This is a genomic window from Paenibacillus sp. PK3_47, from assembly GCF_023520895.1.
Lineage (GTDB): Bacteria > Bacillota > Bacilli > Paenibacillales > Paenibacillaceae > Paenibacillus_AQ.
On the sequence record NZ_CP026029.1, the window covers coordinates 402,933 to 459,738 of the forward strand.

The window sequence follows — 56,806 nt, forward strand, 5'->3', positions numbered from 1 at the left end:
TACCACTCGCACAGAAGAAGCCTCAGTCTGCTCTATCAGCTCATCCACAGTAAGCTGATTGGGCGGAGCCTCAATTTCACCGATACGGATGACTTGTCCGGCAATCTTTACGCCGAATGCAGCCAGCAGCTGCCGGGCAACCGCGCCAACCGCAACTCTCGCCGCTGTCTCACGGGCACTCGAACGTTCAAGAACGTTCCGCAGGTCTGTATGGTTATACTTCAATCCGCCGTTCAGATCCGCATGTCCAGGACGGGGACGGTTCACACGCCGCTTCTCTTCATCGCTTCCGGGAATCGGCTCGATATTCATAATGTTTCTCCAGTGGGTCCAGTCCTTGTTCTCTACCACAAGGGCCACAGGAGCTCCCGTAGTATAGCCGTGGCGCACTCCGCCGGCGATCTGTGCCGTATCTTTCTCAATCTGCATCCGCCGTCCGCGGCCGTAGCCCTTCTGACGCCGCTCGAGCTGGAAGTTAAGCTCCTCAAAATTAAGTGTCAAATTGCTGGGCAGTCCTTCAATAATGGCTGTAAGCTGGGGGCCGTGCGTTTCCCCCGCTGTCAAATAGCGTAAACTCATGCTGCGTTCCCCCTTCACACTTTCAAACTGTAAACCGCTAAAATGTTAAATGTCTTTGCTCATTATAGTATAGGGAGTCCTCTTTGACAAGAAAGGGATGCTTCCCTTAAGGCCAGCCTGCGAACCTAAAATAAAAGCGCTGCTCTACTCTAGTGAGTAAAGCAGCGCCTTTCAGCCTCCGGGCAGAATCCCGCCCCCCTAGCTTCCGCTCCTGCGGGCAGGAGGAGTAAACGGCTGTTTGTTCTCCTCCTGCAGCAGCAGGCTGTGCAGCTGCCGCTCTTCGATGCCGAGAATTTGACCGCATTCGCGGACGGTAAGGAAGCCGCGTCTGTAAGCGGCGATAACCTTGCTTTTGTCCATCTGGATAACGACCTTTCGCATGCTTGCTGTATATGTTAACCAGTATCACTTAAAAGGAGCGGATGTATACATTGGACAAAAGCACAAGCCGGCGGCTTATATATTATTTCTTGCGGTAGAAGAAGGTCTCCGTCGATTCAAAGCCGTACTGCCCCGGTGTAAAGATCTGCTCTGTGCTGCCTACGAACAAATATCCGCCCGGGCGCAGGCTGGCCGAAAATTTGTGGTAGAGCTTGTTCTTTGCTTCTTCGGTAAAATAGATCATTACGTTACGGCAGATGATAAGGTCAAAGCCTTCATCGAATTTATCCAGCAGGAGATTCTGCTTGCGGAAATCAATGTTCTTCTTGAGGCCTTCACTGACCTTGAACATCGGCCCCTCCTGAGCGAAATAACGCGCTGCCACATCCTTCGGCACATCCTTCAGGGAGCGCTCCAGATAGAGGCCCTGCTTCGCTTTGGACAATGCGCCGTCATCAATATCCGTAGCCAGGATTCCGGTCTGCGTGAGTATATTCTTGTCAGAAAGAATCATGGCCAGTGTATACGGCTCTTCCCCTGTAGAGCAGGCGGCGCTCCACAGCTTGAGCCTGCGGCCGGAACGCTGCAGATCAGGCAGAATGACATCCCGCAGCACTTCCCAGCGGTTCGGATTGCGCCAGAACTCCGAGACATTAATTGTCATCCGGTCGAGAAACTCATAGAACAATGCCTTGTCCTGCATCATTGCGCTGTAGAAATCACTGAATGAATGATAGCCGTTCTTCATCCGCAGCGTAGTAAGACGCCGCTTCATCTGGGCTTCCTTGTATTGAGACAGGTCTATTCCTGTACTTTGTTTGATCTTGTGAATAAATCCGGTATAATCCGGGTCTGCTGCCACGAGTCCTTCACGTTCAGCCATGGTCTTCCCCTGCCTCCCGCCTGCTGTTACATCCAGGCTTCGATGTCTTTATTATAGTGGGCCAGTTCATCCGGAGCAAAGAAATTGGCAATTTCGCGTTCTGCGCTTTCTGGAGAATCTGATCCGTGAATCAGGTTAAGTGGTGTATGACTGGCAAAATCACCGCGGATGGTTCCGGGTAATGCCTCGCCAACCTTGGTCTTGCCGATCAGGAGACGGGACAGCGCAATAACGTCATCGCCTTCCCATACCATAGCGAACACAGGGCCGGAAGTTATAAATCCTACCAGTTCACCAAAGAAATCCTTGCCTTCATGTTCTGCATAGTGCTTCTTGGCCTGCTCATCCGTAACGGTAATCAGCTTTGCTGCGATGAGTTTGAATCCCTTGTCTTCCAGGCGGGCAACAATACGCCCGATCAGTCCGCGCTGCACTCCGTCCGGCTTGATCATCAGATACGTTCTTTCCATACAGTCACTCTCCATTGTCTATAATAGGATTATAAGAGGCTTCAGAAATCAGAGCTTATATTTCCTGATATTATCAGAAACAATGCCATCTGTGAACGCAAATTATTTATATACTCCCGGAAGCTTAGTAAGCTCTGCCTGTCACAAAATAAGCAATGTCCCGCAGATTGCGTTTGGTCCGGTTGCTGGGAAGCTCGTCCAGCGCAGCCAGCGCTTTATTGATATAACGTGAAGCCAGCTCCTCAGAACGGGCGATTCCATCACCGGAGAGGATCAGATCAATAGCCCTGCCTACACCGGTGTGACCGGCACGGATCAGTGCCAGCTCTTCCAGCAGCGAAGCACGCAGCCGGCCGTCTTCCAGACTGTAGATTACCGGAAGCGTGATATTGCCTTGACGCATATCACTGCCCGGCGGTTTGCCGATTTGTTTCTCCGTCCCGGAAAGATCGAGCAGATCATCACGGATCTGAAATGCCATACCGACATTGTATCCGTAATTGTAGAGCAGGCGGGCCGATTCCGGGTCTGCGTCAGCTGCCAGCGCACCAAGCTGGCAGCTGACGGCAATCAGCAGTGCCGTCTTGCGGCGGATCCGCCGGAGATAATGGCGTACGCTCTGCTCACTGTTGAAGAAATCACGGATCTGCTCCATTTCTCCGATAGACATCTCTACCATTGCTTTGGAGAGAATTTGGTGAATCCGCGGATTGGAGAGCTCCGAGGTCATGACAAGCGCCTTCGCGTAGATATAATCGCCGGTATACATAGCGATCTTATCGCCCCACTTCGCCTTGACAGTAAGCTCGCCGCGCCGCAGCTGTGCATCGTCAATGACATCATCGTGGACGAGTGAAGCGCTGTGGATCAGCTCCAGCGGAATGGCTACCCGCTTCAGCTTCTCCAGATCATATTGCCCGAATTTGCCTCCCATCAGTACAAACACCGGACGCAGACGTTTTCCCCCTGCCTTCAGCAGATGCAGGGATGTCTCTGTCAGCAGGTCATCGTCTCCCTGAACACTGCGGTACAGCTCTTTTTCAATCTGGTCCATATCTTTATTCAGCAAGCCAAACATTTGCATTCGTTTCATTCTTTCACCCGTATCAGCATATTCCGGCTCCAAAGCTCCATCTTCACTTCCTGCGGCAGCAGGCCCATTTGATAGGCATAGCGGAAATAGAGATTCAGACCTTCCTGCTGCCTTTCCCCAAAGTCGTAACACAAATTACGGAAATACCCGTCCCAGTAGGCTGTCGTGCCGCCTATCCCCGTGCGCGCCTCACGGATAATCGGAGCCAGATCCTGCACTCCGCGTCTCTTGCTCTCCATAAAAGCTCCGGCGATCTCCGCAATGGCTTCCGGCATTTCCCGTGCAGCTTCACGGTTCACTGCCCAGACTGCGAAAGTCATGCTGTGCCCGGTCCATTCTTTCCAGAGCCGGCCCAGATCCGTAACGATATAACCACGATCCTGCCACGAGGCCCTGATTGCATTGTCCCCGATCAGAAGACAGGCATCTGTCTGCTCCATCATGCTGTCCAGATCCGGCTCTGCGCTGATATATTCCGGCTTGGCGCCTACTGCCTTTTCCATCAGAATCTTCAGCAGATTGACCGAAGTTGCGGATGTATTGGTCACAGCAATTCTGCCGCTGCCGATCCGGTCAACCGGTGTCCGTGAGAACAGCAGAATGGATTGTACCGGTCCGTCCGCACTGACAGACAGATCAGGAAGCAGGAGCAGCCGGTCGCTGGCCGCAGCATATGCGAAAGACGATAAAGCGCCTACATGGATGCTGCCCTCTGCCATCCCCTGATTAAGAATGGCAGGCACTTCACTTACCATCTCTGCAGGAAAACTCAATGTAGAGGGGTAGAAATTGTGAAATACCGGCCATGAGTTGGTATAGCTGATTTTACCTATCACCGTATGCATGGTTCATTCCCCCCATCTGCGAAATAAGCTGTGTTCAATATTAAAGCTGTCCAGCACCTTGCCCACCATGAAGTTAATCATGTCGTCCATGCTGCTCGGGCCGAAATAAAAGGCCGGCATGGCCGGAATCATCCTGACTCCAAGGCGGGACAGCTTCAGCATATTTTCCAGGTGGATGGCATGCAGCGGTGTCTCCCGGGGAACGAGTACCAGCGGACGCCCTTCCTTCATCATGACATCTGCAGCCCTTGTCATCAAGTTGTCGGAGCTTCCGTTCGCCACAGCAGCAAGCGTCCCCATAGAGCAGGGCATAATGATCATCCCTTCAGTCCGGAAGGATCCGCTCGCAATCGACGCACCGATATCCCCTACAGGGTGATAAATGAGAGAACCGGGATAGCCTTTGAACTGCTCGTTCAAAAAGCCCTCCCGGTCTGAGGCGGCAAAACCCAGCTCTTCTTTAAAGACGCGCCAGCCCGCATTGCTTACAACTAAATGAACCGTATATCCCATATCAAGCAGGGTTTCTGTCAGACGAACGCCATAGACAGCTCCGCTTGCTCCGGTAATTCCTACGACGAAATTTTTAGGTCTGAGCTTATTCATCAGCGGAATTGCACCACCAGGTCAATCAGAGTAAAGGAAAACACCACAATGCTGAGCACACCGTTCATCGTGAAAAAGGCAGTCTGCAGGCGGCTTAAATCATTTGCAGAAACAATGTGATGCTCATAAAAAAGAATGATATAAGCAATGATCATGCCCGCGGCATACCACCAGCTCAGATCAGCCATAAAGAGGAGCGACACGAACCCGATGCCGGTAAGCAGATGGAACACCTTGGCAATGGTCAGCGCACGCGCGACACCAAAACGGACAGGGATGGAGTACAGACCTTCCTTGGTGTCAAAATCAACATCCTGGCAGGAGTAAATCACGTCAAAGCCTGCTGTCCAGAACACAATTGTGAAATAGAAGATCATCGCTGTCAGGTCAACATTGCCCGTAACAGCAACCCAGCCCCCCAGCGGAGCCAGGGCAATGGTGAGGCCAAGAATCAGATGGCATGCCCAGGTAAAGCGCTTGGTAAAGGAGTATAAAACAAGAAGAAAAACTGCGATCGGCAGCAGCTTGGCCGACAAGGGATTAAGGTTGAACGCCGCCCAGAATAACAGGAAGAATGATACCGCAATAAATACTACAACTTCTCCGACCTTCAGCAGACCCGCCGGAATCGCTCTTCCTGCAGTCCGCGGATTTTTGGCATCACTGATCCGGTCAATCAGCCGGTTCAGTCCCATGGCCGCACTGCGGGCACCGAACATCGCGATTACGATCCAGCCGATCTGGGCCCAGGAAGGCAGGCTGCCGGACATGACAACCGAACCCAGCAGTGCGCCCATAAAAGCGAAGGGTAATGCAAAAACAGTATGTTCAAACTTGATCATTTGCAGAAAAATACCGACTTTTTTAAACATTTCAATTCTCCTTGAGCCCAATATGTAATGCTGCTATGCCTCCGGTCAAGGGGAAGGATTCCACTTTTTTCAGTCCGGTGTCACGAAAAATCGCTTCAAGCTGCACTCTGTCCGGGAACAGGGCCAGCGATTCAGGCAGCCACTTGTACTGCTCGTATCTTTTGGCAAAAAGTTTGCCCATAAGCGGCAGGATGCGCTGAAAATAAAAATAATAAACGCCCTTGAACGGCTGCTTCATCGGCTTGGACAGCTCCAGGCAGACAACCATGCCTCCAGGCTTTACCACCCTTTTCATTTCGTTAAGGACCTGGACAGGATCAGGAACATTGCGCAGCCCGAAGCCTATTGTTGCATAATCAAAGGAATTATCGCCAAAAGGCAGTTCCATGGCATTCCCCTGCACCAGCGTGATGCGGTCCTGAAGGTTGCGCGCCTCGACCTTGCTGCGTCCGACCTCAAGCATTCCTGCACTGAAATCAAGCCCCATTACATTGCCGGTCCCGCTCGCTTCAGCCAGGGCAATGCTCCAGTCACAGGTGCCGCAGCACAGGTCAACCGCCGAGTCGCCCTTTTTCATGTTCATCTTGCGCATGGTAAACTTTCTCCACGCTTTGTGGCGGCGGAAGCTTAGAATATCGTTCATCAGATCATATTTGCCGGCAATGCTCTCGAATACGGAATGAACGAATTGCTCCTTGGGCTTAACGCTCTTGTCGCCCATAACAGTTGTTTTGTCTATAGTCATGTACTACCCCTCCACGGCTGCTTGTCCGGAAATTTTCATTTGTAAAAGGAAACGGTCAAGCGCAGCGTTCAGCTCGCCTTTCAAATGCTCGTCCTTAATGCCCTGCAGCAGTCCCTCAATGGATTGAAGCGAAGCATGCAGCTTGTCGGTCAGCAGAGAGTCGCATTTATACTTCAGCTTGAGCTTCTTCCAGTCCTTCACATCAAGATTCCGGTCAAGGAGCAGCTTTCTTTCGTCCTCCGCCGCCGATTCAAGCAGCTTCCAGTAGCAATACCCTTCCCGGGCTCCTGCCGGATCATTGCTGCGCCGCAGCTCCAGGAACACAGTCTCGCAGTGGCTGAATTCCGCCAGCAGCTTCTGCCACAAATCGGCAAGCGGAGCTTCTATCATGGGAGTAAAAGAAAGAAACAGCCGCATATTGAGCTGTACCGTGTGCCGCAGGTATTGTTCAGCGGAGAGCAGCATCCCCGTCATTTTGCTGTAAAGTCCGGCCTTCATTACATTGAACTCGGCAATGGCCGTACTTAAGATGCCGATCATTTCAATCTGCCCGCTTCTGGCAAGCAGACGGTAAAACCAGCTGCTGAAGTAGTCGCCGGCCAGCACCTTAAGCTGTCTTGAACGCATAGCATCTCCCCCCGGCTGCTCAGAAGAGCGGTCAATGCTCTCATGCGTATCCAGGGCAAGCTGCACAAGTCCTGTTACCAGTGTGTAAAGTTCTCCATTGCGGTCCCCGTCAGGAGTGCCATGGTTAAGAAAAATATATAACAAATGACCACGCCCATCAGAAAACGGCGGTAATTCCGTATGCCGCTGTATCATGTCGTAGTCGGTATATGGTTTAGCTAGTTGCGGTATGCGGTACGGTTTCATTTCAGCCTCCGGAGCCATTGACGTTATGACAATATCTTTGTTCACAATCTTGTCTATTATATCACATGTTTTTTTGTCACGCACGATGGGGCGTCCTAGTTTCTTTTACCCATATCAGGGATAAATGAACTGCTTCTTCCACAGCTCGCTTTCACTGATGCGGAAGCCGGTCTTCAGCCTGTCAGACAGCGGCACATTCCCCGCCGTCTGAAGTGCGTAGAGCAGCTGCGGAGGCCATTCCCCGCGCCGGATATCCCCGGCAAGCAGCAGCCTGCGGCTGTCCAGCCATTTGTCCTCGGCCACGATGCGCAGCAGCAGCTGCTCTACATTGCCAGTCTCCTGAAAAGCAAAAGAAATGGCCGAGGCCATGTTCCGGTAAAGCTCCCGGGGTTCATGATCATTGCCGGTCACCTTCAGATCAAGCGACAGCAGCCCGTTGTCCCAGCCGACACTGTCAACAGTTAAGGTAAAGGGAATGCTGTTTATCATATCCACCAGATTGTCGTCCCCGAGCACACTGGCGGAGGTCCCGAAGGTTTCCACAGCGCCATGCTGCGGCAGGGAGGATGCCAGGCCAGCCAGCTGAGGCAGAATTACGGCGGACGCCGCAGTCACGAGCATTACAGTTCCGATCAGCCAGCCCCTGTTCATACGCTTCCCCCTTAACCATAATTTCCGCACGGAATTACCCTTATACGATATCTTTGGTTGCCCTATATTTAGTTATATTTTGAAAAAAGCAGGCTATGCCTGCTTTTCAGCTTTCACTTTCCAGTTGTCCGTGCTTGCTCCAAATTTCTGCTTTACCGCGGATCTTCATGGCTGAGGTATGATCGGTGAATTGGGCGATCAGCACTTCACCCTTGTCCAGCTTCTCGGTATGGTGAAACCGGGTATCGAGCCCTCTGGTGAGCCCGATGACCTGAACGCCGTTCTCCTTGGCCTTCACTACGATATACTCGCTGCCGGACGGTGCGGGGCTGCCGCCGTTATTCTTCTCGGTCATATTAGAACCTCCTAAAATATTGTTGTGCGAAAGCATCCACTATATGCAAAAACAAATGCCGCCTTGAAGGGCGGCATGTTGTACATCGGAAATGCTATAGGATCTATGTAGAAATCTCTATTTGATTCCGTCTTTAAGAGCTTTACCGGGTTTGAAAGCCGGTACCTTGCTCGAAGGAATTTCGATTTCTTCACCAGTTTGCGGGTTGCGGCCTTTACGTGCGGAACGTTCGCGCACTTCAAAGTTTCCGAATCCAACCAGCTGTACTTTATCTCCGTTTTGCAGAGCACCAGTGATCGCTTCGAAAACGGCATCTACCGCTTTAGTAGCATCTTTCTTGGGAAGTTCAGTTGCTTCTGTAACCACGTTGATCAAATCTGATTTATTCATGTTTTCTCACCTCCCTGATCAAAGTTCCGGTATCATACACTGTTTCCGTTTCAACGCAAAATATACGTGATAATCCCGTTTATACTAGATATCAGCACTCTTCATCCTTCAAGCGCAACAAACTTATAGTAATACAGCCCACTCATAATTTCAAGGCGTTACTCAAAAAAGGAGCAGAAAGTAGTATTTTCACTGCCCGAAAGCCTCCGCAAAGCACCCTATTAAAACACATAATTCCTTTTAATTTACAAAAAAAGAAGAGAGCAGGATAGTCCCGCCCTCATCTTCATCAGACACTTATTTTATTTTACAGAATGATTGCTATCAGACCGCCGGAGCCCTCATTGATAATCCGCCCAAGTGTTTCCTGCAGCTTGTAGCGGGCATTATCCGGCATCATGGCGATTTTGCCCTGAATTCCTTCGCGTACAATGGAATGCAGCGAGCGTCCGAAGATATCCGATTCCCAAATTTTGATCGGATCATTCTCAAAGTCCTGCATCAGGTAGCGGACCAGCTCTTCACTCTGCTTCTCCGTACCGATGATCGGTGAGAATTCGGATTCAACATCCACCCGGATCATATGAATCGAAGGTGCCGTCGCCTTCAGGCGCACCCCGAAACGCGTACCCTGGCGGATCAGCTCCGGCTCATCCAGCGCCATTTCGGCAAGGGAAGGAGCAGCGATGCCGTAACCCGTCGTTTTGACCATCTCAAGCGCTTCCGAGAAGCGGTCGTATTCACGTTTGGCATGCGAGAAATCCTGCATCAGCTGCAGCAGATGATCCTTGCCGCGGATCTCCACACCGACAACCTCCATCAGAACCTGGTCGTATAGTTCTTCCGGCGCATACAGATCAATCTCCGCCACACCTTGACCCATGTTCATACCGCTGAGCCCGGCTCTTTCAATAAAATCATATTCGGTAAACTGGGCGACCAGACGGTCAACATCACGCAGGCGGCGGATGTCCTTCACTGTATCGCGGACAGAATTCTCATAGCTGCTGCGCAGCCAGTGATTCTCTCCAAGCACCATCACCCAGCTCGGGAGATTTACATTTACTTCATGGACCGGAAACTCGTAGAGCACCTCACGGAGTACTCCGGTTACATCCTCTTCCGTCATATTGGCGGCGCTGAGAGTCATCACCGGGATGTCGTATTTCAACGCCAGCTCACTGCGGAGCTGCTGCGCTTCCTCGCTGCGCGGCCGGGTAGAGTTGATCACCAGCACGAACGGCTTGCCGACCTCTTTCAGTTCAGCGATGACGCGCTCTTCGGAGTCTATATACGAGTAACGCGGAATTTCTGCAATCGTACCGTCTGTAGTCACAACCACACCCAGTGTGGAATGCTCCTGTATCACCTTGCGCGTACCGATTTCTGCCGCTTCCTGGAAAGGAATCGGTTCCTCAAACCATGGTGTGGAGATCATGCGCGGACCGTTTTCATCCTCATAACCCTTTGCGCCCTCCACAGCGTAGCCTACACAGTCTACCAGCCGGACGTTGACCTCCAGGCCTTCTGCAACCTTGATCTGCACCGCGTTATTCGGAACAAATTTAGGTTCTGTAGTCATGATGGTTTTGCCTGCCGCGCTTTGCGGAAGCTCGTCAACAGCTCTGACACGGTCAGCTTCACTCGTGATGTTCGGCAAGACGATGGTCTCCATAAAGCGTTTGATAAATGTTGACTTTCCCGTGCGAACCGCGCCGACGACGCCAAGATAAATATCTCCGCCGGTACGCTCGGCAATGTCCTTGAAAATATCCACTTTTTCCAAAAGAGATCCCCTCCTCATATACTTCCGAAGAAAAAATGCCTGAAGAGCATCGACTTCGCGTTCCGCCGGCTGATCTGACCCTTGCAGGACATCCACCGGACTTGGCCTTGCCCGCCCGAAGCAAAAGCCGCTGCTGCCTAAGGGCGGAACATCTTGCCCCGCGCTGAACTTTGAATGCTCGGACATGCATTTGGACTAGTATCATCATATGTATCCGGAACGGAATTATGACAGCAGGCTGCACATTTTGATTGGTAATTTCCTAGAATCAGGACCGGAAGTCTTCTCATCAATCCTATGCGGGAGATGCAGCAGGAATTACCACCGGGCAAAAAAATAGCACCGTCAGGCAGAAACGCTGCCTTCCGGTACTGTTAAACAGGGTATATTCAATTGAGAAAGGAGGAAGTTGTTACGGAAGAACAGGCACGGGAACAGGATGGCCATCCTTCCATTCATAGGGGAGTGATTTTACAGGTACATAGTAAGAAGCCTGCTCCAGTTCAAGGCGCAGATCCCTGCCGGGCTCAGGAGTGCTGCCCTCCCTGTTGATTGCTGACATGATATCGATGCTGTAATCAACATAGACATTGCCGTCCTTGTCCATAAGGAACTCCAGCGGCTGTCCGGAATAGACGCTGTTCAGTGTTATGGAACCCGTCCCGGCTTTTTGGGAATCTATGGCTGATAAACCAGGGTACAGTTCTTCTCCTGCAGGAAGTTCACCGCCATGTGCTGATTTATACCGGTTCACCTGGCGCTGGACATCATTGACTTTCTGGACGGTAACAAGATCCATGAGCTTGACCGTAGGATCACTTTCTTCGTCCAGAATTAGAAAATGGGCGCTCCCTCCCTTTTGGAATGCTGCCGCCGGAACTTCATCCAGATACCCTTTTTGCCGCAGCAGTTCGAGGTCAATGACGAATTTTTCATAACGCGGCGTTGATTCTTCGCTATTAAGGATCGGCAGCAGTTCTTCCTCCTGCTGATAGGCATCTACCGCAGCCTGAACCCGCTTCACGCTCTCGCCGTAATTCCTCCCTCCCTGCTTCTGCTCTCCGGGATACATGCAGCCCGAGAGAATACATAACAGCAGGGTGATGCCCATAAGCTGTCCGGCACTTCTCCAGTAGCTTGTCCCTTGCCTTGTACTCCTCACCAGCTCCGCCTCCATCCTTCTTCCGGTATTAGAATGAGGTCCTCCCTGTACTACCAGAGCTCCTCCGCCTCACCGCGCCGCGCAGCCTCCAGCCTGCGCCGCACAGCCGCCTTGAGCGGGTCTTCAGGAACGCTGACGGTCAAATTATTCAGGACGGCAGTCTGGCAGGCCAGGCGCGTCCCTGATTCCAGCATACTGCCAAGCTTGCGGCGTTCATTGTCCCCCGGAGGTCTAACTGCCCCGGCAAATTCCTTGTCTACATTCACTTTGCACATCAGGCAGCCTGCTTTGCCGCCGCACCGGGTAGGCAGAACAACCCCGGCCTTGCGGGCAGCCTCCAGCAGCGAAATCCCCTGCGGTACTACAGCTTTGCGGCCGTCCGGCTGGAAAATAACAGTTAATCCTTTTTGCGGTTTCATGTACAGCTTCCTTCCTGTTCTCTGTTTGCTGAAGATACGTCCAGCAGTCTGTTCAGCTGGCCGTATAAATTGTTATCCAGCCTGTTATCCTCACACAAACGCTGCAGCAGCTGAAGATGTACCGGCAGCTCAGCTTTCATACAAGCGGCAATCATGCTGCTCCTGTCGGTCCTGCCGCGCAGCAGGTTGAATATCAGCTCATGAGCCAGCGGCATTAAGCGCAGCAGGCCAACTCCGGTGTGATCGTTCAAGGGGGCATACTGCTGCAGCTTGTGAACATCTACACGGTACCGCTGTGAGCCGCAGCCGATTTCAAAACCGCATACCAGCTCCACCTGCGTCTTCCCGATCAGATAGCGGCTGCGCAGCGAGAAGCACCCGCCGCTGTAGTCCTCTTCCGGCCCTTTATCCACGGCATAGTCTTTTAACGCATCATGAAGGATTTGCGCATCCTCCAGATCACCGTAAAGATCAATATCCCGGGGTACGGAGTTTAGCTTCACACCATGCAGCATCAGCCCGCAGCTTCCTCCCAGCAGCCACACAGGCGGCTGATCCAGCCAATTAAAGCACAGCAACTCCGTTATTTGGCCAAGCGCCTTTTCCAGTATGTACGGCTTCCCGTTTCCTGTCATTCAGTCACGCCCTATTCCTGCAAAATCGTCTGCCGATTCTTCCAGAAACATGAAAGTCTGTCTTGATGTAAATGCTTACATAATTGAAGCGGCCCCACCCAAGAGGCCGATCAGCATGATGATAAAAGCGACTACGGACAATACGGCTCTAAGCAGACCTTTTGTCTTGCTGCGGGCGAAGGTAATCAAAAATACGGAGAGTCCCATTATTAATATAGCAATCAGTGACAGCCACATTTTTGTCATTGGATCCATAGTCATTATGCCTCCATCCTGCTATGTTTAATTGCGATTATTATAGCATGAACACCGGTATGTGAAACCTATAAACTCCTAACAGGGATTAAAAAAAGAGCAAGCTCCGCAGAATCAGGGCTGATTCCGGATCTTTGCTCTTTTTGCTCCGCGAAGTGAGGTTATTTTTTCAGCATCATTTTCATTAATGACTCCATTGTACCGGAGGTTGCACCGCCCTTTTTGACAGCACTGATAATCTCCTGCACAGTTGCCTCGCTAACCGGCACCTTCGCCATTGCTGACACCTGCTTGATTAACTGGCGGAGCTGGGCTTCGTTCTGCGTGGTTCCCGGCTTGACTGTGCTTGCCAGCTTTTGTACGGCACCGGGTGTAATTTTCTTGCCTGTCTTTTTGTTGATGGCGTTCAAGGCGTCCTTGGAAAAGTCTCTGCTCACTATTCATCCCTCCTCCGTCAATCCCCAATACAACATATGAGGATGACGGGTAAAAGGTGAACAATGCTCAGGAATGCCACTGCTCCCAGGTTTCCTGGGAGATCGCCTCCATCTCTGTTTTGCGGTCCCGGCCCATCAGTGCTTCAACAGCGTTGCGCGGTGTTCTGTCCTTAAATAGCACATGATAAATCTGGTCGGTAATCGGCATCTGCACACCCAAATCCAGCGAGATGGCATAGGCTGCCTCTGTCGTGCGTATTCCTTCTACAACCATCCCCATGGAATCCAGGACCTCTGCCAGCGGCTTACCCTTGCCTAACAAAGAGCCTGCACGCCAGTTGCGGCTGTGCTGGCTGGTTGCGGTTACTACGAGGTCACCTAATCCCGCAAGCCCTGAGAAGGTCAGCGGATTGGCGCCAAGCTCAACGCCGACACGCGAAATTTCAGCAAGGCCTCTTGTAAGCAGCGCTGCTTTGGCATTATCCCCGAAGCCCAGGCCGTCCGAAAGTCCTGCGCCGAGAGCAATGATATTCTTAAGCGCACCAGCCAGTTCGACACCTACCTGGTCCCGGTTGGTGTAGACACGGAAATCATTATTAATGAACAGCTCCTGAGCGGCTGCGGCACGGCTGTCATCCCGCGAAGCCACAACGACCGTAGTAGGGCAAAGGCGCACCACTTCCTCGGCATGGCTGGGTCCGGAGAGCACTACAATCTGTTCTTCCCTGCAGCCCAGCTCCTCGGAGATCACCGTGGACATCCGTTTTCTGGACTCCGTCTCAAAGCCTTTGGTCGCATGAATACAGAGCATGTCTTCCTTCCAGAATGCCTTGAGGCTGCGGGCCACCTGGCGCATCCCTGAAGAGGGCGCTACGATAACAACCGCCTTGGAACCCGAGACGGCAGCCTCCATATCCGTAGTGGCGATAATATTATCTGCCAGAGTAATGCCGGGCAGGTAATGTTCATTCGTATGAGATTCATTAATCTCGGCGGCTTGTTCGGGCTTGCGCGTCCATAGATAAACCTGCGGGTGGTTAGCCGCCAGTACAGATGCCAGCGCAGTTCCCCAGCTGCCTGCGACCAGTACGGTTACTTTATCAGACAACGCGGTTCCCCTCCTTGACCTTGGAGCCGATTTTATTCTCTCTTCCCTGGCTGATCTTCACAATGTTGCTGCGGTGCCTCCAGAAAGCGAACACAGCGATAATAAGACTTCCCCACAGCTCAGGCATTGTAAAGTCAGAGAACAGCAGAAAGACAGGTGTCAGTGCCACAAATATCAGAGAGCCGAGCGAGACGTACCGGGTAATAACAATGGACAGTATGGCAATGATGCCCGCGATAAGCGCCGGCCAAAAGACCAGTGTCGCCATTACGCCAATTGTGGTGGCAATGCCTTTACCGCCGCGGAAGCGGAAGTACAGCGGCCAGTTATGGCCGATGATGGCGGCAATACCGCAGGCCACCGCTACCCAGGTCCCCCATCCGCCGGCCCAGGTTCCGAGCCAGACTGCAGCAATTCCCTTCAGTACGTCCAGAACCAGTACCAGAATGGCCGGTCCCTTCCCCATCACACGCAGTGTATTTGTGGCGCCCGCATTACCGCTTCCGTATTGGCGGATGTCAATTCCCTTAAGCAGCCGGACGAGCAATACGCTGAAGCTGACGGAGCCAAGCAAATAGCTTATAACGATAACCAGAAGTTCAAACGCCACAATTCTTCTCCCCTAACCTTCGTTTTCGGATTTGCGCCGGGTAAACAGGCGGATTGGTGTGCCTTCAAAATTGAACGCCGCACGGATCTTGTTCTCCAGATAACGCTCATAGGAGAAGTGCATCAGTGACGGGTCATTGACGAACACCACAATCGTCGGCGGCTTCACGGCAACCTGTGTTACATAATTAATGCGCAGGCGCCGCCCTTTATCCGTTGGCGGAGGATTGATGGCTACAGCATCGGATACCACATCGTTCACGAGGTGGGTGGTAATCCGCAGAGCATGCTGCTGTGCGACATGCTGCACTACCGGCAGCAGCTTCTGCAGGCGCTGCTTCGTGAGTGCGGACAGGAAAACTACCGGAGCATAAGTCATGAACAGGAAATGGTCACGGATCGTATTCTCGAAGTTCTGCATCGTCTTGTCGTCCTTCTCGACGGCATCCCACTTGTTGACTACGAAGATCGACGCTTTACCTGCATCATGGGCATAACCGGCAATATGCTTGTCCTGGTCAATAATGCCCTCCTGGCCATTAATAACGACAAGCACTACATCAGCGCGTTCAATGGCACGCATTGCACGCATTACGCTGTATTTTTCTGTAGATTCATATACCTTCCCGCGCTTGCGCATCCCTGCAGTATCAATCAGCACATACCGCTGCCCGTCCCGTTCAAACGGGGTGTCAATCGCATCACGTGTAGTTCCCGCGACATCGCTGACGATTACGCGTTCTTCACCCAGAATTGCATTTACCAGAGAAGATTTACCTACATTCGGGCGTCCGATCAATGCCACACGAATAACGTCATCATCATATTCCACATCTTCCTTATCCGGAAGGCGCTCCACGACCGCATCCAGCAGATCACCGATTCCGGTCCCGTGGCTGCCGGATATACCGATAGGGTCGCCGATTCCCAGACTGTAGAATTCGTAGATGTCTTCCGCGCGCTTCATATTATCCACTTTATTGATGGCCAGCACGATCGGCTTGCCGGACCGGAACAGAATTTGCGCTACCTCTTCATCTGCATTGGTCAACCCGCTTTTCGCCTCGCACATGAAGATGATAACATCCGCTTCCTCAATAGCCAGCTCTGCCTGAACGCGGATGGACCGGAGAATGAAATCCTCGCCATCCACCTCAATGCCTCCGGTATCAATTACGCTGAAGGATTTGCCGTTCCAATCTGAAATTCCATAGATCCGGTCACGTGTAATTCCCGGTTTATCTTCTACAATGGCCAGCTTGTCACCGATAAGTCTGTTGAAAATCGTTGATTTTCCGACGTTAGGTCTTCCGACAATGGCCACAACAGGTCTTGCCATATTCATTCCTCCTGTCTTTCTTACGTATTTCATCATAGCAAAAAACAATTCAATTGGCTAACCGCATATCACGTAAATGCTGCGGTCAGTAACTGCCGGAAAACACAATCGGCGAACCCCCGTATTGAGGGCTCGCCGATTACTTTACCCGGTATAACTCAAAATATAAGAACAGATCAGCCAAAACGTTCTGCCAGTCTTATATTTCTTGCAGACTTGATTCAGGGATTAGTTGTTACCCTTGAATTTGTCGAGCTTGTCGCCGAAACGTTCAGCCAGCGTGAAGCTGAGGCCTTCGTTGCTGAGCGATACGTTAGGATTGTTCAGCACTTCTTTTGGCGCTCTGTCTCTGTTGCTGCTGCGTTCAGGTCTCGCTGCAGGAGCTGGAGCTTCTTCGGTTTCTTTGATGCTCAGGCTAACGCGTTTCTCGGATGGATTGAAGTCCAGAACCTTCACTTGAACTTCTTGTCCTTCTTTGAGAACTTCGTGCGGAGTGCCGATGTGCTTGTGGGAAATTTGCGAGATGTGCACAAGGCCTTCTACGCCCGGAAGCAGTTCAACGAATGCGCCGAAGTTCACAAGGCGTTTAACTTCGCCTGTTACTACATCGCCGATGTTGATTTTGCCTGCTGCAGAATCCCAAGGACCTGGAGCGGCAGCTTTGATGCTGAGGCTGATTTTGCCTTTTTCCGGATCAACTTTAAGTACTTTAACAGTAACCTTGTCGCCTTCGGAAACAACATCGGATGGCTTCTCAACGTGGTTCCAAGCGATTTCGGATACGTGAACCAGACCGTCAACGCCGCCTACATCAACAAATGCGCCGAATTGGGTCAGGCGTTGTACAGTACCTTCAATGATTTGTCCTTCGGACAGCTCGGACATAATCTTTTGTTTGTTGGCTTCGAATTCTTCTTCCAGAACTTCTTTGGCGGAAAGAATAACCTTGCTGTTCTCGCGGTCAAGTTCTTTCACTTTTACACGCAGTGTGCGGCCTTTGTAGTCGCTGAAATCTTCAACGAAGTGACGTTCTACCATGGATGCAGGGATGAATCCGCGTGCGCCTACATCAGCTACGAGACCGCCCTTAACAACATCAGCCACAGTAACTTCGAAAGCTTCCTGGGAAGCAAAATACTTTTCCAGATCTTCCCATGATTTTTCGCTGTCAATCGCACGTTTGGAAAGAACCAGGCTTTCTTTGTTGTCATTGACGCTTACTACTTTGCATTCCACTTCTTGTCCAACTTCAACCGCTGCAGCAGCGTTGTCCAGCTGTACGGAAGAAAGTTCGCGAATCGGAATCACACCGTCATATTTATATCCAATGCTTACATAAGCTTGGTTATCTTCGATTTTGACGATTGTTCCTTTCACGGTATCGCCTTTTTTCACAGAAATGATTTCCAAACCTTCTTGGCTAGTCACTTCTTCTTCATTACCGGCAGCAGCCACTGCGGATTCCACAGCTTCTGTTGCTTCTACGGTTTCGTTGTTCTCAACATTACCCGCAGCTTCCTGATTTTTGATTTCTTCAGACATGTGATTACCCTCCTCGATTCAAAACCCCATTTATTTAAACCCGCGTAGAGCAGGGTTCAAAACATTCATTACAAAGTTAAGTACACTTGCATGTAAAAATTAGTATGTTCCAAATTATAGCGGTTATGCCGTAAATCATCAGCACCTGCCAAAACCCGTAAGGCTGAGCCGGATTTACCTGGCACTGGGCTTGCCGGTCTTCATCATCTCATGGATCCGCCCCATGATCACATCGGTAACTTCCTCAAGAGATTCACTGCCTGAGCCTTCAAATGAACTGAGATCGATAGGAGCCCCATAAATAACAGTCATCCGCCGGAAAGGCTTGTAAGATCCGACTATAGCGGCAGGAACAACTGCTGCACCGCTGCGGAGCGCAAAACTGGCCGCGCCCTTCTTAGCCACACCGGAATCGGAGTTGCGCGTTCCTTCCGGGAAAATGCCCATAACATGTCCGCCGCGAAGCGTATTAAGGGCCGTTTTGATGGATTCTTTGCTTACGCCGCCGCGTTTGACAGGAAAAGCGCCCAGCTTGTTGATGAGCCAGCCCAGCACCGGAACCTTGAAAAGCTCCGCCTTGGCCATATACTTTACCTGACGTTGCAGTTTGATCCCGATCGTCATCGGATCGAGCAGACTGATGTGGTTGGCGCAGAGCAGTACCCCGCCCTCCTTTGGCACATTCTCTCTTCCCACAATCTTGAGCGGGAACAGGATGGCATAAATCAAGCGAAGCAATCCACGGCAAATTACATAAATCATGAATGATTTCTCTCCCCGTTAACATGAGATCCGCAATGGGCTACAATAGCCTCCACCACCTGATTGATATCCATATGGGTCGTGTCCAGAAGAATAGCATCTTCCGCACGGCGCAGCGGTGAAATCTCCCGTCCTTCATCCAGACGGTCGCGTGCTGCAATATCATGTTCAAGCTGCTGGAGAGTCACTGTTTCCGCATCCTTAAGCTCCTTGTAACGGCGGAGTGCCCGCTCCTCCACAGTTGCTGTCATGAAGATCTTCACTTCAGCATCCGGCAGTACGGTCGTACCGATATCACGGCCGTCCATAACGACTCCCTTGCGGAGCGCCATCTGACGCTGCAAATGGCTGAGCCGTGACCGGACACCCTCGATCTTCGAATACTGCGACACCTGGCCGCTGACCTGAAGACTGCGGATATGCGGGGTTACGTCTTCCCCATTGATCAGCACTTTCTGTACATCCTTCTCCGGAACAAGCTCAATCACCATATCGCGGACCTTACGGCCCACCAGCTCATGATCTTCCGCCGGTATGCCCTTACAGATCATATCCCAGGTAATTGCCCGGTACATGGCCCCTGTATCCACATAAATGTAAGAAAGTCTTTGGGCTACCAATCGGGCTACAGTGCTCTTGCCTGCCCCGGCAGGTCCGTCGATGGCGACGTTAATTCTGTCGTAAGTATGTGTACCCTGCCTATCCAACGGGGCATTCCTCCTCAAACGCTCTTCCATAAGAAATACGTCATTAAGGCGTATCTCCAGGGACTTGCTGATCTTATCAAGAAAAAAGCAGGCATTGCCTGCGACTTATGAAATTATACCACAGTTTATAACTCAGTGCAAAATTGCAGGGAGCTAAAAGATCATAAAAACTTCACCTGTTGCGGAAATCAAACTGCCTTTCGAAGCAATAACGGATAATTTTTTGCCGTTCCTGGTCCGAGATGGCCGAAAACTTCAGCATGGTAAGGCTGCGTCTGTTCTCCAGCTCCTTGATCCGCACCACTTCACCTTCAAAGTTCGCATGCTCCGTGCTTCCGTTACGGTAGGGCAGCATAATCCAGCAGGACAGCTTGTCTCCCACCTTCACATTAATTTTGCCGTCACTGAGAAAAGAGGTTCCACCGCCCCCGAGGTCATCCGTGCGCACAAGGAAGCGGCCGCCCAGAGCGTCCTTCACAGCCAGTTCAAGATCCGCATTCACCCGGAGAAAGCTGCGGCGCTGTACTTTGAAGATGGAATCCGCGGGAGGTTTGCGCAGACGGACCATCCGGATAACATCCTCTTTGAAGCCGACTACATGAGTACTGAAATAGTTCTTAATGCCGCCGTCCGTCATGAAATAAATCGACAGCTCGTCACCGACAAACAGCTTTTTAAGCCTTCCGTTGCCGACCTGCATGGGAATTTCAATCAGGAAAGCCTCGTCTTCCATATCTGCAATTCTTGCTCTATACTCAATTTCTGCCTCAGCAGCATCACTGGAAGCTATTTGTATGTATAGATACTCGTTGATTTTGGGATACAAACGTGTCACCGCCACAAAGTTATAATAAATTCACAGATGATTATATCACGCCTCTTTACCCCCCGTTAGAAATATTATTGCAAAATAAATAAGAGAAGCGATCCCCATAGGAATGCGCCTCTCTCTGTGCCCCTGCCGGAGCAAGGAGTAACGTCTATTTATCTTGTGCGCCCGAAGAAGTCCTGATTTCTTCCACAGCTTCTTCGTGACCGTCTGCCGCATTCAGATAAATCCGGTACTGTGAACCGTTAATTCTGCCTCCGAATTCATAAGTCAGCAGTTCTACGGCATCTTCGTTTTCAATCCAGGCCAGTCGGTTATACGTTTCTTTAAAGTCCGGATTGAGCTTTTTCCGGGCTTCAGCCAGCGTCAATTCCGGCTTGGGAATCTGACGCTTCTCCTGGTGTTCATGGACATAGTCGCTTGCCTGGAACCCGGTTGGCTCCCCTGTATCCAGTCCTACGCGCACAGTCATTTTTTCCGGATAGATCAGCACCCCGTTCCGGCTGCTTACAAAGGTCAGGTTACCGAGATTGTCGTAACGGTCAGCGCTGACTGCTGTCATACCGGGAAAGCCTTTTTTGTCCAGAAAATCTCCCGCCGCGGCCACAGCCTGCTCCATGGATACTCTGGGCTGGCCAACCTCACGGTTATCGTTGTAGGAGATCAGCAGACCGCCTTTAACTGTAAAATCCATGCTGATCGGGTCTTTATGCTGCGGACTGTTGACGGTTGCGGTAAAGGATGCCCACTCTGTCCCCGTACCATTTTCTCTGATACTCACGTTGGCGTTACTTCCGAGATCAGCATATTTCAGCGCCTTCGCCCGGATTTCTTCAGCCGTTACCGGCTTGCCGCCAAGCATTTTGACAGAACGTTTATCGTAAATGCTGGCCACGGACGGTCCCCAGTCAAGCTCGGGATAGGCTGAAACGCGTTTATCCACCGTTTTGAAGCCGTCGATGATCGTATTGTCCTCCGCCTTTTCCTCTGTCGCAAGTGCCGTCTCCACATCCATCCAGCGCAGCTTGTTGCTGATAACCTTGTTCTGCACATCCTGCAGGTCTTTGGAAATCTCGCCGGAGTTTTTGTAGAGTGCTTTCAGATTTCCCAGCTCAGCTTCAGTCAGCGGCTTTTTGGTGAAATCGCGCACTGCGGCTTTATAAGAGAAGTTGGAGATTTTGGACAGGAACTCTTCCGTTTTGCTGAAGGGAAGCAGCGTAAGCGGCAGCTGGTTGATTTCATTCTGGGCTTCACTGGTAAGCCGCCACACATTCACGAGTCCCTTCCGGTGCATCCCGTCTGATGCGGAATGTACTGCAAGCGTATTTCCCAGCTCCCCGTGCAGACGCTCCACATGATAAGAGAGATCATGGAACGCACGCTGATACTGGTTTTCCGCCTTGATAAGAATCGAGTTTTTCTCCTGGTTTTCCTGATATCCCCACACCAGCGCACCCACCAGCAGCAGGGCGGTCAGCGGGAACATTATGGCACTTAATCTTTTGTACATAGGGCTGCAAGACTCCTTTCGGTAGCTTATTGCCGTTAGTTTGACAATAACTGTGAAGTCTTATGCACCAGCTGCTCTTTTTGAAAAAGAGAATACTTCCCAACCGTTTCAACACCGCTCTTCAATCTCAAACCCGCTGCTGCTGTTGCAAAGGCATTTCTTGAATCCGGTCTGGACTACACCCTGCTCCTTGCTTCCTCTCAATATGTAACTCTCGCCGCACTGTTTGCACAGGATTCTGACTTTTACACGCAAAAAAAGACACCTCGCTCCTCTCTGGAATTGTCCGCATACGGAACTATCCGGGTAAGATTAAGTGTGTCCATCTCTACTAGAGGTTAACCTCTTCTTCACGCTTTAAAAACCGGAATGGCGAGCGGCTGTTCGCTCTTGCCACCTTTCCCATGCCTCCATACCACAGCACGGCCATTAAAGGAACAATGAACCAGATCCAGTAGTTAGCGGTTGTACTGAGTATAAAATCATAGATTCCATGCCACAGCCATGGCAGCAGCAGCGACACAAGCAGAATGCCCCGTGTCCGGTTGCCCTTCATAAACTTGGCCCTGCCCATGTGATAGCCCATGATTACCCCGAACATCGCATGGCCGGATACCGGAAGCAGCGCCCGGATAAACATTGAACCGAGTGAAGCTTGGCTGTACCAGGCATACATTAGATTTTCTATTGTTGCAAAGCCGAGCGAAATTGCCACAGCGTATAGTATTCCATCATATGGCTCGTCAAATTCGGTATGATTGTAGATCATATGGTACAGCACAAACCACTTCAGACACTCCTCCACACCGGAAGAGATCAGAAATGAATCGATATAAGGACCGCTGTCAAGCCCCAGTGTAAGTCCTCTTTGAATAATCATTACCGGAAAAACAATCAGCAGCCCGAGCAGAAACACCTTAAGCACCATGTGGAGCGGTTCCTGGTCATACTTGTCTTTCAGATAGAAAAAAGTCAGCAGCGCAAGTCCCGGTGCTACTGCCGACGAAATGACCGATAACAAAAGCACCGAATAACCTCCCCGCCCTATTAACCCAGTTCTTCTCTATGCAGCCTGGGGCCGGTAGCCCGGCCCCAGCAGCCAATGACCTTATTTACTCCTGGCGCTTGAAATGTGTGCAGAGAGTCTGAACAGCATTCTCCGGCATTACGGACTTGCCGTATTCCTCCAGAACAGCTTCGGTTACCGAAGAGGAATCGCCGAATTCAGACAATACGGCCACAAGGCCGGATAAAGCTGTCTCGGATTCTTCGAAGTCCTTCGGATCGAAGTAAAGGTACCATTTATCATTATAAGAATACAGTTTCCCCTGAGAAGTAATATTGCCGATGAGTACATGTGCCGCTTCAACCAGAACTTCAAAATCGCGGAATGCATACACAATGGAGTCGCTTTGTTCCAGAGTAACTTCCATTTCATAAATCTCTTCAGGCAATTCTTCTTCCCCGGACGCACCGTACTGATGGTGATCATATTTCCCCCGGGTCACAATTACGACCATACCTTGCGCGGGCATTGCGAACACTTCCACGGCAAGCGGACCGGTTGCGTCAAAACCAAGTTCACTGTACGCCTGGTCCATCATCTCCGTGAACAGGTCATGCACCTTGGGAACTTCCTGCCACATATCTTCCTTCTGGATGCCCCGCTCGCTCAGGTCGTCAAAAGTGAGGAAAATCCGTATCTTATCTTGACTTAATCGCTCTATTCTCATGACAGGATCCTCCTTTTGCAAGCTCATTTAATATTAATGTATGATGAGTCCCGAGTAATGAGCCAAAAATGGTTACTATGTATGTATGTTATCATTTTGCAGCGACAAATGCACGTAAATAAATATATTAAATCACCCAATTGCCCGGGACTTGAAGAAAAAAGAATCATTTTGCGGATGGAATCATCCCCAAAATGATTCTGCGGCTGTGCTTTGCGGTTACAAACCGGGTATTGATGTGTGTGTTTCCTTCAGCACTTTCTCTACTTCAAGCTTTACGTCCGGATTGCTGCGGATGAAGTCCTTGAGCAGATTGAGATTGGATTCTTTGGATTGAAGCGAAGACTCGGTCTTGTGCACAGTACCTGTACCTGCGGCATGCGAGCCGTTGTCACTTGCACCGGATGCTGAAGTGCTGCCGAACCCGGTCATGGCCATATCCAGAATTTTTTCCTTCGCTTTTTCACCCGCTCCCTGCAACGAGCCTCCGGATGAAGACAGTGAAGACAGCATACCGCTGCGTTTCTTGGACATGATCATGCTTGCGGCTGCACCCAGCACCACTCCGCATAAAAATGACGAAGTATTCATATCTCTAACCTCCTTGTATGATAAAATCAAGCTTAGTGTTCGCGGAAAGATTCACACTCATACAGTCCTGCAACAAGAAAGTGAGATGAAAAAAGTGGTTAAAGCGACATCCTTGCTGCTGCTTGCGGCCGTTTTGCTGACAGCCTGCAGCAGCGGAGATAACGGAAGCACAGAGCAAAGCAGCCCGCAGCCGACGGCGGCGGCAACACAAGAGGCAGCAGCGCCAGCATCATCAGAGCCGCAGGAAACTGCGGGAACAACTGCAAGTCCATCGCCTGAGCCGGCTTCTGCGGCTTCAGCAAGTCCCGGCACCGGCAGCACAGCAGGCGTAGAAGCACCTGCAGCCACAGGCACCCCGGCTCCAGGCGGACAAGCCTCCGCAGAAGAAGTACCGGTGCTGTATCATATGAACAAAAATTATGATATTGTCCCGAATGAGGAAGGGACGGACAAAAAGGTCGTCCTGCTGACCTTCGATGACGGCCCGAAGGAAGCCGGGCTGATCCATTCCTTAATGGACACACTGGACAAGCATCAGGCAAAGGCTATTTTCTTTATCAACGGCTACCGTGTGCAGGAGCATCCGGAACTGCTGGAGCTGCTCCATTCCCGCGGCGGCATCATCGGCAACCACAGCTGGGATCATATTGTCCTGAAGGACAAATCCTATACGGAAGTGAAGAAGCAGCTTGAGGACGTCCAGAACATTGTCAAGGAGGTTACCGGCGAAGCTCCGCAGTTCTTCCGCCCTCCGCATGGCGCAGGCGGCGATGTAGGCAAAAAGGTGGCCGCAGAGAACGGAATGCTGTACATGACGTGGTCCGTAGGATCACTGGACTGGGAAATGAAAGAGAAGGATACCGGCAAAACCGAAACGCTGATCAAGAATGTGACCGACCAGCTGCATTCCGGCAGCAATATTCTGATGCATGAGCTTCCGTGGACTGCGGAAGCCCTCGATCAACTGCTGACTACACTGGAAGGCAAAGGCTACAGCTTTGTTGATCCCCGCAGCATCGAGCTGGAAATGCGCTGATCAGCTCTTTAAATGTAACAAGAGGCTGTCCCATAAGTAGATATTCTACTGGTAGTGACAGGCTCATTCTCTTCTCAAAAGTCTAAAATTGAAGCAGAGCAGCGATTCTCCGGTTATTGGAGAATCGCTGCTCTGCGTTTTTGGTCATTTGCAGCTTGTTTCAATAGATTATGGGCAAGCGAAAGCCAACCGATCTCAAGCGTCACTTTTTCCATGCCGCGAAGCAGAAAACGCCGGAAGCCCCGGTTGTTCTTCAGTTGTCCAAATACACTTTCCGGTTCCGTCATTCGACGTACAGCCAAGAGGTACCCCTCCTCGCTTTGCAGTCGTTCCTGAGCTTGCTTCTGGTACCGTAAGCGCTCCAAGCTCACCACGACTTCCCGATTTCCACTTGCCTTTGTACAGCTTTCTTTTAGCAGACATCCTTCGCAGCTCTGACTTCGGTAATGACGTTTTCGGATTTCATATCCACTTGCTAAGATTTCGGTGCTCTCTTTGCGGAAATGCAGCGTCTGTCCGGCCACGCATGTCCAGTGTTCCTTTGTTTCGTCGTACGTCCAGTTCTCTATCTTTCCCGCATTTGTTTTCCATGCTTTGCTCTTTTCCTTGTGGTAGCTACCGTACTTCACCACCGCCTGCATCTCTTCCTTTTCCAGATAGGCGTAGTTTTCCTCGCTGCCGTAACCTGCATCCGCATTGACCGTCTTTGGCCGTTTTCCGAGGAGTTGTTGCGCTTTTTCCATATGCGGCTGTAAACAGCGGAAGTAGGTCGGTCTTTGGTGTAGGCTGTAGGCTAAAATAAATTGGTTTTCGGTCCCGATTTGCACATTGTATCCCGGTTTCAACTGGCCATTTCGCATGTGGTCTTCTTTCATCCGCATAAACGTTGCATCTGGATCGGTCTTGCTGAAACTGTTCCGGTCACCAAGCAGCTTTTGGTATTGTTCGTACTTCAGCAGCCGGGAAGCAAATCCTTACGCAGCTTCCGGAATGCTTATAAACTGCTTTGCCCCAAACAAAGGTGTAGCGGTTGGCATTGGCCTCCATCTTGGTGCCATCCACAAAGTAATGCTCCAGGGACACGTAATTTTCGTCAACCAGAAACTGAAGCACGGCGGTAAATACCATTTCCAGAACACTCCTCATCCGCTGGGAACGGAAGCGATTAAGGGTGCGGAAGCCGGGACGTTGCCGTCCGGCCAGCCACATGAAAGGGATGTTCTCTCGCAAGGCTTTAGCGATTTGACGAGACGAATAGATCCGCTGAGTATAAGCGTAAATAATGACTTTGGTAAGCATCTTAGGGTGGTAGGTGTCGCGGCCACCGCCGGGATAGGCCGCGTCAAAGATGGCATCGTCCAGCCGCTCTACGGCAGCATTCACGACACGAGCAAGGTGGTTGCCCTGGAATATCTTCTTCCAGATCCATTGGCAAGCAAAGTCGGTCCATGGTATATTGAATGTACAAAAGAAACCTCTCCTTTAAAATGGTTGTGTGGTAACTCCATTTTACCAAAGAGTGGTTTCTTTTTTGTATCTTTTAAAAATTGTAGAGATTCGTTTTCCGCTTAAACAGTGGAGAGGACGGACTGATTGTGGAAAAGCGGCAGCGGTCGCCTTGGTCTCCGGATTTTCACCGCTAAGGGGAATGAAAAAAATCTGGAGAGCACAGCGATTGGAACAACGGTCCGTTCGCGGAGCGTCCACCCAAGTGAACACATACCTCCTACTCCAAAATAAGGGGTGTCCCAAGCAGCCATTTCATGGCTTTTGGGACACCCCCTTGTTTGTTTACGGCGGTTTCCTTCTAATGCCAGGGATCCGGCCGGGCACTTCCATCCTGTCCCCTGCGGAGGGTCAGCACATGCATTTCGGACGGGCTGCGCCAGCGCACCGGCAGGTGCGCGGTTCCGAACCCCCGGCTGATCAGGAGCTTCGCTTGAGCGCCGGAGCCGTCACCTTTGGCATAATTATAATGACCGGCATTATAACGCTTATAGAACGGATCAGCATGCATGCTGATTCCGAAAGGCAGCACGACCTGGCCGCCATGCGTATGGCCGGCCAGAACCAGATCGGCAGGCAAAGTCTTCTGCTGTGACAGCCACAAAGGGTCATGAACGAGTATAATCCTGAAAAGCAAAGCTTCCTGCGGGGATACAGGCGGCAAAGGAGCGTAGGCCTTCTTGCCGCCTTTCTTCGGGAAGTCTACTCCGGTAAGCAGCAGGGTTGCTCCGTCCCGTTCAATCACAGCATTCTCATCGACCAGCAGCCGGGCACCGCTGCCGCGGATAATATTATCCGCAAGCGTAATATTCGTACGGTAATCATGATTCCCGTGAACTGCATACACAGGGGCCAGCGAGGCCAGGAAGGCCATATTGTCGGCCAGACGTTCTACCTTATTGCCCTTCTCTGTCATATCACCACCAAGAAATACCGCATCTACCCGGCCCTTATAAGGCTCAAGCAGATCCTTCGGCAATCTGCGCCGGTGAATATCAGTGATGAACAAAATGCGGTATCCGTCAAATGGTTCAGGCAGTGAATCCAGCAATATTTCCTCGGCAATAATGTTCTTCTTAAAGGCTGCAGCGACCATAACCGTTCCCGCCAGAACAAACAGCAGGAAGACAACAGCTATAACAGCAAGTATCCATTCCATTACCATCACCATAATGTATCAAGCGGAGGAGCTCCTTTAACTCCCCACACTACAAGCGAAACTACCAGTGCCACAAACATCACTATCAGCGAATTCACAAAGATTTTGCTCAGACGGATGCGTTCGGACGGATAAGTGTCTGTCCGGGAAGGCGTGCCTTCCTGATCCTTGGCCGGCTGTTCCGGCTGTACCGTGCGCCTTGATCCCGATCCTGAATGTCTGGCCTTTCTGGATAAATTGCCCGGAACCGGAACAGGCGCTTCCGCAGGTGAAGAAGATACAGCCCGGTTCCGATGTTTTTTATCTTTGACAGAAGCCTGGCCTTCCCCCTTATACTGTTTCTGGCGGGTTCTTACCCGGCTTAACCCCTCGCTCATGATTCCCTCCTGTAGCGGATCACCAGGCCTGAGAACAGGTCTATGAAGAAATGACATAGAATTGGTGCCCAGATCGTTCCTGAATGAATGTAGATATACCCAAGACCGTAGCTGCTGAGGAACACCCAGCCGGTTGGTACCCAGTGCCTTAGATAACGCACATGTATAAGTGCAAATATGATACTTGTCCAATAAGGTCCGAACGCATACTGTATGGCTCCTCGGAACAGCAGCTCTTCGCATACGGATACAACAGCCGCAATGATAACAATGTGCCACAACGGCCTTTTGCCGAATAATAGTTCGTTTATCCCTCCGTCATCCATGCTGTCTTCTGGTACAATATGGGTCAGGATGAAATCTACAACAAGCATAACAGCCGCCAGTCCAAGCCCCCAATATATAAATTTGTAGCCGGCCGGAAAATTTAATATGTCAAAGGGATTTCTTTTCTGCAATAATATCCATATCAGACCGATAAATAAAGTAAGGCCCTGCGTAATATAGAGATTAACCAGCAGCAGCTTGTCTGTTAACATCTGGGGATCGGCTTTTTTGATCTTGATGTCGCCAAATTTGAATTTTTTCATCGTAACCTGCCTGTTCTATATTGATTTACATAAGATTATTTCCCTAGAAGAAGGAGCACTAATAATTATGAACAGCCGTACCTCCCGCACTCAAATGCTGTACACGCTTGGCTTTTTATTCTTTCTGATCTGCGCATTCGCCGCTTTCTTTACAGGGGTAAAGGTCGGAGCAGACAAAACCGAGGCTAAATACGCTCACCTGACTGACACTGAGGGGGCCCCGGAGGAATTCTCCGGCTCTTACCAGCAGCAGGATCTTGTTACTTTCTATCATAACGTATTTTTGCCTTATCGGGAATTCAAGCGCAACTGGAGCCGCGAGGTAGAGGGTCTCGCACGCAGTACAGATGCCCGCCAGAACGCAGCAACGCTCAAGAATCTAAGTATTCTGGCAGATAAGCAGTATGCCAAGGTAACACAGGATTCGATCTTCAGCAGCTCGCCGCTGCTGTACCAGTCCCAGCTTAATATTCTTAAGAGCCTTACGCTCTTCTCCCAGGCTTCCAGCAAGGTGACTGCCGGCAATTCCGGTTCAGAGACTGCCAAAGCGCTCAAGAATGACAACTTTACGGCAAGTGCGATCAAATTCGGGCTGCTCGCCCAGAACGGTTTTTACGAGTCGATGCTGAAGTGGGGCGCCAAGACAGACAGTAAGATCCCTGCCGATCCCGGCGAAATGAAAACTTTGACGTTTGTGGGCTGGAAAAAGATGCCCCTGCTGCAGAAGAATGCTTTTATCTCAAATATGATGCTGAACCGCGGGATCTATGCCGGTTATGATCCGCAGGACATCACAGCCAAGATCGATGACATGATCTACTCCGGAACAGCCAACAGCCTGCAGCTTAAGGATGTGCAATCCTCTGTAAATCTGCTGGTTTCTACCGGGGCAGTACAGGAGCAGGATTTTATGAAGTGGCGCGAACAGTATTACGGCAAGGAAATCATGCCGCAGCTGCCCTTTTTCTATGAGTAGCACCAGTTATTGCATCATAACGAAAAACGGAGCTCACTTCAAGGCGCGCAAGGGATAATAAGACTATTGACACATCTGGCACCACCATGTTACATTATGAAAAATTAATCAAGTAAAACCGATGATGGAACAAAGATCCTGAAAGTCTTCAGAGAGCCGGTGGGTGGTGCAAACCGGTGGCGGACAGATATCTTTAGCGCTCCTGAGATATTGTATCGAACGTTACAGTAGATGCAATCGGATCACTCCGTTACCAGTGTGGCCTTACGGCCAATGAGGCTGCTCCTTCAAAAGTTGCAGTGAATTAGGGTGGTACCACGACAACTCTCGTCCCTTACTACGGCAGTAGTATGGGGTTGGGAGTTTTTTTGTTACCCGGATTCTGTCCTCAGGCTAAAAGGCCCATGTGCCCGGCTTCACCGTACTGCTGCACCGTCCTTCTTTTGTGCGACAGCGCGTCGCAACGTTATTAGGCTTAATGACATTGTAATCCCGTTTGATGCTTCAGGTACTGCGGATAGCCCACCAGGGCTTCCTCAAGATATTTAGCTTTTCAATTATAAGGGGGACTAGAAACCATGTTCAAAGTATTAGTATCGGATCCAATCAGTGATTTGGGCATTCAGCAGTTGATGGACGCAGAAGATGTGACTGTAGAGAAGAAAACCGGACTTAGTGAAGATGAGCTCGTGGCCATTATCGGGGATTATGACGGACTTCTGGTGCGCAGCCAAACGACTGTTACCGAGAAAATTATCGCTGCCGGCACCAGACTGAAGGTTATCGGACGCGCCGGTGTCGGTGTCGATAACATCAAGCTGGAGGCTGCAACACAGCACGGTGTTGTAGTTATCAATGCACCTGACGGAAATACGATCACAACCTGTGAGCACGCTTTTGCCATGATGATGGCGCTCGCCCGCCACATTCCGCAGGCCTATGCCAAGACCATTAACGGTATCTGGGACAGAAAAACCTTCCTTGGTGTCGAACTGCGCGGCAAAACGCTGGGCGTACTGGGGATGGGACGGATCGGCAGCGAAGTAGCGAAACGTGCCAAAGCGTTCGGGATGAACATTCTGGCCTATGATCCGTTCCTGACTGCTGACCGTGCGGAGAAGCTGGAAGTGAAGCTGGCTTCTGTTGATGATATCGTCCGCGGCGCAGATTTCATCACTGTGCATACACCGCTGACTCCGGAGACACGGCACATGATCTCCCGTCCGCAGTTCGAGGTGATGAAAAAAGGCATGCGGATCGTCAACTGTGCGCGCGGCGGAGTGATCGACGAAATGGCGCTGGTTGAAGCCATTGACAGCGGTATTGTTGCCGGAGCAGCCTTTGACGTATTCGAGAAGGAGCCGCCTCAGCCGGATCACCCGTTCCTCACTCATCCAAAAATCATTGTAACCCCGCATCTGGGCGCCTCCACTGTGGAAGCCCAGGAGAACGTAGCGATCGATGTATCGGAGCAGGTGCTGCATATTCTGCGCAATGAGCCGTTCATCAACGCCGTAAACATTCCTCCGGTTGCACCGAGTGTAATGAACAAGCTTCAGCCGTACTTCACCCTTGGCGAGAAGCTGGGCAGCTTCGCTACACAGCTCGCACATGGTGCGATCAGCGAAATCAATGTAGAATATGCCGGAGATCTCTCCGATGTGGATACCCAGCCGCTGACCCGTTATATTGTCAAAGGTGTGCTCTCACGCCACTTCGGCAGCGATGTCAACATCGTCAACTCGATGCATCTGGCCAAAACCCGTGATGTGAACGTAGTTGTAACGAAATCACCCAAGACAAAAGGCTTCACCAACCTGATTACAGTTACGCTCAAAGCCGATCCGGATGAAGAACGCCTGGTTGCCGGCACGCTGCTGCAGGGCTACGGGGAACGGATTGTTCAGGTTAACAAATTCCCGGTAGATATCGCTCCGGAAGGCCATCAGCTTGTCATTTCCCACAATGACAAACCGGGTATTATCGGCCTTGTCGGTACGCTGCTCGGGGAGAATGATGTGAACATCGCCTCCATGCAGGTAGGCCGCAAAATTGTCGGCGGTGCCGCAATCATGCTGTTGACCGTTGATAAGGCAGTGCCTCAGGAGGTACTCGTGAAGCTGGCCGGACTTCCGGAAATCAACACTGCTGAGGAGATTACCCTGCTCTAATCCTGTTTATGCAATTTTTATAATAGTGTAAAATAACCGCTCCTTAGAAATGAGGCATTTGCCTCCATCTTCTAAGGAGCGGTTTGTTTGTAGTATAATTTTATAAATATATCATCTGTCATTTAAAGTTCCGGAAGGAGAATACCACTTGAGAGCTGACCGTCTGCTGTCGATCCTGATGCTGCTGCAAAACCGCGGAAAAATGACAACACGCGAATTGGCCGAAAACCTGGAGGTGTCCGGCCGGACGATCGTCCGTGATATGGAGGCTCTGAGCGCCTCCGGAATCCCCGTCCTCGCTGAAAGAGGCCGTGAAGGCGGCTGGATGCTTACCGAAGGCTACAGGACTTCCCTGACCGGTATGAAGCCGAAGGAGCTCGCCTCCCTGCTTCTTCCCGCAGATTCAGCGGTGCTCCAAGCCTTGGGGATTGAACAGGACCATACTTCCGCTGTCCGCAAGCTTGAAGCTGCAGTCTCCAGGTCACAGCCCTCCCCGCTGCACTATTTGAACCAGCGTGTTCACATCGACGGAGCGGGTTGGCGCTCATCTGCCGAAGCCTACCCTTTCCTCCCCCTGCTGCAGACTGCCGTATGGGAAGAGCGCAAGGTACTCATTACCTATCTGCGCGGCGATGAGACTACAGAGCGGCTGATCTCTCCGCTTGGACTTGTGGCCAAACGCGGAGTCTGGTATGCTGCCGCCGAGAGTAGCGGAGAGCTGAGAACATACCGTGTGTCCAGAATTACCGGTGCCGTGCTTTCCGAGGAAATCTTTAAACGCCCGGAAGGATTTGATCTCGCCCGTTACTGGGAAGAGTCGATGAATACGTTTAAGGCCGCACTTCCCCGCTATCCTGCTCAGCTGCTGCTCCAAGAGCAGTCTCTGAAACAGCTTCAGCAGGAACGCTACGTCACCATTACAAAGAAGGCACCGGCGGATTCTGCTGGGTGGTTTTTAGTCGATGCTGAATTTAACACAGCCGGATCTGCCTGCAGCATTATTCTTTCACTGGGGGCAGGGGCCATTGTAACTACACCTCAGGAACTACATGATGCCGTAAAATCAGCACTTAAGGAAACCCTGTTATTATATGAAGCGCAAACTGTGCGAAACTCTTCTTAAATTAGGTCGAAAGTTGTTTTATTACAGTTTTTACAATAGACCATCCCCTCCTAATCGCCTATAATATTACAATACACAACATCTTTTTTAGGGGGAACGTGATTATATGGACTGGATGAACAAGCTTCCACTCAAGCAAAGAATTGTTGCCGGATGTTACCTGGTCGCCGCTTTATTTTGTATCCCTGTATTAATTGTCTTTATCATCATGGGCCATTTCATTATCGGCCCGGTTCTGATGGCGGTATTGGCAGCGCTCACCCATCCTCTTGCACGTTTTGTTGAGAGAACGCTTACATCTTCTTTTGACGATATCACCAACGTGACCCATACGATTTCCAAAGGGGATTTCACAAGCAGAGCTGACGAAACCGGCTCCATGGGCGATATCAGCCGTTCTTTTAACACCATGATTGACAAGCTGAAGAAAATTCTGACTGATGCCTCCCAGATTACCCGTCAGGTTATGGATGCCAGCCAGGGAATTGAGAACAAAAACCAGAACCTTAAAATCGTTATGGCACAGGTAGCTTCCTCTTCCAATGAGCTGGCGCTTGGGGCAAATGAAATTTCCGTGGATATCGCAGATATGACGGAATCCATCAAGGAAATTGAGACCAAAGTATCCAACTACACAAGCTCTACCAAAGAAATGAACAGACGGTCCGTACATACGCTTGAACTGGTTGAGAAAGGCCGGTTGTCCGTGGACACCCAGGCTGAAGGCATGCGCAAAAATATCCAGGCCACCCAAAAGGTTGCCGAAACGATTGATGCACTCTCCCACAATGCCCGGGGCATCAGCATGATCGCCAAAACAATCACCGAAATTGCCGAGCAGACCAACCTGTTGTCACTGAATGCTTCCATTGAAGCTGCACGGGCGGGTGAGCATGGACGCGGATTTGCCGTAGTCGCCCAGGAAGTACGCAAGCTGGCTGAAGAGTCGACCTCATCCACCAAAGAGGTGTTCAGCCTCGTACGCAGTATTGAAGCGGATATCAAGCAGGCGATCGCCAATATCGCCATTAACGAAGAAGTAGTACAGGTACAGAACGAGATGATTGTAGAAACCGCTCATATTTTTTCGCAGATTGTCCAGAGTGTCCAGTACATAACCGAGCAGATCGCCTCCTTCTCCGCCGAAAGCGACATCATGCTGGAAAGTGCCCTGAAGATTTCCGGCGCAATCGAGAATATATCCGCTATTACTGAAGAAACCGCCGCAGGTACTGAAGAGGTCTCCGCAGCCATGAATGAACAGATCAATGCGCTGCAGTCCGTAGCCGACGAGACCGAGAAGATGACGAATGCGGTGTTCCAGCTGCAAAAAACGATCCATATTTTTAAATTCTAAGCATCGTTTGGCATGAAGAAACCTTTTCACGGGATGATGGCGGTTGGGCTGCCGCGTTCTGTAAAAAGGTTTTTTTACGTTATTATTGCATGGATAAGAAATGAATAGTTATAATCAAAGACATTATTCCCGGAGAAGCCAGATCATAAATTTAACTATCACCGTATGGGGAGAGATGCAAGCTTGGGTACCTTTATTTTATTGACAGACAAGGCCAACAAAATCATTGATATTGAACTGGACGGGTCCTTTTCCGAAGATGACGGCATTCGTTCTATTGAGGCTTACCAGCAGACCATTAACCCGATCAATCCGCTCGAATTTGAGCTCAAAATTGACTGCATCAAGCTGAACGTAACGGCCCCTGAGGAGTCCCGGTGCTGGAAAGCTGTTTTGTGATGTTCAAACGTGACGGATTCATCAAAGTAACGCTCCTGCTGGGCAACAACCCGGTCCTCAAAATGCAGCTCGCACGCTTAGGCCGTAAGGCCGGTCTAGCTAATCTCGAAATCATAACCGCTGAAGGTGCAGGTGAAGCATGACTGATTATTATGTAAAGAAAATGAATGATTTTTCAGAGGGGCAGATGGCAGCGGGAAGTGCACTTGAGCAAATTTGCAAAAATACGGATGGAATTCATCTGCGGGTTGGCGTCGAACATCTGGGACACGGGAGAAGCGATACTGCATATCTCTGCCGTGACAGCCAGAAGCTGATCGGATGTTTAAGCTGGTATACTTCGGATGGAACGGAAGCAGGCATTAACGCCATGGTGCATCCTTCTTACCGCCGGCAGCGTGTCTTTTGCCGTCTGCTTGCACTTGCCGGTGGGACTGATCAGGGTGAACCGGATTTCTTCAAATACAGCGGTGATCCACGATTTCTGCGTCCTCCCCACTCTTCAGGGCCAAGGACTGGGCCGCAGCATTCTGGCTGCAGCAGTTGAATTGCTTCTGGCTGAACCAGATCTCCATATCCGCCTGGGTGTCGTTACAGACAACAAACAAGCCCTGAAACTTTATCGCTCTGCCGGCTTTGCGGTGACTGGGGAATTCCTGTATTATACAGGACCGGTCTCAGCATTAACTTAAAGTGTACAAGGGGACATTTACCAGATGCAAAAATGCTGCATTCAGCAAGAATCTGCGGATTCCGCTTGAATGCAGCATTTTTGTGTTTGCTTACGCCAGACTCCGGGATTAACTGCGCCCTTCGTGCTTTTCCCAGCCCATCGTCCGTGATACCGCATCCTGCCAGGCCCCGTAGCGGCGTTCACGTTCCTCCTCTTCCATCTGCGGCGTGAATACCTTCTCGGCCTTGTTGAAGCTCTCCAGTTCGTCCCTGGTCCAGATTCCCGAGGTTAGTCCGGCCAGGAGAGCCGCACCGAGCGCCGTCGTTTCTGCATAGGTCGTACGGGTTACCTCACTGCCGAGAATATCCGCCTGGAACTGCATCAGCAGATCGTTGCGCACCGCGCCTCCGTCTACACGGAGTCCGGTCAGCGGCATGCCGGCATCCTTTTCCATAGCTCCAATGACATCCCTTGACTGAAAAGCAAGGGATTCCAGCGTGGCCCGCACCAAATGTCCGACATTCGTTCCCCGGGTCAATCCGAATACGGCACCGCGTGCGTACATATCCCAGTAAGGGGCGCCCAGCCCGGTAAAAGCAGGCACGACAACCACACCTTCGCTGTCCTCCACTTCACGCGCTTTATTCTCCGATTCTGCCGGTCCGGCAATCAGACCCAGCCCCTCTTCCAGCCACTGTACTGCTGCACCGGCCACAAACACGCTGCCTTCGAGCGCATAATACAGCTCATCTCCCATACCCCAGGCTACAGTTGTCAGGAGACCGTGATTGGAGGTGACAGCTTCGGTCCCTGTATTCATCAGGATAAAGCAGCCTGTTCCGTAGGTGTTCTTGGCACTGCCGGCCTCGAGGCAGGTATGGCCGAACAGGGCGGCCTGCTGATCGCCCAGTACCGAGCAGATCGGAATTTCCGCGCCGAACCACTGGGCCTGGGCCGTTCCGAATTCTCCGCCGGACATCCTGACCTCAGGGAGCATGGCCCGGGGAATTTGCAGGACCTCGATCATCCGCTCGTCCCATTTACGCTCATGCAGATTATAGAGCATGGTGCGGGAAGCATTGGTCACATCCGTTGCATGTACAGCGCCGCCGGTGAGCTTCCAGATGAGCCAGCTGTCGACCGTGCCTGCCAGCAGTTCGCCCCGCTCCGCACGCTCCCTGGAACCGGGTACATGATCCAGAATCCAGGCCAGCTTCGTGGCCGAGAAATAGGCATCCACCACAAGCCCGGTCTTCTCGGCAATTTCTCCGGCCAGCCCCTGCCGCTTGATTTCTTCACAATGCTCGGCGGTGCGGCGGTCCTGCCAGACAATCGCCGGATAGATCGGCTTGCCGCTGGACTTCTCCCAGATCAGTGCCGTTTCCCGCTGATTGGTAATACCGATGGCGCTGATCTCTGCGGCTGACGCTCCGCTTGCTTCAATGGCATCTCTGGCCGCAGCCAGCTGGCTCTCCCAGATTTGCTCCGGATCATGCTCCACCCAGCCCGGCCGCGGAAAAGATTGTTTAATGTTATATTGACCCTGGGAGAGCATACCCGCTTCAAGATCGAACAAGATCGCCCGTGAACTGGTGGTGCCCTGGTCAAGTGATAAAATCATATATAGGCCTCCTAAATAATGAACAACTGAGCGTAAGTACAAAAATCTGTTCCACGGTTAACAAGATTAAACCTGCCGTTTCAACAAAAAGCACCTCTGCTGTCAGAGGCGCTGTCATGCTTGGTCAAGAGTTTACTGTTTTTCGACAGGAAGCCGTAGCGTAAAGGACGTTCCTTCGCCAAGCTTGCTGTCCGCAAAAATTTGCCCGTGATGGGCATTCACGATATTCTGGACAATCGCAAGGCCAAGCCCGGTTCCTCCCGATTCTCCCCTTACGCGCGCCTTGTCTGCCTTATAGAACCGTTCGAAAATATAGGGAAGATCCTCAGGCGGAATGCCAACGCCTTCGTCACGGACTATAATTTCGAGGTAACGGCGCCCCTCCAGAATAGTGGAGCCAGTATGAATGGAGATGGTCTTACCGGCGGGCGTATGACGGAAGGCATTGTCCAGCAGATTTGTCAGAACCTGCTCCAGCTTATCTTCATCCGCTTCCTTCAGCAGCAGCGGTTCGCCGGATTTATGAAGCTCCAGCAGAATCTCCCGCTCCTTGGCCCTGACGGAGAATTTACGGTAGATGCGTTCCAGAAGCTCATCCATATCCACCTTGGCTTTGGCCATATCTGTATGACCTGCCTCCATCCGGGCCAGATCAAGCAGATCCTTGACCAGCCTGCCCATTCGCAGGGATTCATCATGAATGACCTGCACAAGCTCGCTGCTCTCTTCCGGAGAAGAGGCCATGCCGTCAAGCAGTGCCTCACTGTAGCCCTGCATCATGGACAGCGGTGTACGGATCTCATGGGAGACGTTGGCTACAAAATCCGTACGCATTTTCTCCAGCCGCACTTCTTCTGTCACATCGCGGAGTACCGCTACTACCCCGCGGATGTTATCCTCTGAATACAGCGGAGCCATGTGGACTGACCATACGCCCTTGCGGACATGCACATTGGAGCGCTGATCGCCTCCCTGGTTCAGCGTGCTGAAAAATAACGGACGCAAAGGCGGCGGCACGGCAATTGGTGCAGCAACCTCCGGATACAGCTCGGAGTCGCCTTCCTCCAGGCTAAGGGCGCCCCAGGCTTCGAGAAGGTTCTGTCCGTGGGGATTGGTCAATATAATCTGGCCATCAATTCCAAAGGTAATAACCGCATCGCTCATGCTGCGCAGCACGCTCGACAGATGGGCCTTCTCGTGATTCAGGCTGCGGATATTAGCTTCCAGCTCTTCAGCCATATGATTGAACGAAGTAGCCAGCTGGCCGATTTCGTCACTTGTTACAAGGGTCAGCCTGGTCCCGTATTCACCGCGGCGGATATTGTTCGCTGCTTCAATGACCTGCTGCATCGGCTGGGTGATCTTCGTAAACAGAAACAGGGCAAAAAAGGTCGTCAAGGAGAATCCGATCATACAGACATACGTAAACAAGCGTTTGATTGCCCCGGAATTGGCGAAGTTGCTGTCGATATAGGGCAGCAGGAAAATCCCCAGCGTAATAAGCACGACGGCAACCAGACAGATGATTGTGATCCACAGCTTGCCGACAAGGCTTCTCCAGAAGCTCACCTATTTAGGTACCTCAAGCTTGTAGCCTACACCCCACACTGTGGTAATCATTGCTGCCGATTCCGGTGATACTTTATTCAATTTCTCGCGGAGACGTTTTACATGTGTATCGACGGTCCGCAAATCTCCGAAAAACTCGTAGTTCCAGACATCTTTAAGCAGTTCTTCACGCGAGAAGACCTTGTCCGGCGAGATGGCCAAATAGTGCAGCAGCTCATATTCCTTCGGAGTCAGGCTGACCTCCTGGCCGCCGGCGGTTACCCGGTGCGCGTCATGCTCAATAATCAGATGAGGAAAGACGATATTATTGCTGGAATTGCTCTCTTTGGACAAGAAGGCTGTCGCTGATGAACGGCGCATAATCGCCTTCACCCGGTAAATGACCTCACGCGGGCTGAACGGCTTCACAACGTAATCATCCGCCCCCATTTCAAAGCCCTGAACCCGGTTAATCTCTTCTCCCTTGGCTGTCAGCATCAAGACCGGAGTGGATTTGACCCCTCTGAGTCTTGTCAGCACTTCCATTCCGTCAATGCCCGGCAGCATTACATCCAGAAGGATCAGGCCGTAGTCATTGGCCGTTGCTTTGCGCAGAGCAATCTCACCGTCTTCCGCTTCATCGATTTCATAGCCTTCTTTTTCAAGATACATCTTCAGCAGGCGGCGGATGCGCTCCTCGTCATCCACCACCAGAATTCTATTCAAATGCTCTGCCATTTTTCACAACAACCCCTTCATCAAATACAGTAGAACTTTACACGAATATTATGTGCGCGATAGTAAATAAAGGTTGCTCAGTCCGTTCCCGCATAAGAATGAAGCCCGGCAATAACAAGATTAACACCCACCAGGGTAAACATTACGACGAGAAAGCCGAGTACGGCCAGCCAAGCGGATTTGCGCCCCTGCCATCCGCGGGCCAGACGTAAATGGAGATAAGCGCTGTAGAACAGCCAGGTAACAAGAGCCCATACTTCCTTGGGGTCCCATCCCCAGAACCTGCCCCAGGCCACCTCTGCCCAGATCATTGCAAAAATCAAAGCACCTAACGTAAAAATCGGAAAACCTATTGCAACCGCCCTGTATGTGATCTCATCCAGATCATTTTCGTCAATGCCGTCTAGCAGCGGGTGAAGAGCCCGGCCCAGCGGCTTGCGGAGAATCAGACGAATAATGCCATACAGTATCATACCCGAAATCAGCGACCAGATCACAGTATTGAACTTTCTGCCGGCATTCACACCGTTCATCCAGGAAGGTGCTTCAAAAAGCGGAGCCTCCATTCCAAGAAACGACTGGAAATGATCAATTTCGCTGTCGTATGGTGCCACAATAGGCGGCATTTTGTAACTCACTTTCTCTATTGTACTATCTCCCTGCCCGGGGCTGTCAATCGTAACGTTGTGGCGGACAAAGACGGATTCATATCCGGCGCCGCGGAAAGCAAACACCGATCCAAGAAATCCAATTATAACAATGATAGAAAAGAGAGTAAACTCTACCAGCCGTTGCTGCTTGATGTCACTGCGTTCCCTGCTGGCGAAATTGATTGTGCGCAGCAGATACATCAGTCCAGCGGCAAAGGCTACAGCGAAAAAGGATTCACCGAGTGCAGCCAGAGTAACATGGATGTTGAGGTAGATCGATTTCAGCGAAGGAATCAGCGGCTGTACCTCCTGGGGAAATACTGCCGCGTAAGCCATAATAATAATGGAGACAGGTACCGCGAATACACCGAGAATGATTTTACGGTAAATCGCAAAGATCACGGTAAACGCAACCATAACCATCATTGATAAAAAAGTCATGAATTCATACATGTTGCTTACCGGAATATGACCTGCGCCGATCCAGCGGGTGATGAAGTAAGCCAAATGGCTCAAAAGGCCCAGAGAAGAGGCGATAAATGCGATTCTGCCCCAGCGTGCCGTATGCTCTTCAGGCTTCCTGCCGGACCATTTCCGGCCCATAACCGCGATCGTGAACAACATAAACGCTCCGCTGTATAAAAAAAATGCGGCAATAAAGACATCACTACTGAAATCAAGCAAGCTCATGCGAGGCCTCCCCCGTTGTCCAATGATTTTTCATCGACATTCATGTCTATCTTGTTCAGAATAGCCGCGATCTCACGGCGGAAGCCGAACCAGTTCTTGTTCGTGTGGCCTCCGAGCACAAGCTCGCCATTCTCCAGGCTCAGCCAGATGCGGCGGTGCTGCCAATAAAATCCGAGAATAAGTCCAAGCATTACGATGGCGGCGCCGATCCAGACAAAGGGCATTGCCCGGTCCACACGCACATTAAGGTAGGTGGTGGATTCCGCAAAATCAACATCGCTCATGTCCTGTACCTCAAGCTCTAGAAACCTTGCTTCCCCGCCAAGCTTGTCGTTGATGGCCTGCTGCTGGAACTGCTCCTTGTCAATCTGCTTCGGAAAATAAAAATATTGCTGTCCTTCCTCCGGTAATTCAGGCCCCTTAATAATAAAAAGAAATGCGGGCGCATTCGGATAAGGCGATTTGGAGATCGGCTGGCCTTCTTCATTCAGCCCGAAGTCCATATACTTCTCCCGGAGCTGCAGGGTGTAGGGACCTGCTTCAAAGCTGCGCAGCGGATTTTTCATATCCAGCTTGAACTTGCCGAAAGATTCTCCGCTTGCGGTATTTACCAGCTCCGGCTGCACGGAGCGCAGCACCGGGGTCAGGTCGTAGTCAAACTGATACGCTTTCAAACCTTTGTAGTTAAGCGGCGAGTTCACCTGAATGTTGTGGGCGGCAACCTCGTTAAGTTTGGGCTCTTTGGAAGGATCGCTGCAGTCTGCCGTGCATTCATAGAGAACCGCCCGGGTCTCGTACAGCTTGGGAAGGATCTTCCGGCCGCGGAACTCCTCCGGCATTTCAGACTCCGAATAAAATTCAACAGTAAACTTCTCATTCTTCAGGTAAAAGGTGGTGTCCGGTATCTTGACAATCTCGCCCTGCGGGAACGCCAGATGCTGGTCCATGCTCAGTCCCGGCAGTCCTCTTGCCAGCACGGCGAGCAAAAAAATGATAAGTCCGATATGTATTACATAAGGCCCCCAGCGGCTGAAACGGTGTTTTTCTGCGAGCAGAGAACCTCCGTCCGTACGCACGCGGTACCCTTTTTGCTTAAGCGGCCCGATCAGGCTGTTCACCCAGGCTTCGGGTTCATCGTTCACTTCCTTTACCAGGACTACCTTCTGGCGGGTAAGGAACTGCCTGTGTTTGCGGATCTTCTGTCTGGTCAGCGCCTTGTAGAGCGGAAGCACCCGGTCCAGACTGCAGATCACGAGCGATGCCCCGATCATAACCAGCAGCGTCACGAACCACCAGGATTCGTAGGTGTGCGAAAGGCCGAGTTTATAATAAATATCCCCGGCTGTTCCGTACGTTTGTTTGTAGTAGGTTGAAGCATCGATATTGAGGAAGGTGCTCTCCTGCGGAAAAATCGTGCCCAGCATGGACCCCAGCAGTGTCAGGACAATGAGGTAGATCGCTATTTTGACCGAGGAAAAAAAGTTCCACACCCTGTCGATGATTCCCGGATTCACACGCTGTGAGCGGCGGGCAACTCCGTCATAGCGCATTTCAAGGTTAGCATCGGAGGCACGGTCCTTCTCATCCAGCGGTTTCCCGCATGCCTCACACAAGACGGTCCCTACAGGATTCTGATGACCGCATTCACATTTGGTATTGCTGATTAGCGGTTCGCGGCTTTTCATTGTCCCACCAGCTTTCCGATCTGCTCGTCAAGCGAGCCGAGGTCCAGCTGACCAATATGAATGCTGTCGATCCTGCCCTTGGTATTAATGAAGTAAGTTGTAGGCAGCGGTGACACGCCATAGCTGCGTACTGCGTCGCGTCCGGTGTCCATGACTACCGGGAAATCAATATCGACCTGATTGACAAAATTCTCAACGGTCATCTGATCCTCGCCGACATTCACTCCGACAACCACCACACCCTCTTCGCGCCATTTGTTCCACTGGGCCTGCAGGGCAGGCATTTCTTTTATGCACGGAGCGCACCAGGAGCCCCAAAAATTAAGCACAACCGACTTGCCCTTATACTCCTCGAGCGTGTGGACCAATCCATCCAGCCCCAGCAGCTCAAAGGAAGGCGCTTTCCCGCCTTCTCTTGCTTTGCCGTCTCCTCCGAACACGGAAGAGCCGATGGCATAGCCGCCAAGCAAAAGTATCAAAAACAGAATTACGATTTGAACCGGCTTTCTCGCTTTGCCCACACGCGAAGCCCCCTTCTGTGACGCAATTCATACTTTAGTTGTAAGGTGTGAACATCCTATGAACATTATAACGAATATTGTCACAGTTTTAGGAGGGAATTTTGTGAACATTATGTGTCTTTGCGTGTCTGATTTGTCTTTAAAGCCCCGGCCTTGGCGATTTGCTGCAGATGATTGATTTCATCCTTGGTCAAATGGCGGTAAGAGCCGCGTTTGAGATTTTGCAGCAGAATGTCTCCGAAGGAGATCCGCTTCAGACGGATTACAGGGTGGGAGATTGCTTCGAACATCCGCCGGACCTGACGGTTGCGGCCTTCATGGATGGTGATGCTGATCACCGATTCCTTATTGGCTTCATCTACATCCTTGTACTCGACTTCAGCCGGAGCGGTCATGCCGTCTTCCAGCTTAATGCCTGCCTTCAGCTTGTCCAGTGCGCTGCCGTGCGGCACACCCTTGACCGTAGCCAGATACGTCTTTGGAACATGATGCTTCGGATGCGTGAGCAGATTCGCAAACTCTCCGTCATTGGTCAGCAGCAGTAATCCTTCCGTATCATAGTCCAGACGGCCTACAGGGTATACGCGCTCTTTGATGCCTTTCAGGTAATCCGTAACCACTTTGCGGCCTTTATCATCGGATGCGCTGGTGATTACGCCTTTGGGCTTATTGAACATAATGTAGATCTTGTTCTCGCCCCGGATCGATTTACCGGAGACCTTGATCATATCTTGTTCGGGGTCCACCTTCGTTCCAAGCGTAGTTACGAGTTCCCCGTTGACTTCCACTTTACCGGCTAAAATCAGTTCTTCACATTTGCGTCTGGACGCTACTCCTGCTTGCGCCAGAATTTTCTGTAATCTTTCCATTTTGGATGACTCACCTCAGATTAATGATAACCATCAGAGGCATAAATCACAAGTTCATTCCATGGAAAAAATGCTCCCGGACAAGATTTGGTATGCGGCTCTACCAGCAAAGGCGAAATATGATAGCGTGCAGCCAGCTCCAGCAGCAGCTTGCCTGCCGCAAACAGCTGCTCTTTGCGGTCAGCATGCGGCGGAACACTGCCCTCATCATCATAATTCCCTTCGAGACATACATGGATATAGTCCGGATCCGTCATAAGCGGCGCGGCATAAATCCCGCCGTCTTTTCCGACCCAAAAGTCAAAACCCTTGCCATTAATCGACGGGCAGCGGGAATGATGCAGAATAAAACCTTTGTATTCCATCGCCTATCGGCCCCCTCTTTGTTGCTGGGATAGCATATGATGGGGGATGGGGCGGGGTGACGGGGTGTTTTTGAGTTTTATGGGTTGGGGGAAGGATGGAGGTGGAGTTGAGGAAAATCAAGCCACATGTTGCCTAAACGTAACTACGAGGAATGTTTGGACTTCCGGCTGCTGTTGTCGTAAGAATTTCTTCAATTGGACCGCTGTGCGCGGTTGAAATCCGGAGACAAAGGCGGACGCTATCGCTCCTACAGTTCCAAACTTCCTCTCCGTTACTCCGGCAACGCCATTGCACGCTCCATCCTTCTGCGGCGGATGAAGCCAAAAACACCCCCTCACCCCGCAGTTAGGGGTAGGAAAGTGACGTTGTCCAGCGGCCGGGCGCCGCTGGGGTTGTGCGGGACTGTCGTTTCTCCAGTCCCATACATCCTACTGGTTACTTTCAACGTTCCGTGTACTCCATCCTTCTGCGGCGGATGGAGAACAACCAAGTTGCTTAATAACGTTCCGTGTACTCCATCCTCCTGCGGAGGATGAGCAGCGCTGGGGTAGCGCTTAAGGGGCAGAACAATGTGTGTTTGTGCGCACCAGCTACCGGGCTAACGGACCGTAGGGGCGCTATTTTCTCGTAAGAGCACCACTTCCTGGGCTAACGGACTCCACAAGCGTTATTTCCTCCCTAACGGGCACTTTGCAGGTGTTTTTCGGTAAATAAAGGAACTGAGGTCCGTTAGCGGAGAAAAAGGTTAATTTTTGCGGAAATAAGGGACTCTGGGTCCGTTACGATGTGGTTGGAGCTGCTGCATCCACCAGTATAATTAAGACAATTATTATTGGCGGCAAGGGCATTCATCAGAATCCGTCATCCGGCTCCTCTAACTCGATCATATGATCTGCAAACATAGCCAATACAAAGACAATAGCATTGATAAAAAAGTTAATAAATCCGCCCAGACCGATACCACTGTCCTGCAGAGCATCCCCAGTCATGGACGCTGCGAAATTGTTGAATTGAAGCACATCAAATAGGTATAACAGAAAAGTAATCACGCTGAAAATCCGTCTGTCAGAGAAGAAACCGATGGCTGCTGACAGTGCCACTGCACTGCAGAAAGAATTAAAATACAGCAATGTGCTTCTATCCGCAAACCTGCCGTTAAATTTAAATATCAGACCGTTTACTGCGGCGAGCAGAACAAGTGTCCCGCAGAGACAGCCGATTTTTTTGATCAGCCAACTTTTATCTCTATTCCACTCCACTTGAAACACATCAACAGCGAAACGGAGAGGATACATTAAAATTAAGCCGTAACACACCGCCAAAACAATTATGATCTGCAAGCTTGTACACCTTCTTTGTAAAAATGCCTTAGCACGGGAAGTCATCCTCGTACTTTCCCAAGACCTTAACACATTTTCACAAATACTGGAATGAGGCATTTCACAGCCTACCCGAACACCAGCAAACAAACCGCAATAGCCGCGATAAAGCCGATGACGTCGGAGAACAAGCCGACCTTCAGGGCGTAGCGCCCGTTGCGGATGCCTACGGCGCCGAAGTAGACGGTAAGGACGTACAGTGTGGTGTCCGTACTTCCCTGGATGGTGGAGGCGATCATCCCGATCAGGGAGTCCGGGCCGTGGACGCGGATCAGATCAGTGGTGTAGGCGAGTGAGCCGGTGCCTGTCAGCGGACGCAGCAGGCCGAGCGGCAGCACTTCCGCAGGCACTCCCAGTCCCTCCAGCGCAGGCGCAATAAAGCCCATCAGGAAATCAAGCGCACCGGAAGCGCGGAACACGCTTATAGCCACAAGCATGCCGACAAGATGCGGAATAATAGCGATGGCTGTGCCAAAGCCGTCCTTTGCCCCTTCTACGAAGGATTCATAGACCGGCACCTTCCGCGTAAAAGCATAAAGCGGAATAAACGTGATCATCACCGGAATCGCCCAGGCCGAAATCAGGCTGATTAGCTGGAACAAAGAGCTCACCCCTTCACTGAAGTATGCGGGAGCGCAGTACTTCCTCTGGCGGAATCCCCGGGCTTCACTGCAGGCGGCTTCGGCGGCCTGCGCAGCAGTGTCAGACGGCGGAACAGCCTGTCTGCCGCAATGGCGGCGAGCGTCGCCACAGCGGTAGCTGCAAGCGTGGTGCCGACAATGCCTGCCGGATCTGCCGAGCCGTAATTCAGACGGATTGCGATCAGCGTAGCGGGAATCAGGGTGATGCTGGCTGTGTTCAGCGCAAGCAGCGTACACATGGCCGGTGTTGCAGTTTCCTTGTCAGGATTCAGCGTCTGCAGCTCCTGCATCGCCTTGATTCCCATAGGGGTTGCCGCATTGCCAAGACCCAGCAGATTAGCGCTCATATTGGAGAGGATATAGCCGATAGCGGGATGGCCTTTTGGAACATCGGGGAACAGAAAGGACACTACGGGTCCAAGCACTCTGGCGATTTTTTTCAGCAGCCCCGCATCCTCAGCCACCCGCATCATTCCCATCCAGAACACAAGGACGCTAATCAGGCCGAAGCTTACAGTGACCCCGTTCTTTGCACCATCGAATACAGCAGCTGTAAAAGCGTCCATCCTGCCGTTTACAGCCGCGAAGATGAAGCCGATGACAATCATCCCCAGCCAAATCCCATTAATCATGCCGTTCCCTCCCCCGTTCGATCTAAACTCAGCTTTATTTCAGGATCTACTCATTCGCTTCCCTTCCCAGTTCAAAAAGTGCGCGGAGCGCGCTGCCCACCGCCTGCAGCCAGCTGTGCGCCGGATAAGCTATACTCATGGCCGGACTGTATCTCTTATCGTAAGCAGACTGCTCCGGCGGGAGCTGCCCGGACTCATAGACAGGAACCCGGCCGATCTCCTTCCCGCCAAGCTTTACAATAATTACTCCCCTGAGGCCAAAACTGCTGCTGCGTGCCTGTCCTTCTGCAGTGCCAGCTTCCCGGTTCAGCACCAGCTTCGTCATTATCCGTGCTTCCTCTCCCTGGCCCAGAGGGTAAGCGAAAGCCTTGCCTGTTACGTAACTGTAGCCGCTGATCCCCTCACCGCGTTCGATTAATGTCTTGAGCGGATAATGGTTGAAGCCGAAATTCAGCAGTGAAGCATGGTCATTCCAGTCGTTGCCGTCGTTGAGCGTAACCGCGACAAGCTGCTGCCCGTTCCGGGTGGCGGAGCTGACGAGCGTGCGCAGCGCTTTTTTGGTATAGCCGGTCTTTACGCCATCCGCTCCTTCATAAAGTCGAAGCATCTTGTTTTTATTGCTCCATTTGTAGTCCCATTTTTCATACGGATTATCTGCCGTCTTCTCCGGGGTCTTTACAATTTCCTTGAACACCGGATTATGCATGGCGTATGCAGTCAGCTTTGCAAGATCATTTGCGCTGGAATAATGCCCTTCGGCATCGAGGCCGTGCGGGTTGGCAAAATGGCTGTTAACAAGCCCCAGCTCCTCCGCTTTGGCATTCATCATGTAGACAAACCCCTGCTCCGAACCGCCGATATGCTCGGCAATCGCTGTTGCAGCATCATTTCCCGAACGCAGCATCAGGCCGTACAGCATATTTTCCAGGGTCATTTCCTCACCCAGCTTCAGATAAATCGACGACCCCTCCTTGGCAAAAGCATTTTTGCCCACCTTTACTTTGGAGGTCAAATCCCCGTTTTCTATAGCCACAATGGCCGTCATAATTTTGGTCAGACTGGCGATCAGCATCGGCTCATCTCCCCTGCTGCTGTACAGGAGCCTTCCGGATTCCACGTCGATTAGCGCTGCCGCCCTGGCATGCGTGGAAATCGAGGCATTTTCCGCCCGCACTCCGGACGTGGGTCCAAGGACTGCCAGCATTAGGCACACTATTACAATGAGCGACGGTTTAAAAGTTAATCTCTTCATCTTCATCCTCCGGCTTCTTATCAGTCTCAACCTAAGGCTCCAATCACGACCTGTGCTGTACAAGTGTATGCGGCACGGCGGACAGGTATGTCCTTTGTTCATTAGCACGTCATACAAAAAGGGACACCGCCTCTCCATGGCGATGTCCCGATTCATGTCAATAACAGTGACAAGTAATTGCTGCAATCCTCTGAACCTGCAGGACTTTTTAATGCGCGGATGAAGCCGAAGAAGGCTTATCCGTCTTCACTGTCACTGTGGCAGCAGGCGGGTTTACTGTCTGTGCCCCTGCAGGCGTACCGTTGTTTTGAAACATATTCTGGATTTTGTCAATCAGGCTCGGTGTGGCATCGATAATTTTCTCAAACAGATGGGTTTGATTATCCAGCGGCACAATATGTACCCCTTCTTTGCCCACGACCAGAAACGCAATCGGACGAATAGAGACACCGCCCCCGCTGCCGCCGCCAAAAGGAAGCATTTTGACACCGCCGTTATTTGTTCCGTTCACCCCTGGAGCATCATCCTCCACCCGCAGATCGCTTCCCCCGGCTGCAAAGCCGAAAGCAACTTTACTGATCGGCAGAATCACGCTGCCATCCGGGGTTTCTACCGGATCTCCGACAATTGTGTTAACATCCACCATGCCTTTGATATTTTCCATCGCAGTCTGCATCAGACCTTGAATAGGATGGTCACCCATGTTGTTATCCTCCTTTAACTTCTTGGGAATACTCTTTCTTCCTCGGAATTATCATCCCCAGCTCTCTCTATTTGTATGTAAAACGTTTCTTCATTCCCCGCCCTCTCCGGACGATTCCCGCTGTTTGCGGCTTAACAGCTTTCTCCACAGGGCCAGGCCGCCTTTAACACTGATGATGCGGCGGAGGAGCACCAAGCCCGAATATAGAACATAGGCCAAAGAGAGCTTACCGTTACACACCAATACCGTTGAGAAGCAAAGGTCATCCTTGAACACGGGAGCAACAAACAGCCGTGGCGTATGCTGCAGCCGGACAAATTGTGAACCCCAGCCGACCAGAATCCACTTCATCCCCCACAATGCCCCCGCAGCAGTCGCCGTATACGCTGCATCACCCAGTGAGAAATCGGTAGACCAGTCGAGCTTTAAGATTTTGACGTTGGACATGAGCCCTTTAAGCCATTTTTTCAGCCCCCCGGTTGCCCGGATCGCCAGCTTGATATCAGTTGTCAAGTTCGTTAAAGTTTGTTTGTCAACATGATTGACTTTATCATTATTCATTTTAAAAGGCGCCATCCCGCTTTCTTCCAGCTTCACCCGGATTCCCCGCTCTATGCCCTCATATACCATTTCAGGCAGCTCATAATGAAACTTTACCAGCCCAAACAGAGCCTTCAAGTCAAATTCAACCCGGTCATTCTTCCCGGTCCTGCGCACACGGAAATGAAAATGAATAGAGGAAGAAAGCACCAGTATAATTAGAAACAGCAGCAGCGCTAAAAGTATTGCAAGCCATAACTTCACGCATTAACCTCCAAGCAGCCTTAATAGAGAACCTTGGATTAGTATGGCAATTTGGGCTGGAAAAAATTCGGCATATCGCAAAACACGCAAAAAAAACCGCTGCCCCAAAAAGGAACAACGGTACTCCGGTCAAAAGAATGCTATGATGGCTCAACATCGTCAAACGTCATCTGGCTGTCCAGCTTGTTGAACAGCAGCTGTGTCTCTTCCTCCAGACTGTCAGAGGTATCAAAATTCGACGGCTCCGGCAGCTCCTGCAGACTGGCCAGCCCGAAGCTGTCCAGAAAGGATTTGGTCGTTCCGTACAAAATCGGGCGGCCGACGGCTTCCGCACGTCCTACCTCCTGGATCAGATCCTTGTTGCTCAGCGTATGGATTGCCCTCTCGGATTTCACACCGCGGATCTCTTCAATCTCCACTCTGGTGATAGGCTGCCGGTAAGCTACAATGGCCAGCGTCTCCAGCGCCGCCTGTGAAAGCGAAGAGCGGGAAGGAGAATAGGCCAGCCGTTCAAAATAAGGCGCATGATCCGGCAGCGTAGCCAGCCTGTAATTACCGGCAATCTGCACCACCTGCAGGCCGCGGCCCTGCTGGGTGAAATCTTCCCTCAGCTCTTCCAGCGCCCTGCCGGCCACATCCGCCCGCTGCTCGGTAATTTCGGCAATCTGGCGTACAGACAATCCCTCATCACCCGACAGAAATAACAACCCTTCAATAATCGATTTCAGCGTTTTGTAATCCACTGAAGTTGTCCCCTCCTCTCCATTCCATCACGATATCCTCAAACAATTTCTCCTGATAGCAGAAAATAGCCTTCATCTTCATCAGCTCCAGGATAGCCAGGAAGGTGGTCACAATTTCATGACGGGCCATTTCATCATGCAGCAGCGCCGAGAAGCGCAGCCGTCCGCCCATCCCTTTGCGCTGCAGTACATCGGACACCTCGCGGATCCGGTCCTTGACCGAGACTTCATCGCGGGTAATCCGCTGGTAGGAGGTTCTTTGGGCCGCCTTGCTCAGTGCCTTGCGGAAAGCCGCGATCAGATCAGAGGCATGGAGCCCTTTTAACGTATTATCCAGCTGCACAGGTACAAAAGGGGCCAGATCCTCCGGTTCCTTCGTAAAAATCAGGCTGCGTTCGCTTTCCATATCCAGCAGCTGCACGGCAATGCTCTTGATCTTCCGGTATTCAATCAGCCGTTCTACCAGCTCCGCACGCGGATCATAGCCGTCATCTTCGTAGTATTCAAAATCTTCAATTTCAATGACTGGCGGCTTCGGCAGCAGCAGCTTGCTCTTGATGGACAACAGGGTGGCGGCCATGACAAGAAATTCGCTGGTAATATCCAGTTCCAGCTCCTGCATGCTCTGCAGATATGCCATGTACTGTTCGGTGATCTCGCTGACCGGAATGTCCTGGATGTCGATTTCCGCCTTGTCAATTAAATGCAAGAGCAGATCGAGCGGACCTTCGAACGTCTCCAGCTTGTACAATACAGTCACGAGGGTTCCTCCCGTAAAAAAAGTAAAGTGCAGCGCCGCCAGGGCGCTACACAAGTAGAAAGGGTTTTATAGTCCATGCTTTCTTCTTATACTTATAAATAAGCACGAATATTGTCGTTTCGTCAAGAGGCTGTCTTATTTGAAGAGCTTGTTAAGGTTTGCCATTTCAATGGCAGCAGTAGCTGCATCCCAGCCCTTGTTGCCTGCTTTGGTTCCGGAACGTTCGATGGCCTGCTCAATATTCTCGGTCGTTACCACACCAAAGATCGTCGGAACTCCGGTTTTGAGATTGATCGCAGCCACCCCTTTGGCTACTTCATTGCAGACATAATCATAATGGGTTGTAGATCCGCGGATCACAGTACCCAGGGTGATTACGGCATCATATTTGCCGCTTTCCGCCATTTTTTGGGCAATCAGCGGAATTTCGAACACTCCCGGTACCCAGGCTACATCGACTTCATCGTCGGCTACACCGTGGCGTTTAAAAGCATCCAGTGCTCCGGACAGCAGCTTGCTGGTAATAAACTCATTGAAACGTCCTACGACTACCCCGTATTTTAACCCTTCAGAAACTAAATGTCCTTCAAAATAATTCGGCATTCTCTTCATCAACCCTTCATTAGTAAATTAGTAAATTAGTAAATCAAGTGAATCCGTTAAACAAAGTTTAAATCTTCGAATCCTCATTCTGTTCAATGCTGTCAAAAGTAAGCAGATGCCCCAGCTTCGACTGCTTCGTATGCAGGTAATTCGTATTGTCCTTGTTCTCCGGCATTTGAATCGGCACACGCTCCACAATTTCAAGGCCGTAGCCTTCCAGTCCCTTGATCTTGCGGGGGTTGTTGGTCAGCAGCTTGATTTTGGAAATGCCGAGGTCCTTCAGGATCTGTGCCCCGATGCCGTAATCACGGAGATCGGCGGGGAAGCCCAGCTTCAGGTTCGCATCCACAGTATCAAGCCCTTCTTCCTGAAGCTTGTAAGCCCGCAGCTTGTTGATCAGGCCGATGCCTCTGCCTTCCTGGCGCATATAGAGCAGGACGCCTCTGCCGGCAGCTTCGATCTGGCGCAGCGCCGCTTCAAACTGCGGACCGCAGTCGCAGCGGTGGGAGTGGAATACATCTCCTGTAAGGCACTCGGAATGCACGCGTACTAGTACCGGCTCATCACCGGACAGATCGCCTTTGACCAAGGCTACATGCTCCTTATCGTCCACCTCATTCGTATAAGCGACAGTCTGGAAGACGCCGAAATCGGTCGGCAGGTTCACAGACACCTCACGGGTAACCAGGTGCTCCTTCTCGTTGCGGTAATGGATGAGATCCTTGATGCTGATCAGCTTGAGGTCATGCTTTTTGGCGATCTCCACCAGATCCGGCAGACGGGCCATCGTACCGTCGGCCTTAACCACTTCACAGATCACGCCGGACGGGTAAGCGCCGCACATGCGGGCCAGATCGACAGCAGCTTCGGTATGTCCGGCACGGCGCAGCACTCCGCCTTTTTTGGCGATCAGCGGGAACATGTGGCCCGGTCTGCGGAAATCGGATGCTTTGGCGTTGGGGTCCATAATGGCTTTGATCGTCATGGAACGTTCAGCAGCAGAAATTCCGGTCGTAGTATCCTTATGGTCAATGGATACGGTAAAGGCGGTTCCATGGTAATCCGTATTCTGGCTCACCATTGGCTGCAGGTCCAGCTCCTCTGCCCGCTCCGCCGTGATCGGCAGGCAGACAAGGCCGCGCCCTTCCGTGATCATAAAGTTGATCACCTCCGGTGTGGCACGTTCGGCAAGTGCGATAAAGTCACCTTCATTCTCACGGTCTTCATCATCGACAACAATAATCACCTTGCCGCGCATCAAATCATAGATGGCGTCTTCAACCCGGTCCAGGACGCTGTCCTGTTTGGCTTCTTGGCTCATTGTAACTGTCCTCCTTATCGCTTGCCCCCTATTCACGCAGGTACAAGCCTTCTAATAATTTATACAAATCCGTTGGCCGCCAGAAAATCATGGCTGATCCGGGAGCTGCTCTCTTCTTCTCCGGCCCCGGAACGGGAACCGTAATGCAGCAGATGATCCACATATTTGCCGAGCACATCACATTCAATATTCACGCTGTCACCTGAACGCTTATGGTTAAGCACCGTCTCACCAAGCGTGTGCGGAATAATGGAAACTGTGAACGCTGATGCACTGGTATTCACTACCGTAAGGCTGATGCCGTCAATCGTAATGGAGCCTTTGGGAATAATGTACTTGAACAACGATCCGCGGTCCGGAACAATCTCGAACACTACTGCGTTCTGGTCCCGCTTGATACTGCGTATCTCTCCAGTCCCATCCACATGGCCCTGCACAATATGGCCGCCAAAACGCCCGCCTGCAGCCATCGCCCGTTCGAGGTTCATTTTGCTTCCGGTGCGCAGCTCCTTCAAATTGCTGTTGCGGTAGGTCTGCGGCATAACATCAACGGTAAAAGAATGGCTCCCGAGGGACGTAGCCGTCAGGCAGACACCGTTGACGGATACGCTGTCGCCGATTTTGAGATCATCCATGATGACAGAGGCGCCGATATTCAGCACCATCATTTCGCCCCCGCTTGTAACGCCGCGGAGAACGCCAACCTCCTCTACCAGTCCGGTGAACATACTATCCCCTCCTTAAAAATGGTTAGCTTCCGCCTAGCGGATCGGAGTACCGCTGATACACACATTATCCCCGAGCACTTCCACTTCCAATCCTTCCAGGGTAATAGCATCAGACATCTTCTCCACACCTTCAAACTCAAAGGTTCCGGCAGCAGCTGTTCCCCCTCCGACAAGCTTCGGAGCAAAGAACAGAATGACGCGGTCAACGAGCCCGCCTGCCAGCATGGCGCCGTTCAGTGTGCCGCCGCCTTCCAGCAGGATTGAACCGATCTCAAGCTCACCCAGCGCGGTCATGGCAGCCTGCAAATCAACACGCGGCCCTGGACCGACGACTACAACCTGAACATCTGCACTTAGCAGCGCAGCATGTTTCTCCTGATCCGCTGCTTCCGTTGTTATGACAACGGTTGGTGCCAGTCCGTCACTCACGACAGCGGACTCCAGCGGAATACGCAGGGAAGAGTCGACCACAATCCGGATCGGATTGAACCCCGGCACCTGCATTCTTGTCGTCAGTGAAGGATTATCGGCAATAACTGTATTTACGCCGACCATAATTCCTTGATGACGGTGCCGCAGTGTATGTACGATCTCCCGGGCCTGCCCGTTTGATATCCACTTGCTGTCTCCGGTACGGGTGGCAATCTTACCATCCAGCGTACTTGCACTCTTCAGCGTGACAAAAGGCTGCCTGGTCAGAATGTACTTGATGAATTTCTCATTCAGCCGCAAAGCCCGGCTGCGCAGCAGCCCTACCTCCACATCAATCCCCTGCTCGCGCAGCATGGCAATTCCCCTGCCAGCCACCTGCGGATTGGGGTCCTCACAGGCAACTACTACCCGCGCAACGCCCTCGTCAATCAGCCGCTGGCTGCAGGGTGGCGTTATCCCGTAATGGCTGCAGGGCTCAAGGGTTACGTATGCCGTACTGCCCTGCGCTTTACCTGCGGCCATATTCAGCGCATGCACTTCGGCGTGGCCTGTCCCGCGCTGCAGGTGGGTACCCAGGCCGATCATGGCCCCGTCCTTTACGACTACGCAGCCTACAACCGGATTAATGCCTGTCTGTCCTTGAGCACGCTCTGCCATATCCAGCGCCAGCGACATATAAAACTCATCGTTCATCGTATCCATGATTTGCCCCCAATCTTTAGTGAAATTATTTCTGGTCCAAACAGAAAAAACCCGTCTCAATCTCCAGGAGGAGTTCAAGACGGGATATACGAGAGTTTGCCGGCAGCACTAATAAAATGGTGCGTAAATAACATCACAATCCAAAGATTGTGAAAGTTCGCACATAATATTCAAAAACACTGCAGTACGCCTGCCTGTATAAGCGCATGACGACGATCTCTCCTTCTTCCATCCAGACTATACTGTCGGTCCCGGATTTGCACCGGGTCCACCGTCCATAAAGAAATTACGGAGCGGGTAGCGGACTAAGCTTAGCAGAGGGCATATTACAGCCCTTATGCACAGCATCACCGCCGGTAGGGAATTACACCCTGCCCTGAAGGATTGATATATTCAGTTGACAATAATTTTGCCTACAACAAAATTATCACTTCACCATCATAATTGCAAGTGCATTTATGAAATTTACTTATTTTTTGTAACTTGCATACTACCTTTCACCTTGTTTATCTGCCCGGAGCAAATCACGGATTTCAGTCAAAAGGGCCACTTCAGGTGCCGGTGCAGGTGTCTCGACAACCTCTACTTTCACTGTATCCTTATACCTGAATTTGCCGATCAGCCTTACAACCATGAAGATGGAAAAGGAAATGATAAAAAAATCAACCACAGACTGCAGGAACAGGCCATAGTTCAGATTCACATCCCCGTATACAAAAGACAGCCCTTTCAAATTAATCCCTCCGCTAAGCAAACCTACTAGCGGCATAATGATATCATTAACAAGCGAAGTGACGATTTTGCCGAAGGCCGCCCCGATGACGACTGCCACAGCAAGATCCAGCACATTGCCCTTCATGGCAAAGCTTTTAAATTCTTTCCACATTCTTCTTCCCTCCGGTACTTTAAAAGTTGAAGTTATTATAGCACCCATCCTGCAGATGACCAAGCAGCGGTATAACTCACTAAAGAGCCCGCGGCATCCCTGCCGCGGGCTCTTCTGCATCCGCTGATCTCTATCCGTTCAGCGGATGATTGCTATTCCTGTTTGTTGCCGCGTTTGAACACACGGCTGAGTATTACTCCGGCCAGAATCAAAGCCATACCGGTGAGGTAAATAGGCATCGGGCTGTTCTCGCCTGTCTGCGGCAGCATACCGCCTGCCTGGTTTGTTACTGTTCCTTGAGGGATGTCATCGTCCTCAATGTCCACTCCGCCTTGCGGAATGCCGTCATCTTCAATGTCAACGCCACCCAGCGGGATATCGTCATCAGTTGCAATTTCTTCACCCGGTACAAGTGGTGTAGACGGCGTTACTGCCGGTGAAGGAGTGGCTGCCGGAACAGGTACGGCACCTCCCGGAATTTCATCGTCATCAACAATGACTCCCGGAACTACTGGCCCTGTTGTACCTGAAGTTGGAGTTCCGCCAGGAACACCTGGTGTTACCGGTGAAGTCGGCACCGGAGATGCCGTGGATGTTGCTACCGGGCCCTCTGTCGGAGCAGGAGTTACCGTTCCTCCTCCCGGAGACTCTGTAGGTGCTGCAGATTCTGTAGGCACCGGAGTAGGTGTTGTTGTAGGCACCGGCACCTCCTCTGCGTTAAGCACAGTCAGATTCACCCGGGCCGCGGAGCCGATTGTAACCGGGTACTCTTTGCCGTCCAGCAGATATCCCTGAGGCGCTGCCTTCTCGATCAACACATACCCGCCAAGCCAGAGATTATTAAATACAGCACTGCCTTCTGCGTCTGTAGTAACGGTGTTAACCAACACACGCTCTGTACCATTCACACGGTACAGTTCAAAGACTGCACCCGCAAGCGGTCTATCCACATTTACAGCATCAACCTTCTTGACGGCCAGCGATCCTCGTTCACCGCT

Annotated in this window: 64 protein-coding genes, 1 pseudogene, 1 riboswitch and 1 other annotated feature (2 of these 67 only partly in view); of the genes and pseudogenes, 9 read left to right on the plus strand and 56 right to left on the minus strand. The window is 51.3% G+C overall.

All coding sequences use genetic code 11. The features are described 5' to 3' along the window. The 30 genes from aroC to C2I18_RS02040 all read right to left on the minus strand — a co-directional run. A protein-coding gene (gene aroC, locus C2I18_RS01895) for a chorismate synthase (protein ID WP_249899607.1) crosses the window boundary here: on the minus strand, positions 1-579 show its 5' portion. The gene continues 591 nt to the left of window position 1, outside the view; 579 of the gene's 1,170 nt are visible here — the first part of the coding sequence; its start codon is at positions 577-579; its stop codon lies off the left edge, out of view. A gap of 198 nt (positions 580-777) precedes the next feature. Next, on the minus strand, positions 778-960 hold the full coding sequence (locus C2I18_RS01900; RefSeq protein WP_249902324.1) for a hypothetical protein: 183 nt from the start codon (positions 958-960) through the stop codon (positions 778-780). A gap of 82 nt (positions 961-1,042) precedes the next feature. Beyond that, positions 1,043-1,843 carry a CheR family methyltransferase gene (locus C2I18_RS01905; RefSeq protein ID WP_249899608.1) on the minus strand — a complete coding sequence of 267 codons (801 nt, stop codon included), beginning with the start codon at positions 1,841-1,843 and terminating at the stop codon, positions 1,043-1,045. A 26-nt stretch (positions 1,844-1,869) separates the two neighbouring features. Next, positions 1,870-2,313 (minus strand): nucleoside-diphosphate kinase, encoded by a 444-nt coding sequence (gene ndk, locus C2I18_RS01910; protein ID WP_249899609.1) that lies wholly within the window; start codon positions 2,311-2,313, stop codon positions 1,870-1,872. Between the two features lie 124 nt (positions 2,314-2,437). Further along, a complete protein-coding gene (locus tag C2I18_RS01915; RefSeq protein WP_249899610.1) occupies positions 2,438-3,406 on the minus strand; it encodes a polyprenyl synthetase family protein in 969 nt (322 codons plus the stop codon). Beyond that, the gene (locus C2I18_RS01920) at positions 3,403-4,251 is read right to left on the minus strand and encodes a menaquinone biosynthetic enzyme MqnA/MqnD family protein (protein ID WP_249899611.1); all 849 of its coding nucleotides are present in this window, start codon (positions 4,249-4,251) and stop codon (positions 3,403-3,405) included. Before C2I18_RS01920 ends, C2I18_RS01915 begins: the two co-directional genes overlap by 4 nt. Before the next feature lie 3 nt (positions 4,252-4,254). Next, positions 4,255-4,857 (minus strand): UbiX family flavin prenyltransferase, encoded by a 603-nt coding sequence (locus tag C2I18_RS01925; protein WP_249899612.1) that lies wholly within the window; start codon positions 4,855-4,857, stop codon positions 4,255-4,257. Further along, positions 4,857-5,729: a UbiA-like polyprenyltransferase gene (locus C2I18_RS01930; RefSeq protein ID WP_249899613.1), complete on the minus strand. Its 873-nt coding sequence runs from the start codon at positions 5,727-5,729 to the stop codon at positions 4,857-4,859. Before C2I18_RS01930 ends, C2I18_RS01925 begins: the two co-directional genes overlap by 1 nt. Before the next feature lies 1 nt (position 5,730). After that, positions 5,731-6,450 (minus strand): demethylmenaquinone methyltransferase, encoded by a 720-nt coding sequence (locus C2I18_RS01935; protein WP_481857971.1) that lies wholly within the window; start codon positions 6,448-6,450, stop codon positions 5,731-5,733. Positions 6,451-6,477: 27 nt separating this feature from the next. Next, positions 6,478-7,245 (minus strand): heptaprenyl diphosphate synthase component 1, encoded by a 768-nt coding sequence (locus C2I18_RS01940; protein WP_249899615.1) that lies wholly within the window; start codon positions 7,243-7,245, stop codon positions 6,478-6,480. 216 nt (positions 7,246-7,461) lie between these two features. Next, complete coding sequence (locus C2I18_RS01945; protein ID WP_249899616.1) at positions 7,462-7,998, minus strand: hypothetical protein; 537 nt, start codon at positions 7,996-7,998, stop codon at positions 7,462-7,464. A 106-nt stretch (positions 7,999-8,104) separates the two neighbouring features. Beyond that, a complete protein-coding gene (gene mtrB / locus C2I18_RS01950) occupies positions 8,105-8,353 on the minus strand; it encodes a trp RNA-binding attenuation protein MtrB (protein ID WP_249899617.1) in 249 nt (82 codons plus the stop codon). 117 nt (positions 8,354-8,470) lie between these two features. Beyond that, positions 8,471-8,743, minus strand: coding sequence for an HU family DNA-binding protein (locus tag C2I18_RS01955; protein WP_020427702.1), 273 nt, complete (start codon positions 8,741-8,743; stop codon positions 8,471-8,473). A gap of 307 nt (positions 8,744-9,050) precedes the next feature. Beyond that, entirely contained in the window at positions 9,051-10,529 is a 1,479-nt protein-coding gene (spoIVA, locus tag C2I18_RS01960; protein WP_249899618.1) for a stage IV sporulation protein A, read from the minus strand. 412 nt (positions 10,530-10,941) lie between these two features. Next, positions 10,942-11,691, minus strand: coding sequence for a DUF3939 domain-containing protein (locus tag C2I18_RS01965; RefSeq protein WP_249899619.1), 750 nt, complete (start codon positions 11,689-11,691; stop codon positions 10,942-10,944). A gap of 50 nt (positions 11,692-11,741) precedes the next feature. Then, a complete protein-coding gene (locus tag C2I18_RS01970) occupies positions 11,742-12,110 on the minus strand; it encodes a 2Fe-2S iron-sulfur cluster-binding protein (RefSeq protein WP_249899620.1) in 369 nt (122 codons plus the stop codon). Next, positions 12,107-12,745 (minus strand): hypothetical protein, encoded by a 639-nt coding sequence (locus C2I18_RS01975; RefSeq protein ID WP_249899621.1) that lies wholly within the window; start codon positions 12,743-12,745, stop codon positions 12,107-12,109. The genes C2I18_RS01970 and C2I18_RS01975 overlap by 4 nt, the downstream gene beginning before the upstream one ends. Positions 12,746-12,820: 75 nt before the next feature. After that, positions 12,821-13,000, minus strand: coding sequence for a DUF2768 family protein (locus C2I18_RS01980; RefSeq protein WP_249899622.1), 180 nt, complete (start codon positions 12,998-13,000; stop codon positions 12,821-12,823). 161 nt (positions 13,001-13,161) lie between these two features. After that, positions 13,162-13,437, minus strand: coding sequence for a stage VI sporulation protein F (locus C2I18_RS01985; RefSeq protein ID WP_249899623.1), 276 nt, complete (start codon positions 13,435-13,437; stop codon positions 13,162-13,164). Positions 13,438-13,504: 67 nt separating this feature from the next. Then, positions 13,505-14,545, minus strand: coding sequence for an NAD(P)H-dependent glycerol-3-phosphate dehydrogenase (locus tag C2I18_RS01990; RefSeq protein ID WP_249899624.1), 1,041 nt, complete (start codon positions 14,543-14,545; stop codon positions 13,505-13,507). After that, a complete protein-coding gene (gene plsY / locus C2I18_RS01995) occupies positions 14,538-15,155 on the minus strand; it encodes a glycerol-3-phosphate 1-O-acyltransferase PlsY (RefSeq protein WP_249899625.1) in 618 nt (205 codons plus the stop codon). Before plsY ends, C2I18_RS01990 begins: the two co-directional genes overlap by 8 nt. Positions 15,156-15,167: 12 nt before the next feature. Further along, the gene (der, locus tag C2I18_RS02000) at positions 15,168-16,493 is read right to left on the minus strand and encodes a ribosome biogenesis GTPase Der (RefSeq protein WP_249899626.1); all 1,326 of its coding nucleotides are present in this window, start codon (positions 16,491-16,493) and stop codon (positions 15,168-15,170) included. A gap of 228 nt (positions 16,494-16,721) precedes the next feature. Continuing rightward, positions 16,722-18,035: a 30S ribosomal protein S1 gene (gene rpsA, locus C2I18_RS02005; RefSeq protein WP_249899627.1), complete on the minus strand. Its 1,314-nt coding sequence runs from the start codon at positions 18,033-18,035 to the stop codon at positions 16,722-16,724. 174 nt (positions 18,036-18,209) lie between these two features. Beyond that, positions 18,210-18,797 (minus strand): lysophospholipid acyltransferase family protein, encoded by a 588-nt coding sequence (locus C2I18_RS02010; RefSeq protein WP_249899628.1) that lies wholly within the window; start codon positions 18,795-18,797, stop codon positions 18,210-18,212. Continuing rightward, positions 18,794-19,504: a (d)CMP kinase gene (gene cmk, locus C2I18_RS02015; RefSeq protein ID WP_249899629.1), complete on the minus strand. Its 711-nt coding sequence runs from the start codon at positions 19,502-19,504 to the stop codon at positions 18,794-18,796. Before cmk ends, C2I18_RS02010 begins: the two co-directional genes overlap by 4 nt. 172 nt (positions 19,505-19,676) lie before the next feature. Next, a complete protein-coding gene (locus C2I18_RS02020) occupies positions 19,677-20,330 on the minus strand; it encodes a flagellar brake protein (protein WP_249902320.1) in 654 nt (217 codons plus the stop codon). 154 nt (positions 20,331-20,484) lie between these two features. Next, a complete protein-coding gene (ypeB, locus tag C2I18_RS02025; protein ID WP_249899630.1) occupies positions 20,485-21,843 on the minus strand; it encodes a germination protein YpeB in 1,359 nt (452 codons plus the stop codon). A gap of 331 nt (positions 21,844-22,174) precedes the next feature. Further along, positions 22,175-22,870 (minus strand): glutamic-type intramembrane protease PrsW, encoded by a 696-nt coding sequence (gene prsW, locus C2I18_RS02030; RefSeq protein ID WP_249899631.1) that lies wholly within the window; start codon positions 22,868-22,870, stop codon positions 22,175-22,177. A gap of 85 nt (positions 22,871-22,955) precedes the next feature. Beyond that, positions 22,956-23,576: a genetic competence negative regulator gene (locus tag C2I18_RS02035; protein ID WP_249899632.1), complete on the minus strand. Its 621-nt coding sequence runs from the start codon at positions 23,574-23,576 to the stop codon at positions 22,956-22,958. A gap of 219 nt (positions 23,577-23,795) precedes the next feature. Continuing rightward, positions 23,796-24,167 (minus strand): hypothetical protein, encoded by a 372-nt coding sequence (locus tag C2I18_RS02040; RefSeq protein WP_249899633.1) that lies wholly within the window; start codon positions 24,165-24,167, stop codon positions 23,796-23,798. A gap of 85 nt (positions 24,168-24,252) precedes the next feature. On the opposite strand from C2I18_RS02040, the gene C2I18_RS02045 reads away from it, so the two are divergent. Then, positions 24,253-25,203 carry a polysaccharide deacetylase family protein gene (locus tag C2I18_RS02045; protein ID WP_249899634.1) on the plus strand — a complete coding sequence of 317 codons (951 nt, stop codon included), beginning with the start codon at positions 24,253-24,255 and terminating at the stop codon, positions 25,201-25,203. A 113-nt stretch (positions 25,204-25,316) separates the two neighbouring features. On the opposite strand, the pseudogene C2I18_RS02050 reads toward C2I18_RS02045, so the two are convergent. From C2I18_RS02050 to C2I18_RS02065, 4 genes and pseudogenes are all read right to left on the minus strand, one after another. Further along, a pseudogene (locus tag C2I18_RS02050) lies at positions 25,317-26,671 on the minus strand (transposase). Between the two features lie 339 nt (positions 26,672-27,010). Next, the gene (locus C2I18_RS02055) at positions 27,011-27,874 is read right to left on the minus strand and encodes a metallophosphoesterase (protein ID WP_249899635.1); all 864 of its coding nucleotides are present in this window, start codon (positions 27,872-27,874) and stop codon (positions 27,011-27,013) included. Next, positions 27,874-28,245 (minus strand): hypothetical protein, encoded by a 372-nt coding sequence (locus tag C2I18_RS02060; protein WP_249899636.1) that lies wholly within the window; start codon positions 28,243-28,245, stop codon positions 27,874-27,876. Before C2I18_RS02060 ends, C2I18_RS02055 begins: the two co-directional genes overlap by 1 nt. After that, positions 28,242-28,835 (minus strand): type II CAAX endopeptidase family protein, encoded by a 594-nt coding sequence (locus C2I18_RS02065; RefSeq protein ID WP_249899637.1) that lies wholly within the window; start codon positions 28,833-28,835, stop codon positions 28,242-28,244. Before C2I18_RS02065 ends, C2I18_RS02060 begins: the two co-directional genes overlap by 4 nt. Positions 28,836-28,902: 67 nt before the next feature. Between C2I18_RS02065 and C2I18_RS02070 the strand changes: the two genes are divergently transcribed. The 8 genes from C2I18_RS02070 to C2I18_RS02105 all read left to right on the plus strand — a co-directional run bounded on the left by C2I18_RS02070 (position 28,903) and on the right by C2I18_RS02105 (position 35,553). Further along, on the plus strand, positions 28,903-29,811 hold the full coding sequence (locus tag C2I18_RS02070; RefSeq protein ID WP_249899638.1) for a hypothetical protein: 909 nt from the start codon (positions 28,903-28,905) through the stop codon (positions 29,809-29,811). A gap of 112 nt (positions 29,812-29,923) precedes the next feature. Then, positions 29,924-30,149, plus strand: a binding site (T-box leader). 240 nt (positions 30,150-30,389) lie between these two features. Continuing rightward, positions 30,390-31,982 (plus strand): phosphoglycerate dehydrogenase, encoded by a 1,593-nt coding sequence (serA, locus tag C2I18_RS02075; protein WP_249899639.1) that lies wholly within the window; start codon positions 30,390-30,392, stop codon positions 31,980-31,982. 148 nt (positions 31,983-32,130) lie between these two features. Beyond that, on the plus strand, positions 32,131-33,105 hold the full coding sequence (locus tag C2I18_RS02080; protein WP_249899640.1) for a helix-turn-helix transcriptional regulator: 975 nt from the start codon (positions 32,131-32,133) through the stop codon (positions 33,103-33,105). A gap of 106 nt (positions 33,106-33,211) precedes the next feature. Continuing rightward, the gene (locus C2I18_RS02085) at positions 33,212-34,462 is read left to right on the plus strand and encodes a methyl-accepting chemotaxis protein (protein WP_249899641.1); all 1,251 of its coding nucleotides are present in this window, start codon (positions 33,212-33,214) and stop codon (positions 34,460-34,462) included. Between the two features lie 165 nt (positions 34,463-34,627). Then, positions 34,628-34,861 (plus strand): hypothetical protein, encoded by a 234-nt coding sequence (locus C2I18_RS02090; protein ID WP_249899642.1) that lies wholly within the window; start codon positions 34,628-34,630, stop codon positions 34,859-34,861. Beyond that, entirely contained in the window at positions 34,858-35,004 is a 147-nt protein-coding gene (locus C2I18_RS02095) for a hypothetical protein (RefSeq protein ID WP_249899643.1), read from the plus strand. The genes C2I18_RS02090 and C2I18_RS02095 overlap by 4 nt, the downstream gene beginning before the upstream one ends. A 24-nt stretch (positions 35,005-35,028) precedes the next feature. Further along, positions 35,029-35,178: a hypothetical protein gene (locus C2I18_RS02100; protein ID WP_249899644.1), complete on the plus strand. Its 150-nt coding sequence runs from the start codon at positions 35,029-35,031 to the stop codon at positions 35,176-35,178. Between the two features lie 27 nt (positions 35,179-35,205). Further along, a complete protein-coding gene (locus C2I18_RS02105) occupies positions 35,206-35,553 on the plus strand; it encodes a GNAT family N-acetyltransferase (protein ID WP_249899645.1) in 348 nt (115 codons plus the stop codon). A gap of 108 nt (positions 35,554-35,661) precedes the next feature. Here the strand turns inward: C2I18_RS02105 and glpK are convergent, their stop codons facing one another. From glpK to C2I18_RS02215, 22 genes are all read right to left on the minus strand, one after another. Then, complete coding sequence (gene glpK / locus C2I18_RS02110) at positions 35,662-37,155, minus strand: glycerol kinase GlpK (protein ID WP_249899646.1); 1,494 nt, start codon at positions 37,153-37,155, stop codon at positions 35,662-35,664. A 132-nt stretch (positions 37,156-37,287) separates the two neighbouring features. After that, on the minus strand, positions 37,288-38,724 hold the full coding sequence (locus C2I18_RS02115) for a HAMP domain-containing sensor histidine kinase (RefSeq protein WP_249899647.1): 1,437 nt from the start codon (positions 38,722-38,724) through the stop codon (positions 37,288-37,290). After that, on the minus strand, positions 38,725-39,441 hold the full coding sequence (locus C2I18_RS02120; protein WP_249899648.1) for a response regulator transcription factor: 717 nt from the start codon (positions 39,439-39,441) through the stop codon (positions 38,725-38,727). 77 nt (positions 39,442-39,518) lie between these two features. Continuing rightward, entirely contained in the window at positions 39,519-40,781 is a 1,263-nt protein-coding gene (gene ccsA / locus C2I18_RS02125) for a cytochrome c biogenesis protein CcsA (protein WP_249899649.1), read from the minus strand. After that, positions 40,778-42,466: a cytochrome c biogenesis protein ResB gene (resB, locus tag C2I18_RS02130; protein ID WP_249899650.1), complete on the minus strand. Its 1,689-nt coding sequence runs from the start codon at positions 42,464-42,466 to the stop codon at positions 40,778-40,780. The genes ccsA and resB overlap by 4 nt, the downstream gene beginning before the upstream one ends. Further along, positions 42,463-42,987, minus strand: coding sequence for a redoxin domain-containing protein (locus tag C2I18_RS02135; protein ID WP_249899651.1), 525 nt, complete (start codon positions 42,985-42,987; stop codon positions 42,463-42,465). Before C2I18_RS02135 ends, resB begins: the two co-directional genes overlap by 4 nt. A 110-nt stretch (positions 42,988-43,097) precedes the next feature. Continuing rightward, positions 43,098-43,856: a pseudouridine synthase gene (locus C2I18_RS02140; protein WP_249899652.1), complete on the minus strand. Its 759-nt coding sequence runs from the start codon at positions 43,854-43,856 to the stop codon at positions 43,098-43,100. A gap of 20 nt (positions 43,857-43,876) precedes the next feature. Beyond that, positions 43,877-44,221 (minus strand): peptidoglycan recognition protein family protein, encoded by a 345-nt coding sequence (locus C2I18_RS02145; RefSeq protein ID WP_249899653.1) that lies wholly within the window; start codon positions 44,219-44,221, stop codon positions 43,877-43,879. Between the two features lie 852 nt (positions 44,222-45,073). Next, positions 45,074-45,607 (minus strand): hypothetical protein, encoded by a 534-nt coding sequence (locus C2I18_RS02150; RefSeq protein WP_249899654.1) that lies wholly within the window; start codon positions 45,605-45,607, stop codon positions 45,074-45,076. Positions 45,608-45,669: 62 nt separating this feature from the next. Beyond that, complete coding sequence (locus C2I18_RS02155; RefSeq protein ID WP_249901976.1) at positions 45,670-46,158, minus strand: spore maturation protein; 489 nt, start codon at positions 46,156-46,158, stop codon at positions 45,670-45,672. Between the two features lie 50 nt (positions 46,159-46,208). After that, positions 46,209-46,874 (minus strand): nucleoside recognition domain-containing protein, encoded by a 666-nt coding sequence (locus C2I18_RS02160; protein ID WP_249899655.1) that lies wholly within the window; start codon positions 46,872-46,874, stop codon positions 46,209-46,211. Positions 46,875-46,920: 46 nt separating this feature from the next. After that, positions 46,921-48,126, minus strand: a complete 1,206-nt coding sequence (locus tag C2I18_RS02165; RefSeq protein ID WP_481857864.1) for a D-alanyl-D-alanine carboxypeptidase family protein — start codon at positions 48,124-48,126, stop codon at positions 46,921-46,923. Between the two features lie 208 nt (positions 48,127-48,334). Next, positions 48,335-48,829, minus strand: a complete 495-nt coding sequence (gene ytfJ / locus C2I18_RS02170; RefSeq protein ID WP_249899656.1) for a GerW family sporulation protein — start codon at positions 48,827-48,829, stop codon at positions 48,335-48,337. A 90-nt stretch (positions 48,830-48,919) separates the two neighbouring features. After that, entirely contained in the window at positions 48,920-49,633 is a 714-nt protein-coding gene (locus C2I18_RS02175) for a DUF2953 domain-containing protein (RefSeq protein ID WP_249899657.1), read from the minus strand. Between the two features lie 140 nt (positions 49,634-49,773). After that, positions 49,774-50,376, minus strand: coding sequence for an SMC-Scp complex subunit ScpB (scpB, locus tag C2I18_RS02180; RefSeq protein ID WP_249899658.1), 603 nt, complete (start codon positions 50,374-50,376; stop codon positions 49,774-49,776). Next, complete coding sequence (locus C2I18_RS02185) at positions 50,345-51,136, minus strand: segregation and condensation protein A (protein WP_249899659.1); 792 nt, start codon at positions 51,134-51,136, stop codon at positions 50,345-50,347. Before C2I18_RS02185 ends, scpB begins: the two co-directional genes overlap by 32 nt. A 135-nt stretch (positions 51,137-51,271) precedes the next feature. After that, entirely contained in the window at positions 51,272-51,739 is a 468-nt protein-coding gene (gene ribH / locus C2I18_RS02190; RefSeq protein ID WP_036727378.1) for a 6,7-dimethyl-8-ribityllumazine synthase, read from the minus strand. Positions 51,740-51,806: 67 nt separating this feature from the next. Next, positions 51,807-53,060 carry a bifunctional 3,4-dihydroxy-2-butanone-4-phosphate synthase/GTP cyclohydrolase II gene (locus tag C2I18_RS02195; protein WP_249899660.1) on the minus strand — a complete coding sequence of 418 codons (1,254 nt, stop codon included), beginning with the start codon at positions 53,058-53,060 and terminating at the stop codon, positions 51,807-51,809. Positions 53,061-53,119: 59 nt separating this feature from the next. Next, positions 53,120-53,788, minus strand: a complete 669-nt coding sequence (locus C2I18_RS02200; RefSeq protein ID WP_249899661.1) for a riboflavin synthase — start codon at positions 53,786-53,788, stop codon at positions 53,120-53,122. A 33-nt stretch (positions 53,789-53,821) separates the two neighbouring features. Further along, entirely contained in the window at positions 53,822-54,922 is a 1,101-nt protein-coding gene (gene ribD / locus C2I18_RS02205; protein WP_249899662.1) for a bifunctional diaminohydroxyphosphoribosylaminopyrimidine deaminase/5-amino-6-(5-phosphoribosylamino)uracil reductase RibD, read from the minus strand. 216 nt (positions 54,923-55,138) lie between these two features. Then, positions 55,139-55,310, minus strand: a riboswitch (FMN riboswitch). A gap of 102 nt (positions 55,311-55,412) precedes the next feature. Continuing rightward, a complete protein-coding gene (gene mscL / locus C2I18_RS02210) occupies positions 55,413-55,808 on the minus strand; it encodes a large conductance mechanosensitive channel protein MscL (RefSeq protein WP_249899663.1) in 396 nt (131 codons plus the stop codon). Positions 55,809-55,960: 152 nt separating this feature from the next. Beyond that, a protein-coding gene (locus C2I18_RS02215; protein ID WP_249899664.1) for a collagen binding domain-containing protein crosses the window boundary here: on the minus strand, positions 55,961-56,806 show its final stretch. It continues 2,664 nt past the right edge of the window; only the last 846 of its 3,510 coding nucleotides appear in the window; its start codon lies beyond the right edge, outside the window — the gene reads right to left on this strand; its stop codon occupies positions 55,961-55,963.

Excerpts from the sequence above, each read along its gene's own strand:
- C2I18_RS01900 (WP_249902324.1), bottom strand. The coding sequence starts at position 960 with ATGCGAAAGGTCGTTATCCAGATGGACAAAAGCAAGGTTATCGCCGCT.
- C2I18_RS01905 (WP_249899608.1), bottom strand. The coding sequence starts at position 1,843 with ATGGCTGAACGTGAAGGACTCGTGGCAGCAGACCCGGATTATACCGGA.
- ndk (WP_249899609.1), bottom strand. The coding sequence starts at position 2,313 with ATGGAAAGAACGTATCTGATGATCAAGCCGGACGGAGTGCAGCGCGGA.
- C2I18_RS01915 (WP_249899610.1), bottom strand. The coding sequence starts at position 3,406 with ATGAAACGAATGCAAATGTTTGGCTTGCTGAATAAAGATATGGACCAG.
- C2I18_RS01920 (WP_249899611.1), bottom strand. The coding sequence starts at position 4,251 with ATGCATACGGTGATAGGTAAAATCAGCTATACCAACTCATGGCCGGTA.
- C2I18_RS01925 (WP_249899612.1), bottom strand. The coding sequence starts at position 4,857 with ATGAATAAGCTCAGACCTAAAAATTTCGTCGTAGGAATTACCGGAGCA.
- C2I18_RS01930 (WP_249899613.1), bottom strand. The coding sequence starts at position 5,729 with ATGTTTAAAAAAGTCGGTATTTTTCTGCAAATGATCAAGTTTGAACAT.
- C2I18_RS01935 (WP_481857971.1), bottom strand. The coding sequence starts at position 6,450 with ATGGGCGACAAGAGCGTTAAGCCCAAGGAGCAATTCGTTCATTCCGTA.
- C2I18_RS01945 (WP_249899616.1), bottom strand. The coding sequence starts at position 7,998 with ATGAACAGGGGCTGGCTGATCGGAACTGTAATGCTCGTGACTGCGGCG.
- mtrB (WP_249899617.1), bottom strand. The coding sequence starts at position 8,353 with ATGACCGAGAAGAATAACGGCGGCAGCCCCGCACCGTCCGGCAGCGAG.
- C2I18_RS01955 (WP_020427702.1), bottom strand. The coding sequence starts at position 8,743 with ATGAATAAATCAGATTTGATCAACGTGGTTACAGAAGCAACTGAACTT.
- C2I18_RS01970 (WP_249899620.1), bottom strand. The coding sequence starts at position 12,110 with ATGAAACCGCAAAAAGGATTAACTGTTATTTTCCAGCCGGACGGCCGC.
- C2I18_RS01975 (WP_249899621.1), bottom strand. The coding sequence starts at position 12,745 with ATGACAGGAAACGGGAAGCCGTACATACTGGAAAAGGCGCTTGGCCAA.
- C2I18_RS01980 (WP_249899622.1), bottom strand. The coding sequence starts at position 13,000 with ATGGATCCAATGACAAAAATGTGGCTGTCACTGATTGCTATATTAATA.
- der (WP_249899626.1), bottom strand. The coding sequence starts at position 16,493 with ATGGCAAGACCTGTTGTGGCCATTGTCGGAAGACCTAACGTCGGAAAA.
- rpsA (WP_249899627.1), bottom strand. The coding sequence starts at position 18,035 with ATGTCTGAAGAAATCAAAAATCAGGAAGCTGCGGGTAATGTTGAGAAC.
- C2I18_RS02010 (WP_249899628.1), bottom strand. The coding sequence starts at position 18,797 with ATGATTTATGTAATTTGCCGTGGATTGCTTCGCTTGATTTATGCCATC.
- ypeB (WP_249899630.1), bottom strand. The coding sequence starts at position 21,843 with ATGTACAAAAGATTAAGTGCCATAATGTTCCCGCTGACCGCCCTGCTG.
- C2I18_RS02035 (WP_249899632.1), bottom strand. The coding sequence starts at position 23,576 with ATGAGAATAGAGCGATTAAGTCAAGATAAGATACGGATTTTCCTCACT.
- C2I18_RS02040 (WP_249899633.1), bottom strand. The coding sequence starts at position 24,167 with ATGAATACTTCGTCATTTTTATGCGGAGTGGTGCTGGGTGCAGCCGCA.
- C2I18_RS02045 (WP_249899634.1), top strand. The coding sequence starts at position 24,253 with ATGAAAAAAGTGGTTAAAGCGACATCCTTGCTGCTGCTTGCGGCCGTT.
- C2I18_RS02055 (WP_249899635.1), bottom strand. The coding sequence starts at position 27,874 with ATGGTAATGGAATGGATACTTGCTGTTATAGCTGTTGTCTTCCTGCTG.
- C2I18_RS02060 (WP_249899636.1), bottom strand. The coding sequence starts at position 28,245 with ATGAGCGAGGGGTTAAGCCGGGTAAGAACCCGCCAGAAACAGTATAAG.
- C2I18_RS02065 (WP_249899637.1), bottom strand. The coding sequence starts at position 28,835 with ATGAAAAAATTCAAATTTGGCGACATCAAGATCAAAAAAGCCGATCCC.
- C2I18_RS02070 (WP_249899638.1), top strand. The coding sequence starts at position 28,903 with ATGAACAGCCGTACCTCCCGCACTCAAATGCTGTACACGCTTGGCTTT.
- serA (WP_249899639.1), top strand. The coding sequence starts at position 30,390 with ATGTTCAAAGTATTAGTATCGGATCCAATCAGTGATTTGGGCATTCAG.
- C2I18_RS02085 (WP_249899641.1), top strand. The coding sequence starts at position 33,212 with ATGGACTGGATGAACAAGCTTCCACTCAAGCAAAGAATTGTTGCCGGA.
- C2I18_RS02090 (WP_249899642.1), top strand. The coding sequence starts at position 34,628 with ATGGGGAGAGATGCAAGCTTGGGTACCTTTATTTTATTGACAGACAAG.
- C2I18_RS02100 (WP_249899644.1), top strand. The coding sequence starts at position 35,029 with ATGATTTTTCAGAGGGGCAGATGGCAGCGGGAAGTGCACTTGAGCAAA.
- C2I18_RS02105 (WP_249899645.1), top strand. The coding sequence starts at position 35,206 with ATGGAACGGAAGCAGGCATTAACGCCATGGTGCATCCTTCTTACCGCC.
- glpK (WP_249899646.1), bottom strand. The coding sequence starts at position 37,155 with ATGATTTTATCACTTGACCAGGGCACCACCAGTTCACGGGCGATCTTG.
- C2I18_RS02120 (WP_249899648.1), bottom strand. The coding sequence starts at position 39,441 with ATGGCAGAGCATTTGAATAGAATTCTGGTGGTGGATGACGAGGAGCGC.
- ccsA (WP_249899649.1), bottom strand. The coding sequence starts at position 40,781 with ATGAGCTTGCTTGATTTCAGTAGTGATGTCTTTATTGCCGCATTTTTT.
- resB (WP_249899650.1), bottom strand. The coding sequence starts at position 42,466 with ATGAAAAGCCGCGAACCGCTAATCAGCAATACCAAATGTGAATGCGGT.
- C2I18_RS02140 (WP_249899652.1), bottom strand. The coding sequence starts at position 43,856 with ATGGAAAGATTACAGAAAATTCTGGCGCAAGCAGGAGTAGCGTCCAGA.
- C2I18_RS02145 (WP_249899653.1), bottom strand. The coding sequence starts at position 44,221 with ATGGAATACAAAGGTTTTATTCTGCATCATTCCCGCTGCCCGTCGATT.
- C2I18_RS02150 (WP_249899654.1), bottom strand. The coding sequence starts at position 45,607 with ATGACTTCCCGTGCTAAGGCATTTTTACAAAGAAGGTGTACAAGCTTG.
- C2I18_RS02155 (WP_249901976.1), bottom strand. The coding sequence starts at position 46,158 with ATGATCACGTTTATTCCGCTTTATGCTTTTACGCGGAAGGTGCCGGTC.
- C2I18_RS02160 (WP_249899655.1), bottom strand. The coding sequence starts at position 46,874 with ATGATTAATGGGATTTGGCTGGGGATGATTGTCATCGGCTTCATCTTC.
- C2I18_RS02165 (WP_481857864.1), bottom strand. The coding sequence starts at position 48,126 with ATGAAGAGATTAACTTTTAAACCGTCGCTCATTGTAATAGTGTGCCTA.
- ytfJ (WP_249899656.1), bottom strand. The coding sequence starts at position 48,829 with ATGGGTGACCATCCTATTCAAGGTCTGATGCAGACTGCGATGGAAAAT.
- ribH (WP_036727378.1), bottom strand. The coding sequence starts at position 51,739 with ATGCCGAATTATTTTGAAGGACATTTAGTTTCTGAAGGGTTAAAATAC.
- C2I18_RS02195 (WP_249899660.1), bottom strand. The coding sequence starts at position 53,060 with ATGAGCCAAGAAGCCAAACAGGACAGCGTCCTGGACCGGGTTGAAGAC.
- C2I18_RS02200 (WP_249899661.1), bottom strand. The coding sequence starts at position 53,788 with ATGTTCACCGGACTGGTAGAGGAGGTTGGCGTTCTCCGCGGCGTTACA.
- ribD (WP_249899662.1), bottom strand. The coding sequence starts at position 54,922 with ATGGATACGATGAACGATGAGTTTTATATGTCGCTGGCGCTGGATATG.
- mscL (WP_249899663.1), bottom strand. The coding sequence starts at position 55,808 with ATGTGGAAAGAATTTAAAAGCTTTGCCATGAAGGGCAATGTGCTGGAT.